Consider the following 44,270-nt stretch of genomic DNA (forward strand, 5'->3'; position numbering starts at 1 on the left):
AATTTACACATTGAATTGCCGGAAAAGATATTTACCGATGCCCAGATCGATGGTGAATACCATAACCTGAAAACCAACTCTCTGAAGGTTTCTATCATAAAACACGGACTGGAAGTTATAATTCCGTAATACTAAAATGCTCCCATAAACGAGTTAGCATAAAGCTTAACTTATTTATGGGAGCATTTTAATCATAACCTACACATCTGAAAATTAAAACTGTATGATAAGCACACCTCCTACCTGCGAACCATTATAAGTAGGTGCAAATGAAAAGGAGGTTTTTCTTTCTTTTGAAACATCTTTACTGCTATTACCAAAAAGCGTATCGTTAATAAAAGGATACAGCCAGTAAGCAATCTTAGTACTCAGTATTCCAATACCTGCCCCGGCAGCTACATCGGTTAGCCAGTGCCTGTTGTTTACGATCCTGAAGGCTCCGGTACCAGCTGCGACTGCATATCCTGCAATACCATACCAAACAGAGGTGTCTTTATATTCCTGCCATAAAAATTCGGCTCCTGCAAAAGCATTAGCGGTATGACCCGAAGGGAATGAATTGTTAGTCGTGCCGTCCGGTCGTTCGATTTTGGTTATCGATTTAAGCGCAAACACAGACGACGCCATAATAGCATAAGATGTAGCCATAATGATCGTCCTGTCTTTAAAACGGTTTTTTCCTTTAATTCCCATTGCATTTAACGCATATACAGAAGCAGCAGGTGCATATTGCGAAAAGTCGTCTATCGTTATTTTCTGGTCGATATCTTCTTTAACCTCATCCCGTATTTTAGTATTGATATTTTGTATCGGGTGACTTTCAAGCCCTATGAATCCATAACTCAATAATGCTGCGGGAAGAATAAGCTGTTTGTAGTTAAACTTAATGTTGTGCACACTGTCCTGTGCAGTTAACGAATCTATAACCGTAGTCTGAGCGCTAACCATTGTTATGCCCAGTAAAGAAATTAGAAGGAATTTAAACATCTGCTTTTAAATTTAAATTGATAGTAGGGAATTATGTAAAAGCGTAGTTTTTCTCCATGTCTAATGTTTGGTTTTTAGATTAATGATTTGCGTGATCCTATTATTATGGAGCGAAATTCAATAGCAATTTTGAAGAAATTCTGTATTTCCGAATTTTCAATTAAAATTTTCAAATACCTTTAAACATTCAGAATTAATTCAGAATTGACGTATAATTTGGCCGAAAATTATACAGAGTAATGACCGTAGCTTAAATGAATACTTATGCAGAATTTAAAACTGGTCTTATCTACTTTTATCGCTGTATCAGCATTAGTTTCCTGTAATTCTTCTAACACTAACAAAGGAGTTGTTCCAGAAATTAAAAACAACAGCACAGTCATTTTTACATCGGGGACATGGCATGTTTCAAACTTTGTAAAAGATGGCATTGATAAAAAAGAGAGCTATGCTGCTTATGTCTTTGAATTTATGCCAAACCACCACGTAACCGCTAAACGAGGCGATATTATTTACAAAGGCAGCTGGGAAATTATAAATGATGGGATTACAGATGATGCACCCGTTACAGACCTCGATCTTATCCTTGATTTTAAAAGACAGGCGAATGTCTCGCAGCTTAACGGCGAGTGGATGATTGAAGAAAAGGCTCCTCTAAAAGTCGAACTAAATAACATTAGTAGTGATCATAACAAAGTAGACCATCTTGCTTTTCAAAAGAGTTAGCAGGAGAAATTATGCAATATTTTTATGAGTAATCTTTTTTAGAAGTGCTTTTTTAAAACGTAAAAGTGAGATATAATGAAAAGGAGCATGAAAAGGTGATCTTTTATTATGCCCGGCAACAGCATATCTGTTTATATAGGCATTTTCATTATCAAACAAAATAGTAGTTTCTTTAATTCCTCCCCAACGGGTACTTTCTATAGCATTCTTAATCTTCTTTGAGCCTGTTATACTTCTTGTCTCAGGAAAGTGTAGTTTTAAAGATTCGATAACTGCATTTTTATTGTACTTTAAGCCACCGCCTTCAATACAAATTAGCTTCCCCTTTAAATACCAGCCCAGAAGTAACCATAAACCCATTATTAAGAAGAAGGTATCTAAAAAAGGATCAGGTGAATGTCTTGTTATTATCCCAAAAAAAAGGCAAATTGAAATTACAGGAAATACTAAACAAAAAGCAGCATCCACTACAATATCATATACCTTGCCTAAACCCTGGTCATAAAGTATCCTACCGTATTTTATACTTGTGTTAATATTTACATCGTCTATTCTCATGCTCTAAAATTCTAATAACTATATAAAATAAAAAAGCCCTAAACTTTCGTTTAAGGCTTTTTGTACTCAAGGCGGGACTTGAACCCGCACGGGCATTACTACCCACTGGATTTTAAGTCCAGCGTGTCTACCAATTCCACCACTCGAGCATAATAAGGTAGTTTGAGCGAAAAACGGGATTCGAACCCGCGACCTCAACCTTGGCAAGGTTGCGCTCTACCAACTGAGCTATTTTCGCATTATTTCAATTTTCACTACTGTTTGTATCAGTAATTCGAGTGCAAATGTAGCACTTAATTTCAATCCTACAAGGGTTTTCGAAAAAAAAATTCACATAAAAATATAACCCTCTGATAACCTTAATTTTAAAATTGAAACTTTTTTTTACCCTTTATTTTACCAGCATCCTTTTTATCTCGTTCAGTTTCATCAGGGCTTCAACCGGAGTTAGGGTATTGATGTCAATATTCAGGATTTCTTCTTTAATTTCTTCCAATAACGGATCGTCAAGATTAAAGAAGCTCAACTGCAATTCGTCTTTGTCCTGAGTTTTTTTATTACCCAATGCCTCACTCGAATGATTTTTTTCCAGCTTCTTAAGCATCTTCTGTGCCTTCTGGATCACGGTTTGTGGCATTCCCGCCATCTTGGCTACGTGAATACCAAAACTGTGTGCACTCCCTCCTTTTACAAGCTTACGGATAAACAGCACAGTATCTTTTAATTCTTTTACCGATACATTGTAGTTTTGTATGCGGTCAAAAATATCCTGCATTTCGTTTAGCTCATGGTAATGTGTAGCAAACAGTGTTTTTGGCTGTGCCGGATGCTCGTGCAAAAATTCGGCTATGGCCCAGGCTATCGAGATACCATCATAAGTACTGGTACCACGACCTATCTCATCGAGCAGGATAAGGCTCCTGTCGGATATATTGTTAAGGATGCTTGCCGTTTCGTTCATCTCTACCATAAAGGTCGATTCACCCATAGAAATATTATCTGATGCTCCTACCCTTGTAAAGATTTTGTCTACGATACCCATGCGCACGCTCTCGGCCGGGACAAAGCTTCCCATTTGTGCTAAAAGCACAATAAGCGCCGTTTGACGCAGTATTGCCGACTTACCCGACATGTTGGGTCCGGTGATCATAATAATTTGCTGAGAGGACCTGTCAAGAAAAACATCATTGGTTATATATGGCGTTCCAACAGGTAATTGTTTTTCGATTACCGGGTGGCGGCCTTCTTTAATTTCGAGTTCAAAACTATCATCGATTTCAGGACACACATATTTGTTTTCTATCGCCAACTGTGCAAACGATGCCAGACAGTCCATCTGGGCTACAAGGCTAGCATTAAGCTGTACCGGTTTTATATAGGTTGATACCCAAACCACCAACTGGTCGAACAATTGGGTTTCCAATGCGTGTATCTTTTCTTCGGCTCCTAATATCTTTGTTTCATATTCTTTAAGCTCTTCGGTAATATAGCGTTCTGCATTTACCAAAGTCTGCTTACGGATCCATTCGGTAGGCACTTTATCTTTATGCGTATTCCTTACCTCGATATAATAGCCAAACACATTGTTGAAGGATATTTTTAACGAAGATATCCCTGTACGTTCTGACTCTCTTTTCTCAATCCCTTCCAGATATTCTTTACCCGAATGGGAAATATTTCTCAGGTCATCAAGTTCCGGATGAATACCTTTAGCAATAGCATTCCCTTTGTTGATGGATACCGGTGCTTCCGGGTTCAGGGTTGTTTTTATTTTTTCACGAAGCAGTTCGCAGGCATGAAGGCTGTCGCCGATAGCTTTTAATGCTTCGTTCTTACTTTCCAGTGCCAGTTGTTTGATCGGTACTATGGCATCAAGCGAATCTTTAAGATTAACGACCTCACGCGGTGAAACTTTACCGGTAGCTATTTTAGAAATAAGCCTTTCCAGATCGGAGATTTGTTTTATTTGCTGCTGAATTTTACTCAGCATCGTATCGTTTTCTTTAAGATAAGAGACCACCTCATGGCGCGCCCTTACTTTATTAGCATCTTTAAGCGGTAATGCCAGCCAGCGTTTTAACAGGCGGCTGCCCATAGGCGATAATGTCTTATCGATAACATCCAATAAAGTTACAGCATTAAGGTTCGGGCTTTGATACAACTCAAGGTTACGGATCGTAAAACGGTCCATCCACACATAAGCATCTTCTGCAATACGCTGAATGGTGGTTATGTGCTGTACTTTGTTGTGCTGTGTTTCAGACAGGTAATACAACACCGCACCCGATGCGATGATACCTTCCTGCAGCTCCTCTACCCCAAAACCTTTAAGGGAATTGGTACCAAAGTGCGAAGTAAGATTGTCAAAAGCATAGTCTTCTTTATACACCCAGTCTTCCAAATAAAACGTATGGTAATCATCACCAAATGTATCCCTGAAATTATTTTTTTCGTTTTTAGGCACCAGTACTTCGCTTGGGCTAAAATTTTGTAACAGCTTATCAATATATTCTTCATTACCCTGCGCCGTAAGGAATTCTCCCGTAGACACATCCAGGAATGAGATCCCTAAACTTTTTCGGCCAAAGTAAACTGATGCTAAAAAGTTGTTAGATTTAGAATGCAGTACCTCATCGTTCATAGAAACACCCGGAGTAACCAGTTCTGTCACGCCACGTTTCACGATAGTCTTTGTCATTTTGGGATCTTCCAACTGGTCACATATTGCTACACGTAATCCCGCTTTTACCAGTTTTGGCAAATAGGTATTTAACGAATGATGCGGGAAACCACACAATGCTGTTTCGGTTTCGCTTCCTGCTCCTCTTTTGGTAAGCACAATACCTAATATTCCTGCTGCCCTTACAGCATCTGCACCAAAGGTTTCATAAAAGTCGCCCACACGAAACAACAGGCAGGCATCAGGGTATTTTGCCTTGATCTCGTTATACTGTTTCATTAACGGGGTTTCTTTCGGTGCTTTTTCTTTAGTAGCCAATGGGAATGAGATTTTAATTTGCTTAGAGGGCGAAGTTACTTAAATTCTGAAAGACTTAAATGTGATGTTGGTAAATCGTGGATAACTTAACCCATCTTTAAAATATCCTTACATTTGCCATTATCTATTTCCTTTTATTACATGAGAAAACTGGCCAACAGCGAACTGGGACGAATGAGCATTGCCGATTTTAAAGATGCTGAGAAAACACCACTAATATTAATACTGGACGACATTAGAAGCCTTCATAATATAGGCTCGGTATTTCGTACTGCCGATGCTTTCCTTATCGAAAAGATATACCTGTGCGGCATAACTGCCGTGCCACCCAATAAAGAAATACACAAAACCGCACTGGGTGCTACTGATACTGTTACCTGGGAATACAATAAAGATGTACTTGAAGTAATCACTGTACTGCAAAAAGAAAATGTAGATGTCTGGGCTATAGAACAGGTAGACGATTCTGTTTATTTACAGGATTTCAGTCCGGAAAAGGATAAAAAATATGCACTTGTTTTTGGCAACGAAGTAAAAGGTGTATCGCAGGAAGCAATAAAACTATGCAGTGGTACAATAGAAATACCTCAACTGGGCACGAAACACTCATTGAACATATCTGTAAGTGCCGGGATCGTAGTCTGGGATATTTTCCAGAAGTACTACACCCCTGCCAACTAAACCGGTTTTTGTAAAGCCAATTTTAAAAGATCCGCCGGATCATGCAAAACATGATCCGGCTTATTGTTTTTAAGCACCTGCTCATTGTCATACCCCCAGCTTACCCACGCTACTTTAACATTGCTTTTTCGGCAGGCAATAACATCGCGAAGCTCATCACCCACATACAATATTTCCGATGGGTCAAGTTTCTTTTCTTTGAGGAATTTATTTAAAAGCACGTGTTTTCCGAAGACGCTTCGGGAACAGTAAACATTCTTATTTGCAATTCCTTTCAATTCAAAAAACTGTGCTATGTTCTTTTTAGAATTAGAAGAAAGCACGGCATATTTAATATTGTTCATGGCTAATGAACCTAACAATTGCTCTATGTCTTTATTGAATTCCAATTGCGGAATAGCATCTTTGTATTTTTTAATTACAGCCGATACCAAAAACGGAATTCTGTACAACGGAACATTAAGGCATTTGCAGCGTTCGCTAATACTCATACTTCGAAGATGGGGCAAATTATCTTCGGTCATTAAAGCATAACCGTGTTTAACCGCCAGTTCATTATATAGCGAAATAAAAATGCTGCGGCTGTCTACCAGCGTGCCATCAAAATCGAAGACAATGTATTTATAAGGCTGCATAAAATTTAGACGTGCGAATGTATCTGCTCCAATGCCCAGATGTAATCTTCCTGATTATGAACAAAGTCGCGGTTAGACACATCGAGTATAAGGACGTTAAGTCCGCTTTGAGTTTTTATATAATCCAGATACCCCTGATTAATTTTATCAAGATAATCAGCTTCGATATCCTGTTCATAACTGCGCCCTCTTAGTTTTATATGTTCTAAAAGTGTTGCCGTAGTTTGGTACAGGTACACATACAGTCCCGGCCTGCGCATTTCGCCATACATGATATCAAACAGTTTTCTGTACAACGTATACTCATCATCTTCCAAAGTGACTTTAGAAAAAATCAGTGATTTGATAATATGATAATCGGCTACAACAAAATCGGATGCGGCATTAAATTGTGAAACATCATCAGTTAATTGCTGATACCTATCGGCTAAAAAAGACATCTCCAGCGAGAATGCATAACGTTGCGGGTCTTTATAAAACTGCGGTAGAAACGGATTATCGGCAAAACGTTCTAAAACGATCTTGCCATTAAAATCCTGTGCTATCTTTCCGGCAAGGCTGGTTTTACCTGCCCCTATGTTTCCTTCTATAGCAATATAGTTATGGCGCTGCGGTTTTAGTTCGTCTATGGGTGCCGGAAGCTGCAATACAAATTCGTACGCACTATTATCTGTACTATTAGCGATAAGCGTATGAATATCCTGCTTTAACACAGGGTGTACCCATGCCGAAGCCACATCACGCATTGGGATAAGTACAAAATTCCTTTCCTGCATCCGCGGATGCGGTACCAAAAGCTGTTCGTCATTAATAACTTCATTATTAAAAGCAATAATATCGATATCGATACTGCGCGAATGGTAACGTTCTGTAGTACTGCGTACTCTGCCACCTTCATGTTCTGCTTTTTGAAGTTCGGCAAGAAGTTCATGCGGATGTTTTTGGGTGTGCACCACGATACAGCAATTGTAAAAGTCTTCGCCATCAAATCCTACCGATGGATTCTCATACAATCCCGATACTTTTACTACCGTGGCAATGTGGCTATGGATATAATTGATGCATGACTGCAGGTTTTCAAGGCGATTGCCCATATTACTACCTAGTCCTAATATGGCTGTGTTTTGAAATTTCATAAGTGCAAAGTAACTAAAACATTCAATGCTCCTCTAAAATTAATGCTTAGTGTTAATAAATTTACAAGGAGGTATCAAAAAGCAATATCAAAAATCTATCTTAGCTTTTGTAACATATTGTATAGATATGCGACCTATTCTAAAAATAAAACCTATTTATCATGCAGTTTTTAAAAAATGTATTATCTACCCTGGTAGGACTGTTCCTATTTTGCTTTTTATTCTTTTTCCTAATCGTACTTATTGGAGTTGCTGCTGCAGGTAGCGGCAAAGAAGAGATAGTTGTGGTAAAAGACAACTCGGTTATTGAACTTGACATTGCAGGAGTAACGAATGACTACTCGGGAAAATTTAAATACAAGGATTTTGCAATGTTCGATTCTGAACCTAAAGACGGATTAATGGACATTATAAAAGCCATTGATTATGCAAAAAAAGATGAAAAAATAAAAGGTATCTCTATAACGAACAGCAGCAGTATGCTGGGTATTGCCCAAAATAAAGCGCTTCGTGATAAACTGGAAGATTTTAAAAAATCAGGAAAATTTGTTGTATCCTATTCAGATGGGTATTCGCAAAGTGACTACTACCTGAACTCGGTATCTGACACGATTTACCTGAATCCTGTAGGTGATCTTGATTTTAAAGGATTGTCATCCGAGGTAATGTTCTACAAAGACCTTCAGGAAAAAACAGGCATTACAATGGAGGTTATCCGCCATGGTAAATACAAAAGTGCTGTTGAGCCATTTTTAAGCAATGAAATGAGTCCTGCAAACAGAGAGCAGATAACTGCTTTATTAACTTCGGTTTGGAGCTCTGTAGTAACAGATATTTCTAAAAGCCGTAAAATACCCGTAGACAGTCTTAACAGCATAGCTGATAACCTTGGCGCACGTACACCGGAATTAGCGAAACAGGTAAAACTGATTGACAAAATAGGCTATGAAGATGAGTACCATGCCGGTATCAAAAAAGCGCTTAAAGTTAAAAAAGACGAAGATTATAACAGCGTAGCTATCCTTGATTATGTTAAAGCAACTGCTATGAACGACCTGCTTTCAAGCGCAGAAGACGAAATTGCAGTTATCTATGCCCAAGGTGAAATAAGAGGAGGAGAAGGTGATGTTAACATTATTGCAGAAGGTGCTATGAGAACGGCACTTAAAGCTGCACGTGACAATAAAAATGTAAAAGCGATTGTACTTAGGGTTGATTCTCCGGGTGGAAGCGCACTAACATCTGAACTGATATGGAGAGATATTGAACTGGCTAAAAAAGTAAAACCGGTAGTAGTTTCTATGGGTAACCTTGCAGCCTCTGGCGGATATTACATTTCATGTAACGCAAGCAGAATTTTTGCTGAACCTGGTACTATAACAGGATCTATTGGAGTATTTGGTGTACTGCCAAACTTCACGAAACTGTCTAACAACATTGGTATCCATACAGAGCAGGTAAGCACACACAAAAATGCATCAGGCTATAGTGTTTTCACTCCGTTAAAAGATGACACTAGGGCTATTATACAGCAAGGTGTAGAGAAAGTATACACAACATTTGTGAGCCGTGTAGCTGCAGGTAGAAAACTTAGTTTTGACCAGGTAGACGCTATTGCACAAGGCCGTGTATGGTCGGGTGCTGAAGCACTTAAAAACGGACTTGTAGACGAAATAGGCGGACTTGATGCTGCCATAAAATATGCTGCAAAATTAGGCAAGACTACAGATTATTCTACTAAGAACTATCCTGAATACGAAAAAGATTTTGGTAAAATCCTTGCACGTTTAGGTTTACCGTTTGCAAGCACTAAAGAAGAATTTATTAAAGAAGAACTGGGAGAGGAAAACTACCGTGTTATCCAACGCATCAGACGCGTAAGCCAGTTAAAAGGTACTCAGGTGATTATGCCATATGAAATAAACATAAGATAATCTTCGTTAACATTAATATTATATATCTTTAGAGGCAAAATTTAAAAATTCATTATGGTTAAGAAAGTTTTAAAGTGGACCGGAATATTTTTACTGGTTGTTATAATTGCTCTGGCAGCTGCCCCGTTTTTATTTAAAGATAAAATAAAGGCAATGGTTGTTAAGACAATTAATGAAAACATTGATGCTAACGTAGCGTTTGAAGACGTGAGCCTGAGCCTGTTTAAAAATTTTCCGAAAGCAAATGTTACTATTGAAAAACTAAGCATTATCAACAAGGCGCCTTTTGCCGGAGATACCTTAGTTTACATGGGTGAGATGAGCATAAAAATGTCTGTTAAAGAACTTTTTAATGATGAAGGCGAGCCAATGAATATTGAGTCGATACACACTAAAGATGGTGTAGTAAACATTCTTTTCAATAAAGACGGCATTGGCAACTTTGATATTGCACTTAAAAATAAGGAAGAAAAACCGGGCGAGGCTAAAGAAAGTAAACCTTTTGCACTGAATATGCAGAACTACAAAGTAGAAAACCTGCGTTTTCGTTATGCCGATGAGCGCTCTAAAATAAACATGGTTATAGACAGCCTTAACCATGAAGGTAAAGGAAACATGGCTGCGAACAAGCTGGATCTTGACACTAAAACCACTGCTAAGCTTACACTTACTATGGACAAGACCAACTACATGCGTAATGTAGCACTTAGCCTTGATGCAGTTTTAGGACTTGATCTTGACAAAAGCATTTATACTTTTAAGAACAACAAAGCACTTATCAACCAGCTACCATTGGAGTTTGACGGAAGTATTGCACTTCTTGAAGCCGGACAGCAGTTTGACCTTACTTTTAAAACACCTACCTCATCGTTTAAAAACTTTTTAGGCTTGGTGCCTGAAGCGTATTCCGGAAGTCTTTCATCCGTAAAAACCGAAGGTGATTTTACTATAAATGGTAAAGTGAATGGATTGGTTAGTGATACTACCGTTCCTAAATTCAATATCGCGATCGCTTCTAACAATGCATCGTTTAAATACCCTGACTTACCTAAATCGGTACAAAATATTGTTATCGACACAAAGATCATTAATGAAACCGGCTTACTTAATGACACGTATGTTAACCTGGACAAACTGTCTTTCAGGATCGATCAGGATGTTTTTGAGGCAAAAGCTAATATCAGGAACATTGTAGAAAATGCATTGGTTGACGCCAAGCTTAAAGGTACAATTAACCTTAGTAATGTTTACAAAGCGTATCCTGTAAAATCGGACATTCCATTATCGGGTATTCTGAAAGCTGATGTTGAAACGAAATTCGATATGAAATCGGTTGAATTAAGCCAGTATGAAAAAATACAGAACAATGGTGTTATCAGCCTTAGCGGCTTTACCTATGCTGGTGAAGGACTGGCTAAGCCAATAAAAATAAACCAGGCAAGCGTACAGTTTAACCCTAGCCGTATTACACTTAATAAGTTTGATGCCGTAACAGGAGGATCAGACATTGCCCTTACAGGTACACTGGATAACTTCTACGGATTTATATTCAGGAACCAAACCCTTAAAGGTAACTTTAACCTGAGTTCAAATAAGCTTTTAGTAGCCGACTTTATGGCTCCTCCGGCTCCGGCTGCTGCCAAAACTGCCGAGAAAGAAGGTGAAACTAAACCTGCTCCTAAGAAATCAACAGCATCTGAAGCAGTTAAAATTCCTGCCTTTCTGGACTGTACTATTACTGCAAAAGCAAATACTGTTGTTTATGACAACCTGAACCTTAAAGATGTTTCGGGTAAAATGATAATTAAAGATGAAGCAGTAACACTTCAAGGCGTTAAGACATCTATATTTGGAGGTACTATTGGTATGAACGGAAATGTTTCTACAAAAGGCGCTGTCCCTAAATTCAATGTAGATCTTTCTCTTGCTAATGTAGACATCACACAGTCGTTTACACAGCTGGAAATGCTTAAGTCTATCGCTCCTATCGCAGGTATCATTACAGGTAAATTGAACTCGACCATTAAAGTAGGCGGTAACCTGGATGCTAAAGAAATGACACCGGACCTTAATTCTCTATCAGGTGATTTACTAGGCCAGTTGGCACAAACGGTTATTAACCCGGAGAACTCTAAAGTACTTAGTGCACTAACATCAAATATCAAATTCTTAGACCCTAAGAAAATAGATCTTAACAAAAAAGTAAACCTTTCTTTTGAGAACGGCAAAGTTATTATAAAACCTATCGATCTTAAATATCAGGATATAGGTATCGTTTTAAGCGGCACACATGGATTTGACCAAACAATGGCTTATAATGTAGCTTTTGATGTTCCTGCTAAATACCTGGGAAGTGATGTAACAAAGCTTATGAGTTCGCTTAAAGGTGTAGATCCAAGCAAAATAAGCGTTCCGGTTAATGCAGTACTTACTGGTAATTTTAAAAATCCTAAAGTGAGTACTGACTTAGGAAAATCGGTTACTAACCTAACTACGCAGCTGGTGAATCAGCAAAAAGACATGTATATCAATGAAGCTAAAAATAAAGGAGCCGATGCTATAAATAAGTTACTTGGCGGAAAAGGCAACGCAACAGCTACTGATACTACCAAAACCAACGTGCCAAAAACCAATGCTGAAGTTAAAAAACAAGCAGAGGATAAAGTAAAAGAAGGTGCAGGAAAACTTATAAATAACCTGTTTAAAAAGAAAGAGAAAAAAGAGTAGTTATAATTCTCGACCCAATAATTCTCTCAATATAAAAAGAGGGCTGATAAATATTTATCAGCCCTCTTTTTATATTTATAACTTAAGAAATTAAGTCCTAAGACAATTTAAACGTTGATCTGGACCACGAAACCTTCATAAGAACGCACGTTAAAAACGGTGCCGTCCTGAAATATTAGATACTGCCCTTTAACTCCCATTAGTTTTCCGCTATAGGTTGGTGTTGTAGAAAGGTTAAGGCTGCTTATTTTTTTAGGATATTCTAGTACAGGATACTCTAATGTATAAAGTTTCTCCGGTGTTGTTTCAAAATAAGGAAGCACCTCTTCCGGCAATAATGATTTGGTTTCATTACGTCTTTGAATTAGGTCTATGTTAGCAATATCATTAACCAGCATTTTTTTCCAGTTGATCTTATCGGAGAAATGGCTTTTAAGTGCTACCTCGGTTATTCCGGCAAGATAGCGGTTAGGCACTTCTACTAAGGGTATAGCAAACGAAGCACCCTGGTCTATCCAACGGGTAGGCACCTGTGTTTTTCGGGTCACCCCTACTTTCATATCGCTTGACGCAGCAAGATAAACAATGTGCGGCTGCAACTGTACTTTCTCTTCAAAAGCCAGGTCACGATCGGCAATACCCAAATGAGCGGTGCTTAATTCAGGTCTCATGATCCAGTCGCCTGCCGATGGGGAGCTATAAAAACAATCATAGCAAAAGCCCATTCGATATATTTTCTTTTTTTTACCACAGTTTAAACAGCGAAAACCCATGAAATTAATCTCTAAGTCTTTACCTAACAGCTGGTTCATATTTAAAAAGCTGTCATCAAACACCAGATAATACTGTATAGGACTTCCGGCCTCGGTTTGCATTTTTGTCAGTACACCTTCGTATTGCATGGAAAATTTAGTATTTTTATGGCATAAAGATACTAAAATATGGCATTGCCAATTATCAATTCAATTGCTTCGTGGATACTTAAGAAGAGAATTCATCAAATAGAATTGTTCCTGAAATACCCTAATGAAGTTCAGGAAGAGTTGCTAATGAGTCTGATCCGAATGTCGGAAGGCACTGCTATAGGCAGAAAGTATGATTTTGCTTCGGTAAAAAATTATACTTCTTTTTCTGAGCGGATGCCTGTTTCTACCTACGAAGACATTGAACCTCTTATTGAACAGACCCGAAGAGGCGAACAAAACGTTTTTTGGTCGACCCCTATAAAATGGTTTGCCAAGTCCAGTGGTACTACTAATGCGAAAAGCAAATTTATACCTGTAAGTGCAGAAGCCCTTGAAGACTGTCATTATAAAGCCGCAAAAGACCTGCTGTGCCTGTATCTTAACAATAATGAGGACTCACAGTTGTTTACCGGCAAATCGCTTCGCCTGGGAGGCAGCAAACAGCTCTATGAAGACAATAACTCTTTCTTTGGCGACCTTTCGGCCATCCTGATAGACAATATGCCTATATGGGCCGAATTTAGCAGCACACCAAGCAACAAAGTATCGCTAATGAGCGAATGGGAAAGCAAACTGGCGGCTATTGTAAAAGAAACCGTAAACGAGAATGTGACCAGCTTTGCCGGAGTACCGTCCTGGATGCTTGTGCTTATGAACCGTATACTCGAAGAAACAGGAAAGAGCAGCCTTCTTGAAATATGGCCTAACCTGGAAGTATATTTTCACGGCGGCGTGAGCTTTGAGCCCTATCGCGAACAATACAAAAAGATTTTACCAAAAGACGATTTTCGTTTCTACGAAATATACAATGCCTCTGAAGGCTTTTTTGCCATTCAGGATTCCAATGACAGCAACGAACTGCTACTGATGCTCGATTATGGTATTTTCTATGAATTCATCCCTATGGATACCTTTGGAACACTGAACCAGAGAGTTATCCGTCTGGCGGAAGTACAATTGAATAAAAACTATGCGGTAGTGATCACGACCAATTCCGGTTTATGGCGATACCTTATAGGTGATACCGTTCGTTTTACGTCTATCAACCCGTACCGAATTAAAGTTACCGGAAGAACCAAACATCATATCAATGTTTTTGGAGAAGAGCTTATGGTAGAAAACACTGATAATGCAATTGCAAAAGCCTGCCAGATAACCGGTCACGAAGTAATCGATTATACTGTAGCTCCTGTATTTATGGAAGGCCGCGAAAAAGGCGCCCATGAATGGATCATTGAATTCAAGAACCCACCGCAGGATGCAGAACACTTTAGAAAAGTTCTGGATGAAACGCTGCAATCGCTCAATTCTGACTATGAAGCCAAGCGATACAATAACATGACCCTTAATCCGTTAGTGTTAAATATAGCCCGCCCAAAACTTTTTTACGACTGGCTTAAAGAACAGGACAAGCTGGGAGGCCAACACAAGATACCACGCCTTTCTAACGAACGCCATTACCTTGAACAGCTAAAAGCCATGCAGGATACGTATTCTGCCGATATGGTTTAAAAACCGGTACTATCTTTGTGCTATTAAATGAAAAGGATACAAATGAAAAGGAAATACATTTTAACGATAGGGGCAGCACTGCTATTACTTACTGCCTGTGGCCCAAAAAGGCACAGCTGTTATGGCAAACGCCGCTGCATAAGTGATACTGAAAAGGCAGTGCCCTTAAAACAGGAAACACCAAAACGTAACGCATAAAAAACCATCGGATTGTCCGATGGTTTTTTGTTTATACTAAAAGGAATATTTAATTACTTAACAATGAAATATCGACCGTTTTGACTATTGCTTCAAAATCGGCCATTAGAGATGTTTTCACTGTAGCATTCTTAGGGTTTTCTATGTATCTGTCGCTATTGTAGTTCCAAAGGTACATTGCTTCCTCTATATTGTTCCTGTCGTTAGATGACATAGGCAGTTTATTGATCTGGTTATAAATATCGTTACGCAGCTGGGTTAAAACCTCAGTATCATTCGTTGTAAGAAACTCCGCAATCATCTTATTCAACTGTGCTTTTTTCTCCGATTTTGTCATAACTCATTGTTTTAGTTATGTAAGGTACGACAATAACAATTGAGTCAGAATTAAATAAAAGAAAACCAACAAGTTAAAGAACATAAATAAGTAGTTCCCGATTAACTACAACAGAAGTTATAGAGTAAATCTTTATTTCCACCAATTTTGAGGAGAATCAATTTTCCAATTATTATTAGTTGATTGCCATCCATTATTTTGATATTTCACGTTAGGAATAAAATCTCCCACTGCAGAGGTTACATTTAAGTCGGTACTTAAGGGTACAAAATCGGCACCCCAATGTGCCGGCTTGCTTTTCTTTGTTTTATAATCAGTCCAAACACCTACAAATCCATTATTACAATTGGTATCCGGTTCGTCACCATCATCAGGATATTCTAAGATATCATTTTTATTAATAGCATAATATGTCTTTAAAACGCCTTTAAAATATCCTGAATGAGATTGCGCAGACTTTTCATAAAAAATACAATTTGCAACAATGTACCCTTCGCTTTTGTAGTTTGCACTAATGTTTTCTTTTTGCTTGTAATTTTGGATAAGTTCAATCTTACCCTGAAATTCACAAATGTTATTTTTTACTTTTGATTTGCCGTAAACAAAATATACATTTTGATTTTCATTATCCTGAATTATTGAAATATACCTAATGCTGAGCCTTTGATAATTTTCGCCAATAATCCCAAGGACCGGATACTTATTATCCTGCCAGATTTTAGCAAAATCATAGGCCTTAAGATTTTCTACTAAATCAATTTTATATTCCGAACCTTCGCTGTCTTCACTTTGAGACACCCACTCTTTGCTTTTCCCTGCATTATAAACCTGCGCAAAAACAGTTTTAGTAAACACGAGGAAAACAGCTATAATCAGAATCGTATTTTTCATGTAAGTTTTGTTTGTGAAGACCATTTTTTTGGTACATGCAATACCAATAGGAAACATCGTTTCGTTTAACTGGAATACATTTTATTAATTTAGATTTTAAATTCTAATAGCTCTCCGGGCAATCCGTCAAAATCTATAAACTCTTTAGAAACAAAACCGTTATTGATCAGTATTTTTCGGGAAGCCAGGTTCTTTGGATCTATAATGGCATTCAATTTATTAATTGAGGTTTGAGCTACTGCCATTTCGAGTAATTCTTTTGCAACTGCACTACCAATTCCCTTTCCCCAGTATTGAGGCAGGATCATATAACCAATCTCAGCTTCGTTACTATCTTTATCTTTAATTTCCAGTTTTGCCAAACCAATAAATTCATTTGATATGACATCTAATATTTTGAAACTACCAAAATTAGAAGCAATTGAATTATTCTCAAGTAATTCCTGATAATCTTTTTTAGCTTCACCGAACTGGATCGATCTTTCGGTGATCATCTCCATGACTTGTTCGTTATTCACCAATTGAAAATAATTAGGAAAGTCGATATCTGTGAATTTTTGTAGTTTTATAACTGTACCCAATCGTGTTTTATTTTAGCTAAAGTATTCGTCAGCCAACTTATATGCCTGACGAATACCATTCGATCCATTATTTTAAAAATTTATTTTTTCCTTCCTACAAACCGTATCACAGACCCTTCCCCGTTATGATAAATCCCTTCATTAAGATGGATGACTGTTTCTTTTAATTCTATGATCTCATAGTTATTAAAATCGGCCTCGATCTCTTCGATCGAGAATAAGGATTCAATATCCTTTGGGCCGCCTACTTTTTCATTCTTTGCCAAGTAATCTAAATGATTTTTACTAAAAGCTTCGAAGATAAGTATTCCGCCCTTACGCAAGTATTTGTCAAGCGCTTTGTGAAGCTGTGACTTAATATTTGCAGGAAAGTGGGCATAGATCAATGCAATAGCATCAAATTGCCCTTCCTGATAGTTTAGCGCCTGTAATTCTCCTATTTGGTAGTCTATGCCCACCTTGTTTTTTTCAGCAAGCTGTAAGGCTTTTTTCAGCCCTTCATTACTTATATCAAAAGCTGAAACCGTCCAACCGTGTTTCGCTGCAAAAACAGCATTGCGCCCTTCGCCTTCGGCAGGGAAAAGTATTTTTCCAGCATCTAATTTTGTTAATTGTTCTTTTAAATAATTATTAGGCTCTTCTCCATAAGCAAATTCTTCGCCAGCATATCTGTCATTCCATCTGTTTGTCCAAACATCTGTCATTTCTTTTTAAAATTTATCTATGTTATAATCTATCCGGGATCCATTTTGGACTCTATCAAATATAAAAAATAAAACCTGCAGGATCATAGAGATCTTACAGGTTTATGTATTAAAACTTATCTTTTATTTTATTTATTGAAGCTTTTTATTCACTATCATTTCGATGTCTTTTATTGTGCCTACAGGTGCAATCTTTACAGATTTATTGCCTTTTGACATATAAAAATAATACACACTGTTTGACCCAATTATATAGATATCTTCCGATTCTCCACTGTTATAATTCAACTTATAGTCATATTTCAATTTGTCGTTCTTTATCCTTCGAGAAACATCCCAGCCTCCGGCAACTCCAAATCCAAGAAAAAAAGACAACAGCATTATTGAAAGCGTTTTAATTGAAACAAGTACAAAATAATTCTTCACTTCCTCTTCTGAGGCATCTTTTTTAATTTTGTGTAGTTCAAATGTTTTTATTGTCCATTTTTTATGTCTATTCTTAGATAAAATTGATGGCAGGTAAAAATGAAATATAAACATCGTAACCACCGCTATCAGCACTATCGGATGTGAAGTCAATGTAGCTATAGGACTTATTAAAATATCCATGATCGATGAATACATTAAAATATTTATACCTACCTGATGGAAGAATACACTTTCTTTTATTATACCTAAAATTACCAGGAAAAGATAGCCCAGCGGAAGTAAAGTTTGTAATTTCTCTATAGATTTCATTCAGGGGTGAGGGTTATAAATACTGTATATATTCAATTAATTTGACTTGCGTGATTTTATCTCGGCATTAACCTGACTTAAACCAATTATCCCAGGTAAAAGTGTCATGAAACCAGCCGGCATAATTGCAAGTAAACCAAATTTTTTGCTCTGAAAAACAAGATAAATAAGAATAGAAAATGCTATTACCATTACTATCCCAAAACCAATTGTGGCTCCCTGTAATGTTTTTTTCCTTTTATATAATTCTTCTAAGGTTAATCCGGATAGTTTGTTGTTTTTCATAAAACTTGTGTTGGTTGGTTTTCATACATACACAATTCAATGTACATGTGTTGTCAAATATATAAAATTATGAAAAGAACACCATTCTTTTTGATATATCCAAACCCTTGAGATCTTTCCTAATAAGGATAATTACATTTTTAATAATGCAATTATTCTAATGAAGATCAAATTGACAAATGGATTATTAAATATATCAGTGTTTAGCATATAGAAAAAGTATTCATATAAAACCTTTTACAATCTCTCCAGTAATTTTTTCTTTTGTTCTGTGAATTCCTCTTCCGTTAATAGTCCAAGTTCTTTTATCCTGCCTAAACTTTCTAACTGATCTAAAACACTTGATTCCGAAGTAAATTCTGAATTTGCTGCTGCTTTTGGCTGCGAAAATTTGTCGCTCACAGGTTCTGAAAATTCTCTTGTAAAAGACATTGTATAATTTACCGAATTTCCCTGCAGCACATTCCTGACATCAGTCAGAATCTGATATTTTAGATTGAATGCTACTTTAGGATTAGCATCATTTATTTTTCTAAAACAGGGTGAACAAACGGCATTACCATCGCCCAGCTTCCCTTTACCAAATATAGGTTTATTCATAAAACCCAATTCTACCGAACAAAGACAACAATTTGCCATATTTATAATTATTCTTTATTTATCAAATATATAAAATAAATTTATCCGCTAAGATTATACTTACAACGTGATACAACCGTTAATAGCCACAAAACTAAAAACTCCGAAACAAAAGCTGTTCCGGAGTTTGATTTTCTTTTAGCCTTACTACTATAAGTAGTTATTATTTCTTTACTACCTTAAATATACGCTGGCTGTTTGCTGATCTTATAATATAAAGTCCGTTTGAAAGTCCACTAAAATCTATGTAAGTTGTCTCTTGTGCCTCAACTTCTTTTATTAAGTCTCCCAAAACATTATATACGCTTATTATATCATCTACACTGTTTTCAGGAAATCTGACACATAAAACATCTGTTACGGGATTTGGATATACAGTCCAGTGTTCTGTGATGTTACTATCAACTCCTAAAACCATGCAATTCTCATTTAACAGATCATCATACGGCCCAACATTCCATTCCGGCAAATGATTATAAACAATTTGCTTTGCCGCCTGCCTGATATTAGCTGCATCAGTAACAGAAAGTCCCGAATTAAAAGTAATCTGAGTAGGATCGCTCCTAAATATTGCAGCATAAAAACAGCAGGCAGCGGCATAGCTTCCTGCTAAAGAAGGATGGCTTTCGTCTTCCTGGAATAATTCTATCGTAGGGTACTGCTGTCTGATGTACCTCCACACCGCACCTACCGGAGCCATAGACGATTTAAGAGAATCTGCAATTGTTTTATAGTTAACCTCTATGTCACTATCCATTTCATAATACGTCCTGTTAATCCAGGTATCTTGTGCACATTGAGGTGGAGTACACAAGTAAGTATCTCCATTCTTTCTACCCCATGTGCTGTAGAACATGGTTTGGGAACATAAATTATTTGCCTTTATAATACTATCCAGCGCAATTCCTGTAGCGATAAAATTCTTATACCTATCAGGATAGGCAAGTGCCATGCTCTGATCCTGCAAAACTACATTATCCCAATTACCTGCTTTTATTTTTGCTAATGATTCAGGATTAGTTAGATGCTGTCCTAAATAATATCCTCCCGGAGTATTACTGTCAAAAATTAGTGTTTTCCCTGTCGATGCTGCCATATCAGAGACCATTTGCGGCAGATTATTTACATAAGTATAACTGTTACCTAAAAACAGTACTCTCTTAGTGTTCTGTCCAAATAAACTGACGGCACATAGAACGAATAGGGCTAAAATTGATTTTTTGATGATATTGCTCATTTTGATATTGATGATTATTTACCTGTTCCTTTATATAGGCATCTGTATAATAACATTTAAGCTCTAAAAAACCCTACAAAAACAAAAAAACTCCGGAAAACAGCTGCTGCCGTTCCGGAGTTTTATAATTAACTGCTAACCCAGCAATCAACCTATATCTTTATTTTTTTACTTCTTCTTTGATGCTGATAGCCGCTCCACCGCCCGTTGCCAGTTTTTGATCCAGTTTGGTTTTGCTGTTTACCTTAATCGTTTTTATAGCATAACTCTTAGGGTTCTTCACATAATCGGCATCTTTACCGTCTGCATATACAGTTGCTAAATAGGTCTTACCTTTAGGAAGATACTCAAACGTAATCTTAGCAGTACGTGCATTTTCGTCTGTAATAGCCCCTACAAACCATTCGTTCTTGCCTTTAGCTTTACGGGCAATGGTGATATAATCTCCAGGTTCTGCTTCTAATACATAGGTATCATCCCAATCTACAGCTACATCTTTAATAAATTGGAACGCATCCAGATGCTTGTTATAGGTTTCAGGAAGATCGGCAGCCATTTGTAACGGGCTATACATGGTAACATATAAGGCTAACTGCTTTACCAGTGTAGTGTGTACAAATGAATTGTTATCAGGGTTGTAAACGCTTACTTTAGTTTCGAATATACCCGGTGTGTAATCCATTGGCCCTCCCATAAGGCGTGTAAATGGAAGTATTGTGGTATGATCAGCATTGTTTCCGCCAAAAGCCTCATACTCTGTACCACGTGCCGCTTCGTTACCAATAAGATTAGGATACGTCCTGCTCAAACCTGTAGGACGCACTGCTTCGTGCGCATTTACCATAATTTTGTATTCTGCTGCTTTTTTAATAGCATACAGGTAATGATTGATCATCGACTGACTGTAATGGAATTCTCCACGCGGAATAATATCGCCTACATAACCGCTCTTAACCGAGTTGTAACCGTTGTCTACCATAAACTGGTAGGCTTTGTCCATGTGTCTTTCATAATTAGCTGCCGCACCTGATGTTTCATGGTGCATCATCATCTTCACCCCTTTAGACGCTGCATAACGGTGTAGTTCTTTTACGTCAAAATCAGGGTATGGTGTAACAAAATCGAATACAAATTCTTTCGATTTTCCAAACCAGTCTTCCCAGCCTTCGTTCCATCCTTCTACTAAAACAGCATCGAAACCATGTTTAGCTGCAAAGTCAATATACTCTTTTACATGAGCCGTGTTAGCCGCATGCTTTCCGTTTGGCTTGGTTTTAGAATAATCTGTTTCACCAAGTTTTACACTGGTAAGGTCATTGTATGCCCAGCTGCTTTTACCTGTGATCATTTCCCACCATACACCTACATATTTTATAGGCTTGATCCATGAAACATCTTTGTATTTTGTAGGCTCATTAAGATTTAAGATCATACGAGACTGCAGGATATCCGGAGCTTTATCACTTACCACTATGGTTCTCCACGGTGATTGAGTTGGCGCCTGCATGTAGCCTTTGTCGCCAATAGCATCCGGCGTAAGCCAAGATTCCAGTACCATATTCTTATCGTCCAGGTTAAGCGACATACAAGAGTAATCTATTAATGCTGCTTCGTGAATATTGATGTAAAGTCCGTTATCGCTTTTCAACATTAATGGTGTCTGTAATCCTGTAGGAGAGAATGTTTGCTGTGATGCGTTTGGTGTTACGGCATCTTTCATTTTAGCTCTAACTTCAGATAATTTAGACGTAACAGTACTGTATTCCTGAGTATCATAATCGCCCGGAAGCCAGAATGCCTTGTGGTCACCCGCCATAGCAAACTGAGTTTTTTCTTCTTTAATTACAAAATACGTAAGTTCTTTCTGCTCCGGGAACTCATATCTAAATCCAAGTCCATCATTAAAAAGTTTGAATCTAACATTGATGTAACGTCCTTTTTCTGCTTTTTGCGAAAGTGTTACTAACAGTTCATTGTAATGGTTGCAAATTGTTTTTTCTTCACCCCATACCGGGCTCCATGTCTCATCAAAACTAGACTGAGCTGTTTTATCTACTGTAAAACCTTCCAGCATATCGGCACCTTCTTTAAGGTCGATACCTAGTTTACTGGTTTTAATAACCGGTTTGTTTTTATAGGTTAAGGCATAGGTTGGTTCCCCTTTAGCACTAAGGCCAAAAGTAAGCACTAAGTTTTTATCAGGTGAGGTAATTTGTTGCGCATGCAGTACTACGGCTGCCAGCACGAAAAAGGCTGATAACAGTTTTTTCATGAATAAATAACTTTTTTTTATTATTTGGGAAAACTCCCAAATGCTAAGTTATCCAAAATCAAGAATAGAAAAAAACGTTTTCGCAATCCCGAAGCTATGCAAACGTTTTCGTGTTAAGAACTTTTCCTGAAATTGCGAATCATGAGGAATAAAATGAACGAAAAGTGGACTACAAAAATTATTATTCTTACATTATTTTGGTTTTCAACAATTTGGCTCAAAATAATATTCCACTCCTAAAACGCGTATTCAAATACCAAAAGTGGAACATTATATTATAGCCTATAAACAAAAAAGCCCCACAATTGTGAGGCTTTTAGTAACAAATAATTTCATCTTTAAAAAACTAAGATGCTGTTTTAAGACGTTTAAGCAATGTCCTGTTAAGGTGATGCTCTACGTATTCTCTATCTATATGAAGTTCTTTTTCATCAGATCCCGGAAGTTCATACATCGCCTCAGTAAGGATAGCCTCACACAGCGAACGTAATCCTCTGGCTCCTAATTTGTACTCCAATGCTTTCTCTACAATATAATCAAGCGCGTCGTTATCTACAGTAAGTGCTACATCGTCCATGCCAAACAGTTTTACATACTGTTTAACAAGAGCGTTTTTAGGCTCTGTAAGGATAGCTCTAAGTGTTTCCCTATCCAATGGATCCATATGCGTTAAAACCGGCATACGCCCGATAATTTCAGGAATAAGACCAAAGTCTTTTACATCTTTAGGAATGATATACTGTAACAGGTTGTCCTTATCTATGTTGTCTACATTACGTGATGTACTGTATCCAACAGCCTGCCTGTTAAGCCTTTTAGAGATGATACGCTCAATACCATCAAAAGCACCACCGGCAATAAACAGGATATCCTGAGTATTTACTTCAATAAATTTCTGGTCAGGGTGTTTTCTTCCACCTTTTGGCGGAACATTTACCACAGTACCTTCAAGCAATTTAAGCAATGCCTGCTGTACCCCTTCACCCGATACATCACGGGTTATCGATGGGTTATCGCTTTTACGGGCAATTTTATCTATTTCGTCAATAAATACAATACCACGTTCAGCTTTAGCCACATCATAATCTGCAGCTTGCAGTAATCGTGTAAGTATGCTTTCTACATCCTCACCCACATAACCTGCTTCGGTTAAAACCGTAGCATCTACAATAGTTAGCGGTACATTAAGCATACGGGCAATGGTTTTTGCAACCAATGTTTTCCCGGTACCTGTCTGCCCTACCATAAGGATATTACTTTTTTCGATCTCTACCTCATCATCACTCTGCTGTTGCATTAACCTTTTATAGTGATTGTATACTGCTACCGAAAGTACTTTTTTAGTCTGGTCCTGCCCTATCACATACTGATCAAGGAAAGCACGAATTTCCTTTGGCCTTTTCAGCTCAAGTTCTGCCGAAAGTGCCGACGACCCTGTTTGCTTTAGCTCCTCAAGTACAATACCGTGAGCCTGTTCAATACAACGATCGCAAATATGCGCGCTAATACCCGCAATAAGCAAATTGGTGTCCGGCTTTTTCCTGCCACAAAAAGAACACTCTAATATCTCTTTAGCCATTTTTTTTTAATTAGTTCCGCAACCATAAGACTACTAAACAGCCGTATTGTTACATAACGCAGAATTTTATTTTTATTCTCTTACTAACACTTCATCAATCATTCCATACTCCTTCGCCTCTGGTGCTTTCATCCAGTAATCTCTCTCACTGTCTTTGTGAACTTTGTCAAATGTCTGTCCTGAATGTTTAGCAATAATATCATAAAGCTCATCTTTCAGTTTAAGCATTTCACGCAGGTTAATTTCCATATCTGTAGCAACACCCTGAGCACCTCCGGATGGCTGGTGGATCATTACTCTTGAGTGCGGTAACGCAGAACGTTTCCCTGCTGCACCTGCACATAGTAACACTGCACCCATAGATGCTGCCATACCCGTACAAATTGTAGCTACATCAGGCCTGATGTACTGCATAGTATCATACATCCCTAAACCGGCATATACGCTTCCGCCTGGTGAATTGATATAGATCTGGATATCTTTAGATGCATCTGTACTTTCAAGGAACAGCAATTGTGCCTGAACAATGTTTGCAATCTGGTCGTCTATACCTGTACCAAGGAAGATAATCCTGTCCATCATTAAACGCGAAAAAACGTCTAATTGAGCAACATTCATCTGGCGCTCTTCCATAATGTAAGGTGTCATGCCCATTGGGGTTACACGACTAATAATTTTATCATAGTATAAGTTATTTACACCATGATGTTTTGTAGCATATTTTTTAAATTCTTTACCGTAGTTCATAGTCTTTTTAAAATTTTTAGTTTGTATAAAAGAACGAAAACGCCAGCCTAAAAAGGCTGACGTTCAAATATACTCATTTTTTACGAGAATTATTCTCCGTACATTTCTTTGATAAAGTCCTGATAAGTAACTTCTTTCTCTTTAAACTTCACTTTTTCTTTGAAAAGGTTAAGCATTTTTTCGCTCATTACCTGCTCAGACAATCTCTTAACTTCGTCTTTGTTAGAAAGTACTCTTGCAACGATACCATCAACATCAGCATCAGTTGGGTTCATCTGGCCAAACTGTGCCATTTGCTTTCTGATAACCTCAGAAGTATATGCTTTAAGATCTTCAAAAGTAATTTGAAGGTTGTTTTCAACAAGTACTTTACTTTCTATAAGCTGGTAACGTAAACCGTTTTCTGATTTTTTAAATTCAGCCTCGGCCTCTTCAATGCTAAGCGGAGCCTGTCCTGCTGATTGAAGCCATTTAGTAAGGAATGCTTCCGGAAGATCGAACTTAGTGTTTTCAATAAGTGACTCCGTTACATCATTAAGGAATTTCTGGTCAGACTGCGTAGCAAACTGCAGCTCTGCATCTTCTTTGATCTTCTCTTTTAACTGCTCTAAAGATGTTACAACACCTTCACCAAAAAGCTTATCAAAAAGCTCCTGGTTAAGTTCTGCTTTCTCCGAAGTGTTTACTTCGTCAATTAAAAAGTCAATTTCAACATCAAGACCATGAACATCATCATGACCTAATTTAAGGAAGTCCATAAGTTTGTGGTCATCATCAAAAAGACCTTTTGTAGAGACAGTCACAACATCACCTGCTTTTTTGCCAATGAATTTTTTAGCTGTTTTTTTATCTTTAAAGATCGCTGTAGTAAAGTTTACAGTACTATCAATACCTTTTTCTTCATTTGTAAACGTACCGCTGATATCATCACCTTCTTCGATTTTCTCTTTAGAGATAAGTTTACCATATTGTTTCTGGATACGCTCTATCTGCTCATCAAGCATTGCATCATCAGCAACTATCTTGTATTTTACAATTTTATTTTTAGCAGAAAGATCTACGCTAAATTGTGGAGCAAGGCCTAATTCAAACTCAAAAGAATAATCGTCAGCATCCCAGTCAAAATCTTCAGTGATTTTAGGTAATGGGTTACCAAGAATATCAAGTTTTTCTTTAGCCAGGTAGTCGTTTAGTGAAGCCTGAAGTATTTTATTTACTTCTTCTAACAATACAGCTCTACCGTATTGCTTGTGAATAAGGCTCATAGGTACTGCACCTTTTCTAAAACCCGGAATACTTGCTGTTTTCCTATAGTTTTCTAAAACCTTATCTACTTTTTGTTTGTAATCGTCTTTTGTTATAGCTACTGTTACAACAGCATTTAATGCATCTACCTGCTCTCTTGTAATGTTCATTATCTAATTTGTTTTATTACCGTCTAAATTTGGGTTGCAAAATTAAAGTTTTTTTACAACCCATACAAGTTTTTAAATTATTGTATGTCAATATCCTGAAAAAAGAATCGTATTTTTTAGTTATCACTAATTTTTATCTGTAAGCCCTGATACCAGCGACTGGCAAAAAGACAATACAAGACTAAAAAATAGTGCCCAAAGGAATCCGTCTACAGCAAAACCTGTCACTAATTCATCGCATAACAGTATAATTACGGCATTGATCACTAAGAGAAAAAGCCCCAGCGTTAAAATGGTTACCGGCAATGTAAAGATCACAAGGATAGGCTTTATAAAAATATTAAGAAGCCCCAATACTGCTGCCACAATAACCGCAGTCATAAAGCTGTCTACATGAACACCCGGCATAAAATGTGCCAGGACAACAACAAGAATTGTAGTAAATAGAAGGTTTATAAGTGTTTTCATAATGTAAAGTTTTACTGTAAAATGTAAAAATAAAAAAAGCATCCGCCAAGGCGAATGCTTTTAAGAAAATATTATAGCGAATTAATTTGAAGCCACAATTGTTGCTCCGGGATAGTTCCCCGCTACTACCATAGGTAGTTTTGATTTATAATGATTGTTTATCACTTTAATAACTTCATTAGCAACCACTGCATATCCTCTCGCATTTGGATGGATACCATCCAGAGAGAACAATACAGTACTTAAAGAAGCTACACTAAAGTAATTAGCCGTGTATATCTGACCATCATCTGTTTTTAATCCTGTAACAAGCTGCTGCATAATAGCATTCATATCGGCAACTGCCAAACCTTTAGAAGCTGCTATAGCTTTAATAGTCGCATTAAAAGTAGTTGTAGCTGTAGCTATTGCAGAAATCTCAGAAGGTATTAAAACCCACTTATCAGCCAATGGAACAGAAACTCCATTTATCTGTAAAGGGTTCCCACCAACAGTAGTTCCAATAAAAGAACTTGCCGGTAAAACAAGAAGATCATCTTTCGTAGCCTGTCTGTAAGATGGTAAACCTAAAGCACCAAGATCTGTTAAGCTCTCGTCTACAATAGTTACGGCATTACCTGCTCCTGCTTTAAAAACGATAGTTCTTTTTGCTGCTTCTTCTGCTGTAATAAGACCTCCGTTTTTAGCTAGCTGAAGACCTCCATTGTACTGAGCAAACCCTTGGTTTAAAGCTCCTGCTGTTGCAGCATCAAGAGGTACCGGGTTGTAAGGCACAGTAGTAAAATAAGGTATAGAGGTAACATTAGGTATAGTTGCTACCACACCTTTTGCACCACCACTGGTAAGCGTATTTATAATTGTAGAGTAAGCACTTGCAAATACATTAGGATCTGTAATATCGTCAGGACCATAGCTAGCCGGATTAAGGTTACCCAATTGATTTACCCCTGCTCCTCCTGATGTTGCATAAGCCAGCACATCCATATTACCAATCCAGTTGGTAAAGAAAGTAGGAGCTTTAGTCATAGCATCGCCCAGGATAGTAGCCGTAGGTGAAGTAGCATGACGCACAAAATATGGATTTGCCTTACCTATAGCAACACCTGCTATATTACCATAACCCGCTGCAAGTACATGGAATGATTTTGCTCCCGGTACTCCCATGTTATTATAAGCTTTTGCCTGAAACTTGCTAATATCCATAGTTGGTGTCCCTTTTATTGGCTCCGGTCCGGGAACAGGCTTACCTACATTAAGCACCAATCGTGTTGATGTTATCTGAGTACCGCCAAGAAGGAAACCACCCGTATTATTCACATCATCTTCATAAGAAGGCTGCTCGAATGCACCACCACCTACAAGAGCAAATTGTTTTGCCAGTGTGTTTGGGAAAGAATAAGTTTGATTTATTCTGGAAACCGTACCATCCATATAACCGGAAGTAAGTGAATTACCTATAGCAACATATGAAGTAAAATCTGCTTCACCAGCGCTGTAGCTTCCGTTAGTTACTTCATTTTCAAATTCCGGTTCGCAGGCCGTAAGCCCTAATACAGCTACTACCGCTAAGTATATAAATTTATTTTTCATGTCTAATTAAAAGTTATAGGTTACACCAACTCCCGGAGAGAATACAACATTTTTATAAGTACCCTCAAATTTAATAAGGTTACCACCTTCATTAAAGTAGTTATAAGAGTTTGTAGTCTCTTTAAAGTGAAGGTAAAGGAATGAAACATCTATACCTAAGTTTTTAGTTACCTGGTAAGTTGCTCCACCTGTAAAACCGGTAGAATCATTTCTAGGAGTTTCCGGTGCAAAATAGCCATCCTGAACAGGGCTCTCATCAAAGTACATACCTGCACGGAAAGCAAATTTATTATTTGGCTTAAACTGAGTACCTATCCTGTAAGTACTTGAATCTTTATAGTTACGTGGATTTACAGAGGTTGGTGTAGCATTTTTAAAGTCTACAACAAGTGCCTCATATTTGTGCCACATTGCTCTGTTATAATCAACAGCTACTAACCATTTATCACTAAATTGTATAGAGAAACCTGCAACGATCTCTGCCGGTAACGGAAGATCTGCGTTAAATTTAGTATTGGTATAAGTTCCTTGTAAGAAAGTAGGCAGATCATGAAAAGTAGCATCGCCATCACGAGCTTCCATTGTAATTTCAGATCGGTAGTTAACACCTAATCTTATTTTTTTAGTTGGATTAAACATAAAACCAGCAGTCCATCCCCATGCGGTTACACCCGAAGCATCGATAGTAACATCAGATCTCTGACCTGCTTCGTTTGCTAAACTTCTGTCAATATTTCTATTAAAGTTTACTTTTCCTGAAACATAGATAGGTCCGGCACCCACACTGAATTCTTCACTTACTTTTACAGATATTGTTGGCTGAAAATATATCGCCTCAAGCTCAATATTATTCACAAGGTGCGATCCCTGCCAGTCCTTATCCCACTCTACCGTACTACCATAAGGCGTATAAACAGCAAGACCAACAGAAAGCCAGTCAGTAGCCTTATAAGCAGCATAAAAACTGAATGGCGTTCCAAAATTGTCTGTAGAGGCTTTCCAGTTGTAAGCTTCATTTTGGAATTTTGTTTTTGCAAAAAGCCCATTTCCACCTAATGAAAAGCTGAACTTGTCCTCGAGGAACACTGCTCCTGAAGGGTTAAAAAACAATACCTCGGCACTGCTATTTACCACAGCCACACCGGTATGTCCCATCGCTAATTGTTTCTGACCCTGAAGACTCACACGGTATCCACCTGCAAATGCAGAGGTTGCCAGAGCCATCATTGTTAAAGATAATAGTTTTCTCATAGTTTAAAAAAAGTGTTAGTTTCCCATTCCTAAAATTGTTATATCAAATTTATAATAAATTACGGATTACACAACAATTCGACCAAATTTATTATGCATTCATAATAATTTATTTATCAAAAAATACATATAGTTTTTAATAATTAGTCATAAAAAATGTTTAAATCTTACAAAATAAACCACAAACACCCTTTAACACCACACATCTCATTATCCCGTAAAGTATAAAAATGATAACGCTGCAATTATTAATAAAAGCTTAAATAACTATAATACCACAACAGAATATAGTAAATTACCTAATATTCTATCACTATGTCTCTACCCAAAAAGATAATTATAAGTATTGTAAGCCTTGTAGTACTTCTCGCCATAATTAATTTTGGACTGAGCTACTGGATTACCAAAAAATTACCAGGAATACTTCAATCTGAAAAAGATTTCCCCTACAATATAAGCTACGATAAACTCGACCTGAGATTATTGAGCGGAAGCTTTACTATCCATGATGCATACATCGCAGCAAAAGATAGCAGTGTGACCGACATAAAAAAAGCTGCTTTTGGAAAGATTGCCACTATAGAAGTTCAAAACTTCAACCTTTGGACCTTACTTAGAAACAACAAAATCAAGGTAAAAAAAGTGATTATTACCTCACCCGATATTATGCTCAAACATAGAAAAAACCAATACAATGCTCAGGACGATTTTGTGAAGCCATTTAAAAACACCATCACTACAGGAAGCCTCGAGATAATAAACGGCAACTTCAAAATGATGGATTCACTTCAAAACTTTACCCTTAAGGCTGCGAACATAAACTTTAGCCTGACCAATATTAAAATAGACAGTACAACGGTTACCGAAAACATCCCTGTGCGCTACAGGGATTACTCTTTGAAATGCGACAGCCTTTTTTATAGGGTTAATAAATTTTACAACATTACAGCCGAAAATATTACAACTACCGATAGTACTCTTGCAATAACTAATCTTAAATACATACCGCAGCAAACCAGAAAACAATTCAACACTTTGATACCTGTAGAAAAAGATCAATTTGCTATTACGGCAGAGAAAATAAATGTTCCTAATTTAAACTGGGGCTACTATAATGACACCCTGTATGTTCATACTCCCGAAATTACTTTAGAAAAAGTAAACGCTAATATTTACCGTGGCAAAATGCCTAAAGACGACCTTACCCGTAAAAAACTTTACAGCGAGCTTTTACGCACCATCCCATTTGATCTTAAAGTAGATAAAATGCTGCTCAAAAATTCAACAGTGGTATATGAAGAGCAATTGGAATATTCCAGACCTGCAGCCAAAGTTAGTTTTTCTAAATTCTATGCTACACTAAGCAACATTTACAGCCCTGTTCAAAAAACGAAACTACCTAACACAACTATCGATGTACAATGTATGTTCATGAGATCGGCACCATTAAAAGTAAACTGGTCCTTTAACACCATGAACACAAGTGACGCATTCACGATTACAGGCCACTTGCAAAATATTAAAAGTGAAGAAATAGATCCGGTTACCAAACCTCTAATGAATGTAACAACACATGGCGACCTTGACGAAGTTAAATTTACCTTTTACGGAAACAGAGAAAGTGGCAAAGGAACCTTTGCTATTAATTATAACGATCTTAAAGTAGACATTTACAAGAAGGATGGTAAAAAAAGAAATGATCTGGTAAGCGCCATCGGAAACCTCCTTGTTAAAGACGACACTAAAGACAGACTTAAAAAAACAGAAGTTGAAGTAGACCGAAAGAAAGACAAATCGGTATTTAATTTTCTTTGGCGATTTGTTGAACAGGGACTTAAACAGACAGTACTACCCAAAACCGTAGCAAAAATAGCAACTAAGAAAAAAGAGAAGAAAAAATAAAAGTCAGTTTAGCCATCACGAGAAGGAACAACGAAGTAATCTCAAAAAAACACTACACTTAATTGCATTCCGTTCGCAATGACAAAACTACTTTAAATTTATGCTTTTAAAAAAGCCAGAGTCTCCTCTAAAAAATCTTTAGGATTTTCGGCATGGAGCCAATGCCCTGAATTTTTAATATCTTTTATTTCGGCATTAGGGAAATGAGATTTGATCAAACTAAAATCTTCATCTTTAATATAACGCGATTTATCACCTCGCAAAAACAGGGTTGGCCCATCAAAACGGGAACCTTCAGGTATAGCCTCACCTATGTTGTCTAGTTTTTCATTAAAAACCGGAAGGTTAAACCTAAATGCAAGCTGATCCTGCGTTTCCCTGTATACGTTTTTCATAAGAAATTGTCTGGTACCAAAATCAGGGACATATTTGGCAATTGTTTCTTCTACAGCAGCACGATCCGGTTTAGTCGAAAAGTCTACCGCGTTCAAAGCTTCCATAATATCCTGATGGTGCGGCGCATAATATTTAGGGCCAATATCGGCCACTACAAGTTTATCAAGCCTCTCCGGATGCTGAACAGCCAGAAACATTGCCGCTTTCCCTCCCATAGAATGCCCTATAATATCTACTTTATCTAAAGTATTGGCATCGCAGTAATCAATAAGATCCTGCACCATGACATCATAATCAAAAACATCCGAATGGAAGCTTTTTCCATGGTTACGCATATCTACAGCATGCACCTCATAACCCGCCTGAGCATATTGCCCAGCAAGTGTTTTCCAATTGTCAGACATACCCAGATAACCATGAACAATCAACAATGGTTTCCCTGCTCCTTCTATTCTTGAGTATAACAGCATAGTATTTATTTTAATTTTTGCAAATACATATTCACCACATTCTCCAAACCTAAGTACAGTGACTCGGCTATTAAAGCATGCCCTATAGACACCTCGAGTAACCCGGGAATATTCTGTTTAAAAAATTTAATATTATCAAGGCTAAGATCGTGACCGGCATTAATACCCAAGCCAAGCTTATTAGCCAGTTCTGCAGAAGCAATATAAGGCTTTATACCATCGTGATTTCCTAACCCATATTCATGGGCAAAAGCCTCAGTATATAATTCAATCCTGTCAGCTCCGGTCTCCTTAGCACCTTCAATCATAGCTAAAACAGGGTCTACAAAAATAGAAGTCCTGATTCCGTTACGTTGAAATTCTTTTATTACTTCCTGCAAAAAAGTTTTGTGCTTTATCGTATCCCATCCGGCATTAGATGTTATTGCATCGTCAGCGTCAGGAACAAGAGTAACCTGCGTTGGTTTTGTTTCCAGCACCAGGTCGATAAACTTAGTTACCGGGTTACCTTCAATATTGTATTCGGTATATACAACAGGTACTAAATCACGGGCATCCTGATAACGGATATGCCTTTCATCCGGTCTTGGATGGATGGTTACCCCTTCTGCTCCGAACTTCTGTACATCGGCTGCTACCTTTAATAAATTAGGTACATCGCCACCTCTCGAATTCCTAAGAGTAGCTATTTTATTTATGTTTACGCTTAATTTTGCCATATCTTTGTTAAGTGTCCAATTTCACACAAAAATACAAAGTTAAAAAGGCACAATGTGCTATTTTTTGATTATTTTGCATAATATATTTTACAACTGCCCATGACCGAAATTACAGATTTCATTAACAACGATATAAAGGCTTTAAGGACTACCGACTCTGTTGCAGATGCTCAGGACCTTTTTGCAGACTATCCTTTTTCGCACTTTCCAGTGCTTGAAGATGGTATTTATATTGGCTCAGCCAGATCTGAAGATATAGAGCAAATGGACATTGAAAAAACAATGGACGATCTGCGTTATAACTTCGACCGTTTTTTCGTTAGAGACAATGCTGTGTGGCTCGATGTATTGGAGATTTTCGCTAAAAATGCAACCAATCTTTTACCCGTATTAGACAAGGATAACAAATACCTTGGCTACTATGAAATTACCGATATCATTACATTTTTCCATGAAACACCCTTCTTAAAAGAAAGTGGTGGTATTCTTGTTGTCGAAAAAGGCATTACAGAATACAGCATGAGTCAGGCTGCACAAATTGTAGAAAGCAACAACGGCAGACTGCTTGGATTATTTATCTCTGAAGCCAATTTGGAAAAAGTACAGATAACCATAAAAATAAGCCTTGGCGGATTAAGCGAGATCATCCAGACCTTTAGAAGATACAACTACGATATTATTACAGAACATCAGGAAGACGTGTACCTAAACACGCTTAAAGACCGATCTGATTATTTAGACAAGTACCTGAACATATAAAAACAAAAACAACATGAAGATCGCTATATACGGACAATATTATAAAGATAATACCGCAGAGATCATTGAGAAACTATTGAATGTTTTTGAAACATATAATCCGGAAGTAGCTTTTGAATCTAACTTTTACAATGTACTCAACGAGCACAACCTACTAAACAAACCATTTAATACGTTTACTAACCACGAAGAACTTAATGAAGGTTTTGAACTTTTCATCAGTATCGGTGGAGATGGCACCATGCTGCGTGCAGCAACATTTGTGCGCGATAAAAACATTCCAATTGTAGGTATTAATGCAGGACGTCTTGGATTTCTTGCCACAGTACAGCAGGAAAATATCGAATTACTATTACCCCTGATCTTCGAAAATAAGTTTAAAATTTCCAAAAGATCCCTGATCACTTTGGATTATGATGGCAAGACTAAAGAACTTGACGGTCTGGACTATGCGCTTAATGAAATAACAGTGAGCCGTAAAGACACAACCTCTATGATTACCATAGAAATAAGGCTTAATGGCGATTATCTTAACTCCTATTGGGCAGACGGACTAATTATATCTACCCCCACCGGCACAACAGGATACTCTTTGAGCTGTGGCGGACCAATTTTAATACCCGAAGTAACAAGTTTTGTTATAACCCCTATAGCGCCGCACAACCTAAACGCAAGACCGCTGGTTATTCCTGATGACACCGACATAGAACTGAGGGTAAGCAGCCGTGAAGAACAACACTTAATATCTCTGGATTCCAGGATAATAACTGTTAATGTAGAAACCGTACTTCGTATAAAGAAAGCTCCTTTTAAAATCAATCTGGTAGAATTTCCTCAGGAAAAATTCCTGGTTACCCTTCGCAAAAAACTATTATGGGGCGAAGACAAGCGAAATTAAATCACATTTTTATCTTACATACATACTACACCGCATCTTCTTTCGTTTTCAAGTCTGTATTTAATATCAATTATGTTATTATAGATGTAAAATATCTATTGTTGCGATAATTAGAAATCTATATTGTTATATTTGCACCCAATTTTAAACGAATGAATCGGATCTTATTTGTTTTAGTATTAGTATCACTGTCTTTCAAGACTGAAGCTCAGATTAATGAGGTTGGAGTCTTTTTAGGAGGTGCTAATTACATAGGTGATGTAGGACCAACAGATTACGTTGCGCCTAACGATGCTGCATTTGGAATACTATACAAATGGAACAGGAGTCCCCGTCACGCATGGAGGGCATCATTTACCTATGCAAACATATCTTCTAAAGACTCCGAATCTGGCGTTTCCGGAAGGAAAGAGCGAGGCTACGAGTTTGAAAATACGGTAAAAGAGTTATCTTTAGGCCTTGAATTTAACTTTTTCGACTTTAACCTTCATGAGCCTGATTTTAAAATAACACCTTATGTATATGGCGGACTGAGCTATTTTTGGTCAGATGAACTGTACATAGCTAATGGAAAAACAAGAAGAGGAGACTCAAAAGGAAATCTTGCAATACCAATGACGGTAGGTGTAAAAACGAATATAATTGAAAATTTCGTGATTGGATTTGAAGTTGGCGCACGCTATTCTTTCACTGATAATCTTGACGGAAGTAACCACAAGGATTACCCGCTAAATGCTTTTGGTAATTTGGAAAGTAATGATTGGTATGTATTTACTGGTTTTACACTAACCTATACCTTTGGTTTAAAACCTTGTTATTGCTCTGAATAAATATGTACATGAACATTACAATAAATACAAATAACCTGCCTAAACATCTTGCAATAATAATGGATGGCAATGGCCGTTGGGCAAAAAAACAGGGATTAATTCGCGCGCTGGGACACGAAAGCGGTACTAAAGCCGTTAAACAGGTAGTAGAATCGTGTGCAAAACTAGGCATAGAAAATCTTACCCTATATGCTTTCTCTACAGAAAACTGGAACAGGCCAAAAATGGAGGTCGACGCACTAATGAACATTTTAGTGAGTGCACTAAAAAAAGAACTGCCTACCCTTATAAACAATAGCATTCGATTAAACACAATAGGCAATATAGAACAATTACCATCTAAAGCCAGGAAAAAGCTTCTGGAGGTTATTGAACAAACTAAAGACAACAAAAAGATGGTACTCACCCTGGCCTTAAGCTATGGATCAAGGGAGGAACTTATTAATGTTGTAAAGAGAATAAGCGAAAAAATAAAAACCGACCAATTAACAATAGCAGATATTAGTGAATCTACCATAAACGAGCATTTGTACACCCATGACTTGCCCGATGTAGACCTTGTTATAAGGACCAGCGGCGAGCAGAGAATAAGCAATTTTCTGCTTTGGCAGATGGCTTATGCCGAGTTGTATTTTACAGATGTGTTATGGCCCGACTTTAGGGAAAAAGACTTACATGAAGCAATTATCAGTTATCAAAAAAGAGAACGTAGATTTGGAAAGACCAGTGAACAAGTTAAATAAAAAAATAGTGTTTCAGAGAAGCATTAAATTACTTTTTGGCATCTTATTATTAGCAACCGGCAGCAATGCAGTTGCCCAGGAAGATGGTTCCCATTTAGAAGAGGGAAAGGAATATATCCTGGCCGATGTTCTTATAACCGGCAAAACAAATCATAACCCACAAACCATTGTAACCTTTACGGGCCTTGAAAAAGGACAGCCAATATTGGTACCTGGCGACGAGTTAAGTAATGCTATTAAAAAACTTTGGAAACTGGGTCTCTTTAGTGACATCGAATTCTATACAACCAAAATACAAAACGATAGTATTTGGCTGGAATTAAACATAAACGAACTTCCTAAATTAAGCGAGGCAAGAATACAGGGCGTAAGAAAAGGTAAGCGCGAAGCTTTACTTAAAGACGTACAGCTTACTAAAGGAAAGTATGTAAATGAAAACTTACTTACTACAACAAAAAACTACATTGAGAACAAGTATAAAAAAGACGGTTACTACAACACTAAAGTAGCGATCAATGTAATCCCGGATTCACTTAATACCGTTAAAATGGTAGTAAACATTGATAAGGGTAAAAAAGTAAAAGTAAGCAGAATTGCATTTACAGGCAATACACAACTTAGCAATGCTAAGCTTAAAAGAGCAATGAAGAACACCAAGGTTAAGGCTTTCCCTAACCCTCTTCGTATCTTTAAATCATCAAAATTTGTAGCTGATAAGTACAAAGAAGACCTTAACAGCATCGTAGATAAATACAAAGAAAAAGGGTATCGCGATGCACGTGTAATATCTGACACGGTAATATACAATCCTAAGAAAAACATGGTAGATATTGCTATCAATGTTGAAGAAGGACGCAAATATTACTTTGGTGACATCAAGTATCTGGGTAATACAGTATATACAAATCAGCAGCTTAACTACCTGTTAGGTATTAAGAAAGGTGACGTTTACAACGGTATTTTACTGCAACAAAGAATTGCCGATCCTAAACCGGACGCAGATGACCTTACAAACCTTTACCAAAACAATGGTTACTTATTCTCTAACATCAATGCTGTAGAGGTTAAAACAGCTAATGATACTATTGATTTTGAGATCAGGATCGTTGAAGGACCTATCGCTTATTTTAACAATGTTACGGTAGTAGGTAATGATAAAACAAATGACCACGTTATTTACCGTGAGTTAAGAACAAGACCTGGAATGCGCTGGAATAAAGAAGAAGTAATCGGTACCATTCGTGAGCTTGGTGCACTTGGTTTCTTTGATCCTGAAACGATTCGCCCGGACGTTAAAAACCCTGACCCTGCAACAGGAACAGTAGATATCGAATGGCATGTAACAGAAAAAGGTTCCAGCCAGATCGAACTTCAGGGTGGTTATGGTGGTGGAGGTTTTATTGGAACACTTGGACTGTCTTTCAATAACTTCTCGATGAGAAACATATTCAACAAGTCGGCTTATAAACCATTACCAATGGGTGACGGACAAAAAATGGCACTGCGACTTCAGGGAAGTACCTATTTCCAAACGTATAGCCTGTCATTTACAGAGCCTTGGTTTGGTGGTAAAAAACCAATACAATTATTCACAACATTTTCACACAGCAAGCAATATTTATACAATTTTTCTAGCCGTGATGTAGACAGGAATAGAAGTTTTACCATATCTTCGATATCTGTAGGACTTTCAAAAAGGTTAAGTGAGCCTGATTTCTATATGAGATTATCGCACTCGTTTACCTTCCAGTATTATGACTTAAATAATTATAACACCGGATTGTTTACCTTTGGTAATGGAACGTCAAGAAATATTAACTATACGATAGAATTGAGCAGGGACAATAGAGGGCGTAACCCAATCTACCCTACTACAGGATCGTTATTTAGTATAAGTGCAAGGGTTACACCACCATATTCATTGTTTAACAACATCGATTATGCTAAGCTTGGTGATAAACCTGAGTATAAATTAAAAAATGATACTGAAGCAATTATGCCGGGCACAAATGGTGTAGGAATTGCACCAGGTGACTATATAGATGCGCAGGGTAATGCATCAAGTGCAGAAAATGCAGCGGTAGACAGAGGTAAAGTAGACCAGAAAAGATTTAACTGGCTTGAATATTATAAAATTAAATTTAAGGCAGAGTTATATACTAAACTCGCAGGTGCTCCGTCACACGAATTAGTATTACGTTCTACAGCAGACTTTGGTTTTATGGGTGCTTATAACTCTGATAGAGGATTAGTACCATTTGAGAGGTTCTACCTTGGTGGAACAGGTCTTGCTAACTATGCGTTAGATGGTAGAGAGGTCGTACAGTTAAGGGGTTATCCTGACCAATCACTATCGCCTATCGATCCTGTTACAGGTGCACAAGTTGGAGCAACGATATATAACAAGTTCTCATTAGAACTTCGTTATCCGATAACGTTAAAATCACAAGCGTCAATTTTTCTTCTTACTTTCGCAGAAGCAGGAGCATCATATGACAAGTTTAAAAATTATAACCCGTTTGCAGTACAACGCTCAGCAGGTTTTGGTTTAAGGGTATTTATGCCGGCATTTGGTTTATTAGGTCTGGATTTCGGTTATGGATTCGATCCGGTTCCGGGAGACACACAAAAATCAGGATGGCAGCCCCATTTCATCATAGGACAACAGTTTTAAAAAATTGGCATGATATTTTCTAATACGTAAAAGGTTATGAAAAAATGTTTTCTTACAGTACTTATTGCTTTAGTCGCTTTAACGGCTAATGCCCAGTCGCGAGGTATTAAAATCGCTTATCTTGACATGAATTATATTCTGAACAAGGTACCGGATTATGCAGACGCTAAAAACCAACTTGAGCAAAAAGCCTCAAAATGGAAACAGGAACTGGAGGTAAAAAGAAATGAAATTAGCAAGCTTAAGGAAAGCCTTCAGCAGGAAAAAGCATTGCTTACAAAAGAACTGATAGAAGAACGCGAAGAAGAAATTGCTTTCCAGGAAAAAGATTTGCTGGACTACCAGGAAAAAAGATTTGGGCCTACAGGTGACCTTGTCACTCAGAAAGCAGTATTAGTTAAGCCTATCCAGGATCAGGTATTTACTGTAGCACAAGATCTTGCAGCGCTAAGAAATTATGATTTTGTTTTCGACAAATCATCAGATCTTACAATGCTGTTTGCAGCAAAAAAGCATGACATTAGCGACCTTATTATAAAAAGACTTTCCAGAGCTACTAAACAAGAAAAGTTAAGCAGTAAAGAAGTTAAAAAAATGGAAGAGCAGGATGCTAAAGACGAACTGGAATCTAATCCTGATTATGCTGAAAGACAAAAACTGCTTGAAGATAAGAAGACAGCCCGAGAAAAGAAATTAGAAGAGCGTAAGGCATTACAGGAGGAGAAGAAAAAAGCTTATGAAGAAAAACGTGAGCAAATGAAACAAGACAGAGAAGCAAAAAGACCGGGAGCTAAGACACCTGCCGCCGAAACTTCTGCAACTCCAGCCACAACTTCTAATGATAAAACAACTGCTACACCTAAAGACAATAAAAAAGGTGAAACAGAGACTAAAGAAAAAACAAAAGAAGCTGTAGTGCCAAAAGAAAAAACTGAAGCACAAAAAGCAGCAGCTGCCGAAAAGCAAACTAATGCACAAGAAGCGAAAGAAGAGCGCGAAAAAAAGATAGCCGATAAAAAACAGGCTATCGAAGACAGGAAGAAAAAAATAGCGGAAGACCGTGAAGCTGCAAAAAAAGCAAGAGAAGAAAAGCTAAAAAATAAAGATAGTGAAACTCCTACTCCTGCACCATCAGGTGATAAACCTACCAACTAGAAACAGAACAAAAACAAAAATTAATAATAAATACTTTTAAATGATGAAACAAGTGAAATCTTTATTAATCGCTGCATTACTTTTCGTAGGAATGAGTCAGACAGTAGCTGCTCAGGCAAAAGTTGCACACATTAATGTAAGTGATTTAATGTCTGCAATGCCAGAAATGAAAGCAGCAAATGCGCAGCTTGAAAAACTTGGTAAAACATACGATACTGAATACAATACAATGGTTGAAGAATTTAGAACCAAAATAAAAAAATATGATGCAGAAGCTTCAACTGTAACTGATGCAGTTAACGATACTCGTCAAACAGAAGTACAGGAAATGCGCGGAAGAATAGAACAGTACCAACAAACTGCTTCTAAAGAATTACAAGCTAAACAAGAAGAGATATTCAAGCCTATCATTGAAAAAGCTAGAAAATCAATCCAAAAAGTTGCAAAGGCTAAAGGATTCCAATATGTATTAGACTCTTCTATAGGAAGTGGAGTTCTTTTAGCAGATGGTCCTGATTTATTGGTTGACGTAAAAAAAGATCTTGGTTTTTAATAAATACCATTCTTAAAGAATACATACTAAAACGGCTTATCAGCCGTTTTTTTCATTTAACACATCTATCAAAAGAAAATGAAAAATCCGAAAATATTATTTATCACAATACTTTTTTTTGCTGCAGCACATCAACAGGCAGGTGCACAGGCAAAAATAGCCCACATTGATGTTAGTCAACTAATGGCTGTAATGCCGGAAATGAAAGCTGCCGAGATACAGATTGATAAATTAAGTAAAACCTACGACAATGAATATGCTAAAATGGTTGAAGATTTTAAAACAAAGGTGAAAAAATATGATTCAGAAGCAGCAACAACAAAAAACGTAGTAAAAGATGCCAGAAATACCGAACTGACAGAAATGCGCACCAGAATAGATCAACACAAAGAAACAGCATATAAAGAGCTTCAAACAAGGCAGGAAGCCATATACAAGCCAATAGTAGAGAAAGCAAGAAAAGCAATTCAAAAAGTTGGAAAGGCCAAAGGGTATCGATATGTAATAGATTCAACTCTTGGCACAGATGTAGTTCTGGCAGATGGCCCTGATTTATTAGCCGATGTAAAAAAAGAGTTAGGCTTTTAATAACTGTCACTTTCTCAAAATAAAAAAACGACTAATTTTTTGAGTCGTTTTTTTTATATTTGTATATGGACAAAAACATAAACCCTATCGGATTATTTGACTCAGGAATTGGTGGTACTTCCATCTGGAAAGAAATACATACCCTACTCCCTAACGAAAACACAATTTACCTTGCCGATAGTATAAATGCACCATATGGGCAAAAAACCAAAGAAGAAATAATAGAACTTAGTTTTAAGAATACAGAATTTCTTTTAGAACAAAACTCAAAAATAATAGTAGTAGCCTGTAATACTGCAACTACAAATGCAATAAAGGAATTAAGAGCAAAATATGACGTGCCCATCATAGGAATTGAGCCCGCTATTAAACCGGCAGCGATCCATACCAAAACAAAAAGTATTGGAATACTTGCCACAAAAGGCACTCTTTCAAGTGAGCTTTTTTATAAAACGGTTTCTAATCTTGAAGGGATCAATGTAATTGAGCAGGTGGGCTATGATTTGGTTAAATTAATTGAAGAAGGCAAAATAGATTCTAATGAAATAACAGAACTTCTTAAAACATACCTTCAACCTATGATAGAAGCCAATATAGACTACCTCGTGCTTGGTTGCAGTCATTACCCTTACCTGGTGCCTCAGATTAAAAAGATACTACCAGAGAGCGTTAAAATCATAGATTCAGGTGAAGCCGTTGCAAGACAGACAAAATTAGTGTTAGAGAAAAATGATCTCCTGAATAATTCAAATAAAAAAGGGGACCTGAAATTTTATGTAAATTCAGATCCCACGGTATTAGAGTCTATTTTAGAAAATAAATATACTGTTACAAAAAAAGATTTTTAAATCCTATTTACCTTCAAACCATGAAGAATACATTACATAATTATTAGATATTCTTTCAATTTCTCCTGCAAAATCTGAAGCACTAATATCTTTTACCTTTTTTGCAGGAACACCTGCATATATAGTACCTGATTCAACAACTGTATTCTGTGTAAGCACTGCGCCTGCTGCAATAATAGAATTGCTTTCCACAACACAATTATCCATCACAATAGCTCCCATCCCAATTAGAACATTATCTTTTATAGTACAGCCATGCACAATAGCATTATGTCCTATTGACACATTATTACCAATCTCTGTGGGATGCTTTTGATAGGTTGCATGAATAACAGCCCCATCCTGTATATTAACTTTGTTTCCAATTTTAATATAATGCACATCTCCCCTTATTACAGCATTAAACCATATACTGCATTGAGATCCTAAAGTAACATCACCTACTACAGTTGCATTTTCTGCCACAAAACAATCTTTGGGTATTTGCGGGTATTTCCCATTAACTTCTTTTATCACCATATCTGTTTTAAAAAAAATCGTCCCGATAAAAATATCGGGACGGAATTAATAATATTACCTTATAATTAATTAACTGCTGGACAATTACAATCGTATTTCTCCCTTTTGCAGAATAAATTAAGACCAAGAGTTATTTGATGGAATCCGCTATTGTCAAACCTTACGTTACCTGTTAAGTAAGAATAAGTATAAGACACCATGAAATTTTTATAATTTACACCTAATATAGGAGTGATATATTGTAAGTTTTGATCTTTAGTTCCACTTCCTGACACATATTGAGCGCCATCTAAACTTCTTCTATAAGATAAACCTCCCCATATTCTTCCAAAGTCCATTTCTTTATAAAGCTTAAGGTTAACGTCAATAGTTTTTTCTTTAGTTTCATCAACAGCCTGGAATAAAATCGATGGCTCCCATTGTAATGATTCCTGGAAACCAAAAACATAACCTACACTAAATAAATACTTTTTAAGGTTATCACTTTCAATATCTGTATAAATATCCCTTTTACTTGCAATAACATTCTTAACAGTAAAATGAGCATAAAAATCTAAATAGTGGTAAGAAGCACCAACATCAATATTAAAGTATGAATCTTTTTGTTTCATCCCTCCATCTACAATTGGATCAAATTCAGGATCAAATTTAGTTTCATCAAGACGACTGGAAATAAGACCTCCACTCATACCAAAAGATAATTGGTTAAGATCATAGTCACTTCTTGAAAAACGTATATGGTGAGCATAAGTTAGCTTCGCCCCTGTTTGAGAATGGTATCCATTCTTATCATTAAAAGCAATTACTCCAATACCAGACGAAGGTCCCACACTTCCGTTGAAACTTAAAGTTTGTAGTTGAGGAGCATCATCTTGGCCAAACCATTGTTGGCGCGCTGTAAGCCTTATTTTTGCGCAATTTGCAGCTCCAGCCATTGACGGGTGGATAAGGTAATAATTATCAGACAAATAATCTGAATATACTGCAATACCTTCCTGTGAAAAAGACAGTTGTGTTAATAACAATCCAAAAATTAGGTAAATCTTTTTAAAATTCATGTTGACCTTTTCGTTTAATGAGAAATGCGCTTTTTGTTAGACCATTCTGGTAATTAGTGTCAAATAATATTCCCATTTGCACCACAGGGCTTTATCCCCTGCAATACTTTATTATCCAGTAATTTTCCATAGCGGTCAAATATATAAATTTTTGCGTTAGGTTGGTAATTTAATCATAAAATATTGTAAAAAATGCTGTCATCTCTGACAGCATTTTTTACAATAAAGACTGTTATTATCGCTTAAGCGAGAAATGTGCTTTAAATTCTTTGTTTATCACGGTTGTTCCCACAGTTTCAGGGTAGGTAACAGTGAACCAGTAATCGGTTGCCGGTACCGGGTTACCGTTAAAGGTTCCGTCCCATCC

43 protein-coding genes, 2 tRNA genes and 1 pseudogene (1 of these 46 cut by a window edge) are annotated in these 44,270 nt (G+C 37.2%); 17 read left to right on the forward strand and 29 right to left on the reverse strand.

The annotated features are described in order from the left end of the window. Positions 1-129, forward strand: the 3' portion of a protein-coding gene (locus EPI11_RS15710; RefSeq protein WP_128390936.1) for a diacylglycerol/lipid kinase family protein. 753 nt of this gene lie to the left of the window's left edge; only the last 129 of its 882 coding nucleotides appear in the window; its start codon lies off the left edge, out of view; it ends in the stop codon at positions 127-129. A gap of 84 nt (positions 130-213) precedes the next feature. Here EPI11_RS15710 and EPI11_RS15715 read toward each other — a convergent pair whose 3' ends face one another. Further along, complete coding sequence (locus EPI11_RS15715; protein ID WP_128390937.1) at positions 214-987, reverse strand: phosphatase PAP2 family protein; 774 nt, start codon at positions 985-987, stop codon at positions 214-216. Positions 988-1,251: 264 nt separating this feature from the next. On the opposite strand from EPI11_RS15715, the gene EPI11_RS15720 reads away from it, so the two are divergent. After that, entirely contained in the window at positions 1,252-1,713 is a 462-nt protein-coding gene (locus EPI11_RS15720) for a hypothetical protein (protein WP_128390938.1), read from the forward strand. Between the two features lie 9 nt (positions 1,714-1,722). On the opposite strand, the gene EPI11_RS15725 is transcribed toward EPI11_RS15720, so the two are convergent. The 4 genes from EPI11_RS15725 to mutS form a co-directional block, all read right to left on the reverse strand. Beyond that, the gene (locus EPI11_RS15725; protein WP_128390939.1) at positions 1,723-2,271 is read right to left on the reverse strand and encodes a hypothetical protein; all 549 of its coding nucleotides are present in this window, start codon (positions 2,269-2,271) and stop codon (positions 1,723-1,725) included. A gap of 63 nt (positions 2,272-2,334) precedes the next feature. Further along, positions 2,335-2,420: transfer RNA gene (locus tag EPI11_RS15730), tRNA-Leu, on the reverse strand. A 16-nt stretch (positions 2,421-2,436) separates the two neighbouring features. Continuing rightward, positions 2,437-2,509 (reverse strand) — tRNA-Gly (locus EPI11_RS15735). Positions 2,510-2,662: 153 nt separating this feature from the next. Next, positions 2,663-5,269: a DNA mismatch repair protein MutS gene (mutS, locus tag EPI11_RS15740; protein WP_128390940.1), complete on the reverse strand. Its 2,607-nt coding sequence runs from the start codon at positions 5,267-5,269 to the stop codon at positions 2,663-2,665. A gap of 141 nt (positions 5,270-5,410) precedes the next feature. Between mutS and EPI11_RS15745 the strand changes: the two genes are divergently transcribed. Beyond that, the gene (locus EPI11_RS15745; RefSeq protein ID WP_128390941.1) at positions 5,411-5,950 is read left to right on the forward strand and encodes an RNA methyltransferase; all 540 of its coding nucleotides are present in this window, start codon (positions 5,411-5,413) and stop codon (positions 5,948-5,950) included. On the opposite strand, the gene EPI11_RS15750 is transcribed toward EPI11_RS15745, so the two are convergent. Together EPI11_RS15750 and folK are read right to left on the reverse strand one after the other, a co-directional pair. Then, entirely contained in the window at positions 5,947-6,585 is a 639-nt protein-coding gene (locus EPI11_RS15750) for an HAD hydrolase-like protein (RefSeq protein ID WP_128390942.1), read from the reverse strand. The two genes, EPI11_RS15745 and EPI11_RS15750, sit on opposite strands and share 4 nt — an antisense overlap. A gap of 5 nt (positions 6,586-6,590) precedes the next feature. Further along, a complete protein-coding gene (gene folK, locus EPI11_RS15755) occupies positions 6,591-7,721 on the reverse strand; it encodes a 2-amino-4-hydroxy-6-hydroxymethyldihydropteridine diphosphokinase (RefSeq protein ID WP_128390943.1) in 1,131 nt (376 codons plus the stop codon). A 161-nt stretch (positions 7,722-7,882) separates the two neighbouring features. Here folK and sppA point away from each other — a divergent pair, with 161 nt between their 5' ends. After that, positions 7,883-9,655 carry a signal peptide peptidase SppA gene (sppA, locus tag EPI11_RS15760; RefSeq protein ID WP_128390944.1) on the forward strand — a complete coding sequence of 591 codons (1,773 nt, stop codon included), beginning with the start codon at positions 7,883-7,885 and terminating at the stop codon, positions 9,653-9,655. Here the strand turns inward: sppA and EPI11_RS19285 are convergent. After that, a pseudogene (locus EPI11_RS19285) lies at positions 9,649-9,693 on the reverse strand (hypothetical protein); the annotation flags it as partial. The gene sppA and the pseudogene EPI11_RS19285 overlap by 7 nt on opposite strands. 16 nt (positions 9,694-9,709) lie before the next feature. Here EPI11_RS19285 and EPI11_RS15770 point away from each other — a divergent pair. Next, positions 9,710-12,382, forward strand: a complete 2,673-nt coding sequence (locus tag EPI11_RS15770) for an AsmA-like C-terminal region-containing protein (protein WP_128390945.1) — start codon at positions 9,710-9,712, stop codon at positions 12,380-12,382. 107 nt (positions 12,383-12,489) lie between these two features. Here EPI11_RS15770 and EPI11_RS15775 read toward each other — a convergent pair whose 3' ends face one another. Further along, positions 12,490-13,284 (reverse strand): DUF2797 domain-containing protein, encoded by a 795-nt coding sequence (locus tag EPI11_RS15775; RefSeq protein WP_128390946.1) that lies wholly within the window; start codon positions 13,282-13,284, stop codon positions 12,490-12,492. 39 nt (positions 13,285-13,323) lie between these two features. Here EPI11_RS15775 and EPI11_RS15780 point away from each other — a divergent pair, with 39 nt between their 5' ends. Together EPI11_RS15780 and EPI11_RS19015 are read left to right on the forward strand one after the other, a co-directional pair. Continuing rightward, positions 13,324-14,859, forward strand: coding sequence for a GH3 auxin-responsive promoter family protein (locus EPI11_RS15780; RefSeq protein WP_128390947.1), 1,536 nt, complete (start codon positions 13,324-13,326; stop codon positions 14,857-14,859). A 42-nt stretch (positions 14,860-14,901) separates the two neighbouring features. Further along, positions 14,902-15,057: a hypothetical protein gene (locus tag EPI11_RS19015; protein WP_164879186.1), complete on the forward strand. Its 156-nt coding sequence runs from the start codon at positions 14,902-14,904 to the stop codon at positions 15,055-15,057. A gap of 49 nt (positions 15,058-15,106) precedes the next feature. Here EPI11_RS19015 and EPI11_RS15785 read toward each other — a convergent pair whose 3' ends face one another. From EPI11_RS15785 to EPI11_RS15855, 15 genes are all read right to left on the reverse strand, one after another. Further along, on the reverse strand, positions 15,107-15,394 hold the full coding sequence (locus EPI11_RS15785; protein WP_128390948.1) for a hypothetical protein: 288 nt from the start codon (positions 15,392-15,394) through the stop codon (positions 15,107-15,109). Between the two features lie 132 nt (positions 15,395-15,526). Beyond that, the gene (locus EPI11_RS15790) at positions 15,527-16,285 is read right to left on the reverse strand and encodes a hypothetical protein (RefSeq protein ID WP_128390949.1); all 759 of its coding nucleotides are present in this window, start codon (positions 16,283-16,285) and stop codon (positions 15,527-15,529) included. Between the two features lie 89 nt (positions 16,286-16,374). Next, positions 16,375-16,866 carry a GNAT family N-acetyltransferase gene (locus tag EPI11_RS15795; RefSeq protein ID WP_241657647.1) on the reverse strand — a complete coding sequence of 164 codons (492 nt, stop codon included), beginning with the start codon at positions 16,864-16,866 and terminating at the stop codon, positions 16,375-16,377. 80 nt (positions 16,867-16,946) lie between these two features. Beyond that, a complete protein-coding gene (locus EPI11_RS15800; protein WP_128390950.1) occupies positions 16,947-17,570 on the reverse strand; it encodes a class I SAM-dependent methyltransferase in 624 nt (207 codons plus the stop codon). Positions 17,571-17,702: 132 nt separating this feature from the next. After that, positions 17,703-18,308: a hypothetical protein gene (locus EPI11_RS15805; protein ID WP_128390951.1), complete on the reverse strand. Its 606-nt coding sequence runs from the start codon at positions 18,306-18,308 to the stop codon at positions 17,703-17,705. A 36-nt stretch (positions 18,309-18,344) separates the two neighbouring features. Next, the gene (locus EPI11_RS15810; RefSeq protein WP_128390952.1) at positions 18,345-18,593 is read right to left on the reverse strand and encodes a hypothetical protein; all 249 of its coding nucleotides are present in this window, start codon (positions 18,591-18,593) and stop codon (positions 18,345-18,347) included. A 237-nt stretch (positions 18,594-18,830) separates the two neighbouring features. Then, a complete protein-coding gene (locus EPI11_RS15815; RefSeq protein ID WP_128390953.1) occupies positions 18,831-19,193 on the reverse strand; it encodes an SHOCT domain-containing protein in 363 nt (120 codons plus the stop codon). Positions 19,194-19,395: 202 nt separating this feature from the next. Then, positions 19,396-20,469, reverse strand: coding sequence for a T9SS type A sorting domain-containing protein (locus tag EPI11_RS15820; RefSeq protein ID WP_128390954.1), 1,074 nt, complete (start codon positions 20,467-20,469; stop codon positions 19,396-19,398). A gap of 160 nt (positions 20,470-20,629) precedes the next feature. Next, the gene (locus tag EPI11_RS15825) at positions 20,630-22,741 is read right to left on the reverse strand and encodes a glycoside hydrolase family 97 protein (protein ID WP_128390955.1); all 2,112 of its coding nucleotides are present in this window, start codon (positions 22,739-22,741) and stop codon (positions 20,630-20,632) included. Between the two features lie 346 nt (positions 22,742-23,087). Next, the gene (gene clpX, locus EPI11_RS15830; RefSeq protein WP_128390956.1) at positions 23,088-24,320 is read right to left on the reverse strand and encodes an ATP-dependent Clp protease ATP-binding subunit ClpX; all 1,233 of its coding nucleotides are present in this window, start codon (positions 24,318-24,320) and stop codon (positions 23,088-23,090) included. A gap of 72 nt (positions 24,321-24,392) precedes the next feature. Further along, complete coding sequence (gene clpP / locus EPI11_RS15835; RefSeq protein ID WP_128390957.1) at positions 24,393-25,067, reverse strand: ATP-dependent Clp endopeptidase proteolytic subunit ClpP; 675 nt, start codon at positions 25,065-25,067, stop codon at positions 24,393-24,395. Positions 25,068-25,156: 89 nt separating this feature from the next. After that, positions 25,157-26,482, reverse strand: a complete 1,326-nt coding sequence (tig, locus tag EPI11_RS15840; RefSeq protein ID WP_128390958.1) for a trigger factor — start codon at positions 26,480-26,482, stop codon at positions 25,157-25,159. Between the two features lie 126 nt (positions 26,483-26,608). Then, a complete protein-coding gene (locus tag EPI11_RS15845; protein WP_128390959.1) occupies positions 26,609-26,950 on the reverse strand; it encodes a phage holin family protein in 342 nt (113 codons plus the stop codon). Positions 26,951-27,031: 81 nt separating this feature from the next. Beyond that, positions 27,032-28,540 (reverse strand): SGNH/GDSL hydrolase family protein, encoded by a 1,509-nt coding sequence (locus EPI11_RS15850; protein WP_128390960.1) that lies wholly within the window; start codon positions 28,538-28,540, stop codon positions 27,032-27,034. 6 nt (positions 28,541-28,546) lie between these two features. Then, positions 28,547-29,791, reverse strand: a complete 1,245-nt coding sequence (locus tag EPI11_RS15855; protein WP_128390961.1) for an OmpP1/FadL family transporter — start codon at positions 29,789-29,791, stop codon at positions 28,547-28,549. A 315-nt stretch (positions 29,792-30,106) separates the two neighbouring features. On the opposite strand from EPI11_RS15855, the gene EPI11_RS15860 reads away from it, so the two are divergent. Beyond that, a complete protein-coding gene (locus tag EPI11_RS15860) occupies positions 30,107-31,693 on the forward strand; it encodes an AsmA family protein (protein ID WP_128390962.1) in 1,587 nt (528 codons plus the stop codon). Between the two features lie 98 nt (positions 31,694-31,791). On the opposite strand, the gene EPI11_RS15865 is transcribed toward EPI11_RS15860, so the two are convergent. Beyond that, positions 31,792-32,556: an alpha/beta fold hydrolase gene (locus EPI11_RS15865; protein ID WP_128390980.1), complete on the reverse strand. Its 765-nt coding sequence runs from the start codon at positions 32,554-32,556 to the stop codon at positions 31,792-31,794. Between the two features lie 8 nt (positions 32,557-32,564). Next, positions 32,565-33,278 (reverse strand): pyridoxine 5'-phosphate synthase, encoded by a 714-nt coding sequence (locus EPI11_RS15870; protein ID WP_128390963.1) that lies wholly within the window; start codon positions 33,276-33,278, stop codon positions 32,565-32,567. Between the two features lie 99 nt (positions 33,279-33,377). On the opposite strand from EPI11_RS15870, the gene EPI11_RS15875 reads away from it, so the two are divergent. The 9 genes from EPI11_RS15875 to murI all read left to right on the forward strand — a co-directional run bounded on the left by EPI11_RS15875 (position 33,378) and on the right by murI (position 42,326). Continuing rightward, complete coding sequence (locus EPI11_RS15875) at positions 33,378-34,037, forward strand: CBS domain-containing protein (RefSeq protein ID WP_128390964.1); 660 nt, start codon at positions 33,378-33,380, stop codon at positions 34,035-34,037. Between the two features lie 13 nt (positions 34,038-34,050). After that, positions 34,051-34,935 (forward strand): NAD kinase, encoded by an 885-nt coding sequence (locus tag EPI11_RS15880; protein WP_128390965.1) that lies wholly within the window; start codon positions 34,051-34,053, stop codon positions 34,933-34,935. A 152-nt stretch (positions 34,936-35,087) separates the two neighbouring features. After that, on the forward strand, positions 35,088-35,765 hold the full coding sequence (porG, locus tag EPI11_RS15885; RefSeq protein WP_128390966.1) for a type IX secretion system protein PorG: 678 nt from the start codon (positions 35,088-35,090) through the stop codon (positions 35,763-35,765). 2 nt (positions 35,766-35,767) lie between these two features. Beyond that, on the forward strand, positions 35,768-36,508 hold the full coding sequence (locus tag EPI11_RS15890) for an isoprenyl transferase (RefSeq protein ID WP_394343652.1): 741 nt from the start codon (positions 35,768-35,770) through the stop codon (positions 36,506-36,508). After that, on the forward strand, positions 36,441-39,182 hold the full coding sequence (gene bamA, locus EPI11_RS15895; protein ID WP_128390968.1) for an outer membrane protein assembly factor BamA: 2,742 nt from the start codon (positions 36,441-36,443) through the stop codon (positions 39,180-39,182). The genes EPI11_RS15890 and bamA overlap by 68 nt, the downstream gene beginning before the upstream one ends. Before the next feature lie 36 nt (positions 39,183-39,218). Next, positions 39,219-40,337, forward strand: a complete 1,119-nt coding sequence (locus tag EPI11_RS15900; protein WP_128390969.1) for an OmpH family outer membrane protein — start codon at positions 39,219-39,221, stop codon at positions 40,335-40,337. A 43-nt stretch (positions 40,338-40,380) separates the two neighbouring features. Continuing rightward, on the forward strand, positions 40,381-40,890 hold the full coding sequence (locus EPI11_RS15905; RefSeq protein ID WP_128390981.1) for an OmpH family outer membrane protein: 510 nt from the start codon (positions 40,381-40,383) through the stop codon (positions 40,888-40,890). Between the two features lie 78 nt (positions 40,891-40,968). Next, on the forward strand, positions 40,969-41,478 hold the full coding sequence (locus EPI11_RS15910; protein ID WP_128390970.1) for an OmpH family outer membrane protein: 510 nt from the start codon (positions 40,969-40,971) through the stop codon (positions 41,476-41,478). A gap of 65 nt (positions 41,479-41,543) precedes the next feature. Continuing rightward, the gene (murI, locus tag EPI11_RS15915; protein WP_128390971.1) at positions 41,544-42,326 is read left to right on the forward strand and encodes a glutamate racemase; all 783 of its coding nucleotides are present in this window, start codon (positions 41,544-41,546) and stop codon (positions 42,324-42,326) included. Positions 42,327-42,329: 3 nt separating this feature from the next. Here the strand turns inward: murI and EPI11_RS15920 are convergent, their stop codons facing one another. The 3 genes from EPI11_RS15920 to EPI11_RS15930 all read right to left on the reverse strand — a co-directional run. Further along, the gene (locus tag EPI11_RS15920) at positions 42,330-42,845 is read right to left on the reverse strand and encodes a gamma carbonic anhydrase family protein (protein WP_128390972.1); all 516 of its coding nucleotides are present in this window, start codon (positions 42,843-42,845) and stop codon (positions 42,330-42,332) included. Between the two features lie 65 nt (positions 42,846-42,910). Continuing rightward, a complete protein-coding gene (locus EPI11_RS15925) occupies positions 42,911-43,903 on the reverse strand; it encodes a PorP/SprF family type IX secretion system membrane protein (RefSeq protein WP_128390973.1) in 993 nt (330 codons plus the stop codon). Positions 43,904-44,138: 235 nt separating this feature from the next. Beyond that, a partial coding sequence (locus EPI11_RS15930; protein WP_128390974.1) for a T9SS type B sorting domain-containing protein occupies positions 44,139-44,270 on the reverse strand: 132 nt, incomplete at its 5' end.

The organism is Flavobacterium cerinum (assembly GCF_004028155.1).
Taxonomy (GTDB): Bacteria; Bacteroidota; Bacteroidia; order Flavobacteriales; family Flavobacteriaceae; genus Flavobacterium; species Flavobacterium cerinum.

Excerpts from the sequence above, each read along its gene's own strand:
- EPI11_RS15900 (WP_128390969.1), top strand. The coding sequence starts at position 39,219 with ATGAAAAAATGTTTTCTTACAGTACTTATTGCTTTAGTCGCTTTAACG.
- EPI11_RS15815 (WP_128390953.1), bottom strand. The coding sequence starts at position 19,193 with ATGAATAAACCTATATTTGGTAAAGGGAAGCTGGGCGATGGTAATGCC.
- porG (WP_128390966.1), top strand. The coding sequence starts at position 35,088 with ATGAATCGGATCTTATTTGTTTTAGTATTAGTATCACTGTCTTTCAAG.
- bamA (WP_128390968.1), top strand. The coding sequence starts at position 36,441 with ATGAAGCAATTATCAGTTATCAAAAAAGAGAACGTAGATTTGGAAAGA.
- EPI11_RS19015 (WP_164879186.1), top strand. The coding sequence starts at position 14,902 with ATGAAAAGGAAATACATTTTAACGATAGGGGCAGCACTGCTATTACTT.
- EPI11_RS15820 (WP_128390954.1), bottom strand. The coding sequence starts at position 20,469 with ATGAGCAATATCATCAAAAAATCAATTTTAGCCCTATTCGTTCTATGT.
- EPI11_RS15920 (WP_128390972.1), bottom strand. The coding sequence starts at position 42,845 with ATGGTGATAAAAGAAGTTAATGGGAAATACCCGCAAATACCCAAAGAT.
- murI (WP_128390971.1), top strand. The coding sequence starts at position 41,544 with ATGGACAAAAACATAAACCCTATCGGATTATTTGACTCAGGAATTGGT.
- EPI11_RS15855 (WP_128390961.1), bottom strand. The coding sequence starts at position 29,791 with ATGAGAAAACTATTATCTTTAACAATGATGGCTCTGGCAACCTCTGCA.
- EPI11_RS15720 (WP_128390938.1), top strand. The coding sequence starts at position 1,252 with ATGCAGAATTTAAAACTGGTCTTATCTACTTTTATCGCTGTATCAGCA.
- EPI11_RS15790 (WP_128390949.1), bottom strand. The coding sequence starts at position 16,285 with ATGAAAAATACGATTCTGATTATAGCTGTTTTCCTCGTGTTTACTAAA.
- EPI11_RS15825 (WP_128390955.1), bottom strand. The coding sequence starts at position 22,741 with ATGAAAAAACTGTTATCAGCCTTTTTCGTGCTGGCAGCCGTAGTACTG.
- EPI11_RS15800 (WP_128390950.1), bottom strand. The coding sequence starts at position 17,570 with ATGACAGATGTTTGGACAAACAGATGGAATGACAGATATGCTGGCGAA.
- EPI11_RS15750 (WP_128390942.1), bottom strand. The coding sequence starts at position 6,585 with ATGCAGCCTTATAAATACATTGTCTTCGATTTTGATGGCACGCTGGTA.
- clpP (WP_128390957.1), bottom strand. The coding sequence starts at position 25,067 with ATGAACTACGGTAAAGAATTTAAAAAATATGCTACAAAACATCATGGT.
- EPI11_RS15745 (WP_128390941.1), top strand. The coding sequence starts at position 5,411 with ATGAGAAAACTGGCCAACAGCGAACTGGGACGAATGAGCATTGCCGAT.
- EPI11_RS15725 (WP_128390939.1), bottom strand. The coding sequence starts at position 2,271 with ATGAGAATAGACGATGTAAATATTAACACAAGTATAAAATACGGTAGG.
- EPI11_RS15770 (WP_128390945.1), top strand. The coding sequence starts at position 9,710 with ATGGTTAAGAAAGTTTTAAAGTGGACCGGAATATTTTTACTGGTTGTT.
- EPI11_RS15860 (WP_128390962.1), top strand. The coding sequence starts at position 30,107 with ATGTCTCTACCCAAAAAGATAATTATAAGTATTGTAAGCCTTGTAGTA.
- EPI11_RS15845 (WP_128390959.1), bottom strand. The coding sequence starts at position 26,950 with ATGAAAACACTTATAAACCTTCTATTTACTACAATTCTTGTTGTTGTC.
- EPI11_RS15715 (WP_128390937.1), bottom strand. The coding sequence starts at position 987 with ATGTTTAAATTCCTTCTAATTTCTTTACTGGGCATAACAATGGTTAGC.
- folK (WP_128390943.1), bottom strand. The coding sequence starts at position 7,721 with ATGAAATTTCAAAACACAGCCATATTAGGACTAGGTAGTAATATGGGC.
- sppA (WP_128390944.1), top strand. The coding sequence starts at position 7,883 with ATGCAGTTTTTAAAAAATGTATTATCTACCCTGGTAGGACTGTTCCTA.
- EPI11_RS15850 (WP_128390960.1), bottom strand. The coding sequence starts at position 28,540 with ATGAAAAATAAATTTATATACTTAGCGGTAGTAGCTGTATTAGGGCTT.
- EPI11_RS15810 (WP_128390952.1), bottom strand. The coding sequence starts at position 18,593 with ATGAAAAACAACAAACTATCCGGATTAACCTTAGAAGAATTATATAAA.
- EPI11_RS15905 (WP_128390981.1), top strand. The coding sequence starts at position 40,381 with ATGAAACAAGTGAAATCTTTATTAATCGCTGCATTACTTTTCGTAGGA.
- EPI11_RS15775 (WP_128390946.1), bottom strand. The coding sequence starts at position 13,284 with ATGCAATACGAAGGTGTACTGACAAAAATGCAAACCGAGGCCGGAAGT.
- EPI11_RS15780 (WP_128390947.1), top strand. The coding sequence starts at position 13,324 with ATGGCATTGCCAATTATCAATTCAATTGCTTCGTGGATACTTAAGAAG.
- EPI11_RS15870 (WP_128390963.1), bottom strand. The coding sequence starts at position 33,278 with ATGGCAAAATTAAGCGTAAACATAAATAAAATAGCTACTCTTAGGAAT.
- EPI11_RS15875 (WP_128390964.1), top strand. The coding sequence starts at position 33,378 with ATGACCGAAATTACAGATTTCATTAACAACGATATAAAGGCTTTAAGG.
- EPI11_RS15890 (WP_394343652.1), top strand. The coding sequence starts at position 35,768 with ATGTACATGAACATTACAATAAATACAAATAACCTGCCTAAACATCTT.
- clpX (WP_128390956.1), bottom strand. The coding sequence starts at position 24,320 with ATGGCTAAAGAGATATTAGAGTGTTCTTTTTGTGGCAGGAAAAAGCCG.
- tig (WP_128390958.1), bottom strand. The coding sequence starts at position 26,482 with ATGAACATTACAAGAGAGCAGGTAGATGCATTAAATGCTGTTGTAACA.
- EPI11_RS15910 (WP_128390970.1), top strand. The coding sequence starts at position 40,969 with ATGAAAAATCCGAAAATATTATTTATCACAATACTTTTTTTTGCTGCA.
- EPI11_RS15805 (WP_128390951.1), bottom strand. The coding sequence starts at position 18,308 with ATGAAATCTATAGAGAAATTACAAACTTTACTTCCGCTGGGCTATCTT.
- EPI11_RS15785 (WP_128390948.1), bottom strand. The coding sequence starts at position 15,394 with ATGACAAAATCGGAGAAAAAAGCACAGTTGAATAAGATGATTGCGGAG.
- EPI11_RS15925 (WP_128390973.1), bottom strand. The coding sequence starts at position 43,903 with ATGAATTTTAAAAAGATTTACCTAATTTTTGGATTGTTATTAACACAA.
- EPI11_RS15880 (WP_128390965.1), top strand. The coding sequence starts at position 34,051 with ATGAAGATCGCTATATACGGACAATATTATAAAGATAATACCGCAGAG.